This is a genomic window from Streptomyces millisiae (assembly GCF_031845425.1).
Classification (GTDB): Bacteria; Actinomycetota; Actinomycetes; order Streptomycetales; family Streptomycetaceae; genus Streptomyces; species Streptomyces millisiae.
In genome coordinates this window covers 1-54738 of the sequence record NZ_JAVREM010000038.1, presented here as the reverse complement: position 1 = coordinate 54738, position 54738 = coordinate 1, and the positions used below count along the sequence as shown (strand labels likewise).

The 54738-nt window shown below is 74.5% G+C and carries 56 protein-coding genes (1 of these 56 only partly in view); 29 read left to right on the top strand and 27 right to left on the bottom strand.

From position 1 onward, the window contains the following. From RNC47_RS23820 to RNC47_RS23810, 3 genes are all read left to right on the top strand, one after another. Positions 1-370, top strand: partial view of a TRAP transporter large permease subunit gene (locus tag RNC47_RS23820; protein WP_311601572.1) — the final stretch only. It extends 974 nt beyond the left edge of the window; 370 of the gene's 1344 nt are visible here — the last part of the coding sequence; its start codon lies beyond the left edge, outside the window; it ends in the stop codon at positions 368-370. 31 nt (positions 371-401) lie between these two features. Continuing rightward, positions 402-674: a hypothetical protein gene (locus RNC47_RS23815; protein ID WP_311601571.1), complete on the top strand. Its 273-nt coding sequence runs from the start codon at positions 402-404 to the stop codon at positions 672-674. Between the two features lie 72 nt (positions 675-746). Continuing rightward, positions 747-1847, top strand: coding sequence for a LacI family DNA-binding transcriptional regulator (locus tag RNC47_RS23810; RefSeq protein ID WP_311601570.1), 1101 nt, complete (start codon positions 747-749; stop codon positions 1845-1847). A 51-nt stretch (positions 1848-1898) separates the two neighbouring features. On the opposite strand, the gene RNC47_RS23805 is transcribed toward RNC47_RS23810, so the two are convergent. Together RNC47_RS23805 and RNC47_RS23800 are read right to left on the bottom strand one after the other, a co-directional pair. After that, positions 1899-3161, bottom strand: a complete 1263-nt coding sequence (locus RNC47_RS23805; RefSeq protein ID WP_311601569.1) for an alginate lyase family protein — start codon at positions 3159-3161, stop codon at positions 1899-1901. Between the two features lie 131 nt (positions 3162-3292). Continuing rightward, complete coding sequence (locus RNC47_RS23800; protein ID WP_311601568.1) at positions 3293-4888, bottom strand: phytoene desaturase family protein; 1596 nt, start codon at positions 4886-4888, stop codon at positions 3293-3295. Positions 4889-5257: 369 nt separating this feature from the next. On the opposite strand from RNC47_RS23800, the gene RNC47_RS23795 reads away from it, so the two are divergent. Together RNC47_RS23795 and RNC47_RS23790 are read left to right on the top strand one after the other, a co-directional pair. Next, positions 5258-7105: an ABC transporter ATP-binding protein gene (locus RNC47_RS23795; protein ID WP_311601567.1), complete on the top strand. Its 1848-nt coding sequence runs from the start codon at positions 5258-5260 to the stop codon at positions 7103-7105. Between the two features lie 107 nt (positions 7106-7212). After that, a complete protein-coding gene (locus tag RNC47_RS23790; protein WP_311601565.1) occupies positions 7213-8070 on the top strand; it encodes an alpha/beta hydrolase in 858 nt (285 codons plus the stop codon). Here RNC47_RS23790 and RNC47_RS23785 read toward each other — a convergent pair. Beyond that, positions 8050-8697: a TetR/AcrR family transcriptional regulator gene (locus RNC47_RS23785; protein ID WP_311601564.1), complete on the bottom strand. Its 648-nt coding sequence runs from the start codon at positions 8695-8697 to the stop codon at positions 8050-8052. The genes RNC47_RS23790 and RNC47_RS23785 overlap by 21 nt on opposite strands. A 72-nt stretch (positions 8698-8769) precedes the next feature. Then, entirely contained in the window at positions 8770-9171 is a 402-nt protein-coding gene (locus RNC47_RS23780) for an NUDIX hydrolase (RefSeq protein WP_311601563.1), read from the bottom strand. Positions 9172-9239: 68 nt separating this feature from the next. Here RNC47_RS23780 and RNC47_RS23775 point away from each other — a divergent pair, with 68 nt between their 5' ends. Next, a complete protein-coding gene (locus RNC47_RS23775; RefSeq protein WP_311601562.1) occupies positions 9240-9935 on the top strand; it encodes a nuclease-related domain-containing protein in 696 nt (231 codons plus the stop codon). A 25-nt stretch (positions 9936-9960) separates the two neighbouring features. Here the strand turns inward: RNC47_RS23775 and RNC47_RS23770 are convergent, their stop codons facing one another. Together RNC47_RS23770 and RNC47_RS23765 are read right to left on the bottom strand one after the other, a co-directional pair. Continuing rightward, a complete protein-coding gene (locus tag RNC47_RS23770; RefSeq protein WP_311601561.1) occupies positions 9961-10389 on the bottom strand; it encodes a PPOX class F420-dependent oxidoreductase in 429 nt (142 codons plus the stop codon). 14 nt (positions 10390-10403) lie between these two features. Then, the gene (locus RNC47_RS23765; RefSeq protein ID WP_311601560.1) at positions 10404-11486 is read right to left on the bottom strand and encodes a DUF2332 domain-containing protein; all 1083 of its coding nucleotides are present in this window, start codon (positions 11484-11486) and stop codon (positions 10404-10406) included. Between the two features lie 220 nt (positions 11487-11706). Here RNC47_RS23765 and RNC47_RS23760 point away from each other — a divergent pair, with 220 nt between their 5' ends. Both RNC47_RS23760 and RNC47_RS23755 read left to right on the top strand, forming a co-directional pair. Continuing rightward, complete coding sequence (locus RNC47_RS23760; RefSeq protein ID WP_311601559.1) at positions 11707-12381, top strand: ThuA domain-containing protein; 675 nt, start codon at positions 11707-11709, stop codon at positions 12379-12381. Further along, the gene (locus tag RNC47_RS23755) at positions 12378-12905 is read left to right on the top strand and encodes an O-acetyl-ADP-ribose deacetylase (RefSeq protein WP_311601557.1); all 528 of its coding nucleotides are present in this window, start codon (positions 12378-12380) and stop codon (positions 12903-12905) included. The genes RNC47_RS23760 and RNC47_RS23755 overlap by 4 nt, the downstream gene beginning before the upstream one ends. A 4-nt stretch (positions 12906-12909) precedes the next feature. Here RNC47_RS23755 and RNC47_RS23750 read toward each other — a convergent pair whose 3' ends face one another. The 8 genes from RNC47_RS23750 to rhaI form a co-directional block, all read right to left on the bottom strand. Next, positions 12910-13950, bottom strand: a complete 1041-nt coding sequence (locus RNC47_RS23750; protein ID WP_311601556.1) for a questin oxidase family protein — start codon at positions 13948-13950, stop codon at positions 12910-12912. A gap of 72 nt (positions 13951-14022) precedes the next feature. Then, positions 14023-14586 carry a TIGR03086 family metal-binding protein gene (locus RNC47_RS23745; RefSeq protein ID WP_311601555.1) on the bottom strand — a complete coding sequence of 188 codons (564 nt, stop codon included), beginning with the start codon at positions 14584-14586 and terminating at the stop codon, positions 14023-14025. A 43-nt stretch (positions 14587-14629) separates the two neighbouring features. Continuing rightward, a complete protein-coding gene (locus RNC47_RS23740) occupies positions 14630-15289 on the bottom strand; it encodes a LutC/YkgG family protein (protein WP_311601554.1) in 660 nt (219 codons plus the stop codon). Further along, the gene (locus tag RNC47_RS23735) at positions 15273-16727 is read right to left on the bottom strand and encodes a lactate utilization protein B (protein WP_311601578.1); all 1455 of its coding nucleotides are present in this window, start codon (positions 16725-16727) and stop codon (positions 15273-15275) included. The genes RNC47_RS23740 and RNC47_RS23735 overlap by 17 nt, the downstream gene beginning before the upstream one ends. A gap of 20 nt (positions 16728-16747) precedes the next feature. Beyond that, the gene (locus RNC47_RS23730; RefSeq protein WP_311601553.1) at positions 16748-17500 is read right to left on the bottom strand and encodes a (Fe-S)-binding protein; all 753 of its coding nucleotides are present in this window, start codon (positions 17498-17500) and stop codon (positions 16748-16750) included. Positions 17501-17503: 3 nt separating this feature from the next. Next, positions 17504-19018, bottom strand: a complete 1515-nt coding sequence (locus RNC47_RS23725; protein ID WP_311601552.1) for a rhamnulokinase — start codon at positions 19016-19018, stop codon at positions 17504-17506. A gap of 107 nt (positions 19019-19125) precedes the next feature. Further along, complete coding sequence (locus RNC47_RS23720; RefSeq protein ID WP_394814855.1) at positions 19126-21189, bottom strand: bifunctional aldolase/short-chain dehydrogenase; 2064 nt, start codon at positions 21187-21189, stop codon at positions 19126-19128. 5 nt (positions 21190-21194) lie between these two features. Then, positions 21195-22355 (bottom strand): L-rhamnose isomerase, encoded by a 1161-nt coding sequence (rhaI, locus tag RNC47_RS23715; protein WP_311601551.1) that lies wholly within the window; start codon positions 22353-22355, stop codon positions 21195-21197. A 273-nt stretch (positions 22356-22628) separates the two neighbouring features. Here rhaI and RNC47_RS23710 point away from each other — a divergent pair, with 273 nt between their 5' ends. The 3 genes from RNC47_RS23710 to RNC47_RS23700 all read left to right on the top strand — a co-directional run bounded on the left by RNC47_RS23710 (position 22629) and on the right by RNC47_RS23700 (position 24519). Beyond that, positions 22629-22952, top strand: coding sequence for an L-rhamnose mutarotase (locus RNC47_RS23710; protein WP_311601550.1), 324 nt, complete (start codon positions 22629-22631; stop codon positions 22950-22952). A 94-nt stretch (positions 22953-23046) separates the two neighbouring features. Next, a complete protein-coding gene (locus RNC47_RS23705; RefSeq protein WP_311601549.1) occupies positions 23047-24087 on the top strand; it encodes a LacI family DNA-binding transcriptional regulator in 1041 nt (346 codons plus the stop codon). A 9-nt stretch (positions 24088-24096) separates the two neighbouring features. Then, on the top strand, positions 24097-24519 hold the full coding sequence (locus RNC47_RS23700) for a secondary thiamine-phosphate synthase enzyme YjbQ (RefSeq protein ID WP_311601548.1): 423 nt from the start codon (positions 24097-24099) through the stop codon (positions 24517-24519). Positions 24520-24650: 131 nt separating this feature from the next. Here RNC47_RS23700 and RNC47_RS23695 read toward each other — a convergent pair whose 3' ends face one another. The 4 genes from RNC47_RS23695 to RNC47_RS23680 form a co-directional block, all read right to left on the bottom strand. Further along, positions 24651-25541 carry a sirohydrochlorin chelatase gene (locus tag RNC47_RS23695; protein ID WP_311601547.1) on the bottom strand — a complete coding sequence of 297 codons (891 nt, stop codon included), beginning with the start codon at positions 25539-25541 and terminating at the stop codon, positions 24651-24653. Between the two features lie 109 nt (positions 25542-25650). After that, entirely contained in the window at positions 25651-26685 is a 1035-nt protein-coding gene (locus RNC47_RS23690) for an N-acetylglucosamine kinase (RefSeq protein ID WP_311601546.1), read from the bottom strand. Next, positions 26682-27359 carry a uracil-DNA glycosylase gene (locus tag RNC47_RS23685; protein WP_311601545.1) on the bottom strand — a complete coding sequence of 226 codons (678 nt, stop codon included), beginning with the start codon at positions 27357-27359 and terminating at the stop codon, positions 26682-26684. Before RNC47_RS23685 ends, RNC47_RS23690 begins: the two co-directional genes overlap by 4 nt. A gap of 196 nt (positions 27360-27555) precedes the next feature. Continuing rightward, a complete protein-coding gene (locus tag RNC47_RS23680) occupies positions 27556-28638 on the bottom strand; it encodes an NADH:flavin oxidoreductase/NADH oxidase (RefSeq protein ID WP_311601544.1) in 1083 nt (360 codons plus the stop codon). 127 nt (positions 28639-28765) lie between these two features. On the opposite strand from RNC47_RS23680, the gene RNC47_RS23675 reads away from it, so the two are divergent. Further along, the gene (locus RNC47_RS23675; protein WP_311601542.1) at positions 28766-29128 is read left to right on the top strand and encodes an ArsR/SmtB family transcription factor; all 363 of its coding nucleotides are present in this window, start codon (positions 28766-28768) and stop codon (positions 29126-29128) included. 36 nt (positions 29129-29164) lie between these two features. Here RNC47_RS23675 and RNC47_RS23670 read toward each other — a convergent pair whose 3' ends face one another. Continuing rightward, positions 29165-29824 (bottom strand): DUF305 domain-containing protein, encoded by a 660-nt coding sequence (locus tag RNC47_RS23670; RefSeq protein ID WP_311601541.1) that lies wholly within the window; start codon positions 29822-29824, stop codon positions 29165-29167. Positions 29825-29950: 126 nt separating this feature from the next. Between RNC47_RS23670 and RNC47_RS23665 the strand changes: the two genes are divergently transcribed. Beyond that, a complete protein-coding gene (locus RNC47_RS23665; RefSeq protein ID WP_311601540.1) occupies positions 29951-31426 on the top strand; it encodes an LVIVD repeat-containing protein in 1476 nt (491 codons plus the stop codon). Here the strand turns inward: RNC47_RS23665 and RNC47_RS23660 are convergent. The 3 genes from RNC47_RS23660 to RNC47_RS23650 all read right to left on the bottom strand — a co-directional run bounded on the left by RNC47_RS23660 (position 31417) and on the right by RNC47_RS23650 (position 33594). Then, a complete protein-coding gene (locus RNC47_RS23660; protein ID WP_311601539.1) occupies positions 31417-32067 on the bottom strand; it encodes a TetR/AcrR family transcriptional regulator in 651 nt (216 codons plus the stop codon). The two genes, RNC47_RS23665 and RNC47_RS23660, sit on opposite strands and share 10 nt — an antisense overlap. Before the next feature lie 151 nt (positions 32068-32218). Next, a complete protein-coding gene (locus RNC47_RS23655) occupies positions 32219-32914 on the bottom strand; it encodes an HAD family hydrolase (RefSeq protein WP_311601538.1) in 696 nt (231 codons plus the stop codon). 122 nt (positions 32915-33036) lie between these two features. Next, positions 33037-33594, bottom strand: a complete 558-nt coding sequence (locus RNC47_RS23650; protein ID WP_311601537.1) for a DUF5134 domain-containing protein — start codon at positions 33592-33594, stop codon at positions 33037-33039. Positions 33595-33703: 109 nt separating this feature from the next. Here RNC47_RS23650 and RNC47_RS23645 point away from each other — a divergent pair, with 109 nt between their 5' ends. Then, a complete protein-coding gene (locus RNC47_RS23645) occupies positions 33704-34255 on the top strand; it encodes a GNAT family N-acetyltransferase (protein WP_311601535.1) in 552 nt (183 codons plus the stop codon). On the opposite strand, the gene RNC47_RS23640 is transcribed toward RNC47_RS23645, so the two are convergent. Then, positions 34239-34922, bottom strand: a complete 684-nt coding sequence (locus tag RNC47_RS23640; protein WP_311601534.1) for a glycerophosphodiester phosphodiesterase — start codon at positions 34920-34922, stop codon at positions 34239-34241. The genes RNC47_RS23645 and RNC47_RS23640 overlap by 17 nt on opposite strands. A gap of 144 nt (positions 34923-35066) precedes the next feature. Between RNC47_RS23640 and RNC47_RS23635 the strand changes: the two genes are divergently transcribed. The 3 genes from RNC47_RS23635 to RNC47_RS23625 are packed head-to-tail and all read left to right on the top strand — an operon-like array spanning position 35067 to position 38352. Further along, on the top strand, positions 35067-36464 hold the full coding sequence (locus RNC47_RS23635; RefSeq protein WP_311601533.1) for a DUF6421 family protein: 1398 nt from the start codon (positions 35067-35069) through the stop codon (positions 36462-36464). 50 nt (positions 36465-36514) lie between these two features. Next, positions 36515-37288: an SDR family NAD(P)-dependent oxidoreductase gene (locus tag RNC47_RS23630; RefSeq protein ID WP_311601532.1), complete on the top strand. Its 774-nt coding sequence runs from the start codon at positions 36515-36517 to the stop codon at positions 37286-37288. Beyond that, on the top strand, positions 37267-38352 hold the full coding sequence (locus RNC47_RS23625; protein ID WP_311601531.1) for a threonine aldolase family protein: 1086 nt from the start codon (positions 37267-37269) through the stop codon (positions 38350-38352). The genes RNC47_RS23630 and RNC47_RS23625 overlap by 22 nt, the downstream gene beginning before the upstream one ends. A 58-nt stretch (positions 38353-38410) precedes the next feature. On the opposite strand, the gene RNC47_RS23620 is transcribed toward RNC47_RS23625, so the two are convergent. Then, complete coding sequence (locus tag RNC47_RS23620; protein ID WP_311601530.1) at positions 38411-39124, bottom strand: lysophospholipid acyltransferase family protein; 714 nt, start codon at positions 39122-39124, stop codon at positions 38411-38413. Positions 39125-39315: 191 nt separating this feature from the next. Here RNC47_RS23620 and RNC47_RS23615 point away from each other — a divergent pair, with 191 nt between their 5' ends. The 8 genes from RNC47_RS23615 to RNC47_RS23580 all read left to right on the top strand — a co-directional run bounded on the left by RNC47_RS23615 (position 39316) and on the right by RNC47_RS23580 (position 46930). Further along, positions 39316-39651 (top strand): TlpA family protein disulfide reductase, encoded by a 336-nt coding sequence (locus RNC47_RS23615; protein WP_311601529.1) that lies wholly within the window; start codon positions 39316-39318, stop codon positions 39649-39651. 151 nt (positions 39652-39802) lie between these two features. Beyond that, positions 39803-40588, top strand: a complete 786-nt coding sequence (locus RNC47_RS23610) for an electron transfer flavoprotein subunit beta/FixA family protein (protein WP_311601528.1) — start codon at positions 39803-39805, stop codon at positions 40586-40588. A gap of 61 nt (positions 40589-40649) precedes the next feature. Beyond that, positions 40650-41612 carry an electron transfer flavoprotein subunit alpha/FixB family protein gene (locus RNC47_RS23605; protein WP_311601527.1) on the top strand — a complete coding sequence of 321 codons (963 nt, stop codon included), beginning with the start codon at positions 40650-40652 and terminating at the stop codon, positions 41610-41612. 434 nt (positions 41613-42046) lie between these two features. Continuing rightward, positions 42047-43348: a DUF6986 family protein gene (locus RNC47_RS23600; RefSeq protein ID WP_311601526.1), complete on the top strand. Its 1302-nt coding sequence runs from the start codon at positions 42047-42049 to the stop codon at positions 43346-43348. Positions 43349-43433: 85 nt separating this feature from the next. Beyond that, entirely contained in the window at positions 43434-44399 is a 966-nt protein-coding gene (locus tag RNC47_RS23595) for an ROK family protein (RefSeq protein WP_311601525.1), read from the top strand. 29 nt (positions 44400-44428) lie between these two features. After that, positions 44429-45451 carry an NUDIX hydrolase gene (locus tag RNC47_RS23590; RefSeq protein WP_311601524.1) on the top strand — a complete coding sequence of 341 codons (1023 nt, stop codon included), beginning with the start codon at positions 44429-44431 and terminating at the stop codon, positions 45449-45451. Between the two features lie 120 nt (positions 45452-45571). Further along, on the top strand, positions 45572-46267 hold the full coding sequence (locus RNC47_RS23585) for a class F sortase (protein WP_311601523.1): 696 nt from the start codon (positions 45572-45574) through the stop codon (positions 46265-46267). A gap of 114 nt (positions 46268-46381) precedes the next feature. Beyond that, entirely contained in the window at positions 46382-46930 is a 549-nt protein-coding gene (locus tag RNC47_RS23580) for a hypothetical protein (RefSeq protein WP_311601522.1), read from the top strand. 28 nt (positions 46931-46958) lie between these two features. Here the strand turns inward: RNC47_RS23580 and RNC47_RS23575 are convergent, their stop codons facing one another. After that, positions 46959-48335 (bottom strand): dipeptidase, encoded by a 1377-nt coding sequence (locus RNC47_RS23575; protein ID WP_311601521.1) that lies wholly within the window; start codon positions 48333-48335, stop codon positions 46959-46961. Between the two features lie 161 nt (positions 48336-48496). On the opposite strand from RNC47_RS23575, the gene RNC47_RS23570 reads away from it, so the two are divergent. The 3 genes from RNC47_RS23570 to RNC47_RS23560 all read left to right on the top strand — a co-directional run bounded on the left by RNC47_RS23570 (position 48497) and on the right by RNC47_RS23560 (position 51698). Beyond that, positions 48497-49747, top strand: coding sequence for a geranylgeranyl reductase family protein (locus RNC47_RS23570; RefSeq protein ID WP_311601520.1), 1251 nt, complete (start codon positions 48497-48499; stop codon positions 49745-49747). Positions 49748-49839: 92 nt separating this feature from the next. After that, a complete protein-coding gene (locus tag RNC47_RS23565) occupies positions 49840-51036 on the top strand; it encodes a sensor histidine kinase (RefSeq protein ID WP_449657353.1) in 1197 nt (398 codons plus the stop codon). Next, positions 51033-51698, top strand: coding sequence for a response regulator transcription factor (locus RNC47_RS23560; protein WP_311601519.1), 666 nt, complete (start codon positions 51033-51035; stop codon positions 51696-51698). The genes RNC47_RS23565 and RNC47_RS23560 overlap by 4 nt, the downstream gene beginning before the upstream one ends. On the opposite strand, the gene RNC47_RS23555 is transcribed toward RNC47_RS23560, so the two are convergent. Beyond that, positions 51659-52156, bottom strand: a complete 498-nt coding sequence (locus RNC47_RS23555) for a DUF4442 domain-containing protein (protein ID WP_311601517.1) — start codon at positions 52154-52156, stop codon at positions 51659-51661. The two genes, RNC47_RS23560 and RNC47_RS23555, sit on opposite strands and share 40 nt — an antisense overlap. Before the next feature lie 57 nt (positions 52157-52213). Further along, complete coding sequence (locus RNC47_RS23550) at positions 52214-53446, bottom strand: MFS transporter (RefSeq protein WP_311601516.1); 1233 nt, start codon at positions 53444-53446, stop codon at positions 52214-52216. A 17-nt stretch (positions 53447-53463) separates the two neighbouring features. Here RNC47_RS23550 and RNC47_RS23545 point away from each other — a divergent pair, with 17 nt between their 5' ends. Next, the gene (locus RNC47_RS23545; protein ID WP_311601515.1) at positions 53464-54672 is read left to right on the top strand and encodes an ROK family protein; all 1209 of its coding nucleotides are present in this window, start codon (positions 53464-53466) and stop codon (positions 54670-54672) included. Positions 54673-54738: the final 66 nt, after the last annotated feature.

Sequence of the window (54738 nt, the reverse complement as noted above, 5' to 3'; positions counted from 1 at the left end):
CGACCAGCTGACGGACATCATGAACCGGCTCGACGCGCCCCTGTGGGCCGTGGCGGCCCTGGTCGGCGTCCTGATCGTCGTGATCGCCGCGCCCCTGACGGGGACCGCGACCATCGCCGCGGTGGGCGGCGTCGCCTTCAGCGCGCTCACCGCCGCCGGCGCCTCCCCCGCCACGGCCGCGACCGCCGTCCTGATCTTCGCCTCGACGGAGGGCGCCTCGCCGCCCGGCGCCGCGCCCATCTACATCGCGAGCGGCATCGCCGGCGTGGACCCGTCCCGCACCTTCCTCCGGCTCATCCTCTGGTTCGTGCTGCCGATCCTCGCGATCGGGGTCCTCGTCGCCACCGGCGCGCTGCCGCTGTTCGTCTAGGGCCTGCCACGCCACCTCGGAAAGGAACGACATGACCACCGAAACCTCCGGCGTCCGCACCGCAAGGGTCCTCGCCCAGCGCGTCGCCATGCCCCTCTTCAAGACCGCCCTGGTCGTCTTCCTGCTGCTCGGCACGGTCGTGGTCGTCTGTCAGGCGATCGGGGTCGCCGGCCGGGACGCGGGCCTGGTCTCGGGCGTCCTCGACGGTCTGGGCAAGGCCATGACGACCACCGCCGGGCTCACGGGCCTGCTCGCGTTCGCCATGTCCTACCTGTTCCGGTGGGAGAAGGGCGGCGAGGACTGAGCCGGTCCCACCGTCCGTCGCTCCGGCTAGACTGCGCGGGATGACGAGCGACGGCGACCGCGGAGCGCTGCCATGACCAGTGGCGACGGGGGGCCGGCGACCCTCCGCGAGGTGGCCGAGCGGGCCGGGGTCTCGATGGCGACGGTCTCCCGGGTGCTCGCCGACAACTACCCGGTCGCCCAACGCACCCGGCAGCGGGTGCTGCGCGCCATCCGCGAGCTCGACTACGTCGCCAACACCCACGCCCGCGCGCTGCGCGGCCGCGGCACGCCCACCGTCGCCTTCGTGCTCAACGACGTGCGCGGCGCCTCCTTCGCGCAGGTCGCGCACGGCGTCGAGGAGGAGGCCGCGCGGCGGGGCAGGATCTGCCTGATCTGTACCACCCAGGGCGATCCCGAGCGCGAGCTCTCCGTGGTGCGCACCATGCGGGAACAGGGCGCCGGCGCCGTGATCCTGATCGGCGGGGTGGTGGACGACGCCGCCTACCGCGAGCAGATGACGGCCATCGCCCACTCCCTGGACGCCTCCGGGTCCCGCCTGGTGCTCTGCGGGCGGCCGCCGCTCGGCGAGGGCGTGCCGGCCACCGTCGTCGAGTACGACAACGAGGGCGGCGCCTACGCGGTGGTGAGCCGGCTGCTCGCCCAGGGACACCGCAGGATCCTCTTCCTCGGCGCCGACCGAGCGGGCACCACCACCTCGGCCGGGCGGGTCGCCGGATACCGGCGGGCCCTGGCCGACTTCGACGCGCCCAGCGAGCCGGGGCTGATCCAGGAGGCGGACTTCAACCGGGCCGACGCCTACGAGAACCTGCGGCGGCGGCTCGCCGCCGGGCGCGACTTCACCGCGGTGTTCGCCGTCACCGACGTGGTCGCCGCGGGCGCCCTCGCCGCGCTGACCGACGCCGGGCTCGACGTGCCGGGCGACGTCTCGCTCGTCGGCTACGACGACATCGACCTGGCCACCGACCTGCGGCCCAGACTGACCACCGTGCACGTGCCCTACGCCGAACTCGGCAGGACCGCCGTGCGGTTGGCCCTGGGGCTGCGCGAGGGGGAGAGCTCGTCCGCCGAGCAGTACGCGCTGCTCGGCACCCACGTCGTCGTCCGCGACTCGACCGCGCCGCCCGCGGCGCCGCCGCGGCGGCCGAGACCGCGCCGGTCCGCCGGTTCGTGACGGCGCCCGGTCCCCGCGCGGGCGGGGACCGGGCGGCCGTTCACCTCGACCTCACCGCAACACGTAGGTCAGCGTGCCGAAGCCGAGTTCGTCGAAGCCACCACTGGTGGTGCCGTAGTCCCCGCCCCCGCCCTCCGGGCTCTGGGCCCTGGCGATCTCCGACAGGTTCGGGGTGTTGAGCCCACGACGGGCCCAGTAGTGGTGGTACACGCGCTCCCAGACCGGGCGGGCCTGGCCCCGGCCGCCGCTGCCGATGACGGTCTGTTGCTGCTGCGCGCAGTTCTGCCCCGACCCCCACCGGTAGGTGGTGAACGGCAGGTCGTCGTAGCCCAGGTTGTAGCGGGCCACGTACTCGGCCGCCTTCAGGAAACGGTTGTTGTCCGCGCCGTACAGGTCGACGCCCTGGTTCCAGGCCATCTCGCAGATGGTGCCCATCAGTCCGATGCCCATGATGCTGTGGGCCTGGTCCCGGCCGCTCTCCTGCCACTGCGCGAGGCCGGCGCTGTGCACGAACGGCACGGCGTGCGGGAGCGAGCCGTTGCCCGCGCCGTTGTGGAAGTAGTCGACGATCCGGTCGAACATCGACTGGTTGTCGGTCAGGATCCCGATGGCCATGATCGAGGCCATGTTGCACAGGTCCCAGTTCGCCCAGTAGTTGGTGATGCAGGCGTCGTTGTGGTTGACCAGGAAGTTGTCGTTGAGCGGATAGAAGACGTTGAGCATCATCCGCTGGAAGCGGGCCAGGTCGAAGCCCGGGTAACCCCGCATGATCTCGGCGGCGTTGGCGAACTGGTAGCCGTATATGCCGGCGGCCAGGAAGCGGTCGGCGTTGCCGGTCACCGTCGTCAGCGTGCCCGACCAGGCGTTGAGGATGTCGCGCGCCTTGTCGCCGTGCGCCGCCGCGCCGGTGATCTTCCAGCGCAGCGCGTTCTGGTAGGCGGCGTGGATGTCGTTGTAGAGCTGCGGGTAGTTCTGGCCGTCGCCGCCACGGATGATGGTGGCGGTGGGGCGGGCCGTCCAGGTGCTGGCGGAGTGCCCGTTGGCGGTCAGCCGGTTCCAGCCGCTGATCCACGGCTGGGTGCCGGCCGCCACCCGGGCCGCCATCCGGTCGAAGGCGGCCTGGGTGTGCAACATCCCGGGGTGGCTGAAGGCCAGCGGCCTGACGGGCGTGTCCTCCTTCGCGGCGCGGCCGGTGGCCGCGCTCGACGACGCGGCGGACGCCAGCCCGGAGACCGCGAGTGCCCCGGTGCCCAGCGCGGCGGCCCACAGCACGTTGCGGCGGCTCGGTTTCTCCGAGCGGTGCGTGCCCTGCATGGGAGTCCTCGATTCTGTGGGGGGTGGTGATGCCGCATCATGGTGGGCCCTGGGATAGAAAAGGTTGTCTATCCGGCGCGAACTCGAAAGTTTCGGAACCGGAAACCGGATCCGTGGCGGGCCCCGGCCGGCTACCGCCCCAGTACCGCCATCGCCGCGTTGTGCCCGGGCACGCCGCTGACCCCGCCGCCGCGCACGGCGCCGGAGCCGCACAGCAGGACGTTGGCGTGGCCGGTCGCCACCCCCCAGCGGGCCGCCGGGCTCGCTGTCTCCTCGTCGTCCTCGGCGAAGGGGAAGGCCAGGTCGCCGTGGAAGATGTGGCCGCCCGGCAGGCCGATCTCGGCCTCGAGGTCGAGCGGGGTCTTCGCCTCCACGCACGGCCGGCCCGTCGCGTCCACGGCCAGGCAGTCGTCGATCGGCTCGGCCAGCAGCCCGTTCAGCGTCCCGAGCGTCGCGGCCAGCAGCCGCTCCCGCGCTCCGGCGTTGTCCTCGGCGAAGAGCCGGGCGGGTGCGTGCAGCCCGAACAGGGTCAGCGTGTGGTAGCCGAGCGCGGCCAGCTCGGGGGAGAGGATCGAGGGATCGGTGAGCGAGTGGCAGTAGATCTCGCTGGGCGGCTCGGCGGGGATCGCACCCGCCGCCGCCTGCCGGTAGGCGGCCTCCAACTGCTCGTACCCCTCGGCGACATGGAACGTCCCGGCCAGCGCCTCCCGGGGATCGGCGGCGGGATCGCGCAGCGCGGGCAGCCGCCGCAGCAGCATGTTCACCTTGAACTGCGCCCCCTCGACCGGCTCCGGCCGGGGCCGGCTGCCGGCGCCCACGGGGGCCGGCTCGCCGAGCAGCCTGGCGAGCTCCCGCGGCGACGCGTTGACCAGCACGACGCCGGCGCCCACCACCCCCTCCGCGTCGTCCGTGCGGTAGCCCACCTCGGCGGTGAGGCCGTCGGTGGCGATCGTGGTCACCTCGTGCCCGGTGACGATCTCCGCGCCCGCCGCGCGCGCGGCGTCGGCCAGCGCGCCGGTCACCGCGCCCATGCCGCCCACCGGCACGTCCCAGTCACCGGTGCCCTGGCCGATGACGTGGTACAGGAAGCAGCGGTTCTGCCGCAGCGACGGATCGTGGGCGTGGCTGAAGGTCCCGATCAACGCGTCGGTCAGCACGACGCCGCGCACCAGGTCGTCCTGGAACGTCGCCTCCACCACCTCGCCGAGCGGCCGCTCGAAGATCGCCCGCCAGGCCGCCTCGTCGGCGATCCTGGCCCGCAGCCCGGCGCGGCTCGGCAGCGGCTCGGTCAGCGTGGGGAAGACCCGGACGGCCAGCCGGCGGGTCATGTCGTAGAACCGCAGCCAGGCCTGGTACTCCCGCTCTGAGCCGGTCAGCTCGGCGAAGGCGGCCCGGGTCCTGGACTCGCCGCCGCCCACCAGCAGCCCGGTGGGGCGCCCGTCGCGCACCACCGGCGTGTACGAGGAGAACGCCCGCTTCCGCAGGGTCAGCCGGAGCCCGAGATCCTCCACGATCCGCTCGGGCAGCAGGCTGACCAGGTACGCGTAGCGGGAGAGCCGCGCCGCGACGCCGGGGAAGGGCGGGGCGGAGACCGCGGCGCCGCCCGTGTGGCCGAGCCGTTCGAGCACCAGCACCCGGCGGCCGGCCCGGGCGAGATAGGCGGCGGCCACCAGACCGTTGTGGCCGCCGCCGACGATGACGGCGTCGTACGAGGCGAGGGCGGGCATGGCTCTTGGTAACACGGGGTGGCTACTTCCGGCCAGTGTCCGGGCCGCCCCCTTCTCGCACCTCGGTGACCTGGCATAAGGTCCCCGAGGCATCGGGGGTGGACGAGCGGACGAGGGCACCGGCGGTACCGGCCGGTGGCCGCGGCCCGGCGCGTCCTCCCGCGTGCCACGCGCCCCGTCACGCCCCGCGCACGCGCGCCGCGCCCCGCGCGGGCGGCCGGACGGCGTCGGCGGCGCCCGCCGTACGCTGGAAGGCTCTTCCGGCCGTCGTGTCCCGTCCCGTCTCCCTCCTCCGTCACGTCTCGCCCCCGCCCCCGCCGTCTCCCGCCCCGCCCTCTCGCTCCCTTCTCCCGATCCATGAAGGAGCCCATGCCCCACCACGACCCACTTCCCGCACCGCCCGACCGGCAGCCCGCCGCCGCGCCGCCGCCCGCGCAGATCCGGCGCATCCTCCGCCTCTTCCGCCCCTACCGCGGCCGGCTGGCCGCGGTGGCCCTCTTGGTCGGCGCGTCCTCGCTCGTCGCCGTCGCCTCCCCGTTCCTGCTGCGCGAGGTCATCGACACGGCGCTGCCCGAACGACGCACCGGGCTGCTCGCACTCCTCGTCCTCGGCATGATCGCCGCCGCCGTGACCAGCAGCATCTTCGGAGTGCTGCAGACGCTGATCTCCACCACGGTCGGGCAGCAGGTCATGCACGACCTGCGGACGGCCGTCTACGGCAAGCTGCAGCGGATGCCGCTGGCGTTCTTCACCAGAACCAGGACCGGTGAGGTGCAGTCCCGCATCGCCAACGACATCGGCGGCATGCAGGCCACCGTCACCTCCACCGCGACCTCGCTCGTCTCCAACCTCACCGCCGTGGTCGCGACCCTGGTCGCCATGCTCGCGCTCGACTGGCGGCTCACCCTGGTCTCCCTCGCGCTGCTGCCGTTCTTCGTCTGGCTGGCCCGCCGGGTCGGTCGGGAGCGAAAGCGGATCACCACCCAGCGGCAGAAGCAGATGGCCGTGATGGCCGCCATGGTCACCGAGTCGCTGTCGGTCAGCGGCGTGCTGCTCGGCCGGACCATGGGCCGCTCCGAGGCGCTCACCCGGGACTTCGCCACCGAGTCGGAGCGCCTGGTCGGCCTCGAGGTGCGGGCCAACATGGCAGGTCGCTGGCGAATGGCCACGATCGGCATGATCATGGCCGCGATCCCGGCCCTGCTGTACTGGTCGGCCGGGGTGATGTACCAGGTCGGCGGGGCACCGCCGTCGATCGGCACCCTGGTCGCCTTCGTCAGCCTCCAGCAGGGACTGCTGCGCCCGGCGGTGTCGCTGCTGTCGACCGGCGTGGACATGCAGGCCTCGCTCGCGCTCTTCCAGCGGATCTTCGAATACCTGGACCTGCCGGTGGACATCACCGAGCGCCCGGGTGCCGTGGAGCTCGCCGAACCGCGCGGCGAGGTGCGGTTCGAGCGGGTCTCCTTCTCCTACGACCCGGCGGCCGAGCCCACCCTGGCCGACATCGACCTGACCGTGGCCGCCGGCGGCTCGCTGGCCATCGTGGGGCCGACCGGCGCCGGCAAGAGCACCCTCGGCTACCTGGTGCCCCGGCTCTACGACGTCACGCAGGGCCGGGTCACGCTGGACGGCGTCGACGTGCGGGACCTCGGCTTCGACTCGCTCACCCGGGCCGTCGGCGTGGTCTCCCAGGAGACCTATCTCTTCCACGCCTCGGTCGCGGAGAACCTGCGGTTCGCCAAACCCGACGCCGACCAGGCGGAGTTGGAGGCGGCGGCCAGGGCGGCCCAGATCCACGACCACATCGCCGCGCTGCCCGACGGGTACGACACGGTGGTCGGCGAGCGCGGCTACCGCTTCTCGGGCGGCGAGAAACAGCGCCTGGCGATCGCCCGCACCATCCTGCGGGACCCGCCGGTGCTGGTGCTCGACGAGGCGACCAGCGCCCTGGACACCCGGACCGAGTTGGCCGTGCAGCGGGCCATAGACGCCCTGTCGGCCGGACGGACGACGATCACCATCGCGCACCGGCTGTCCACCATCAGGGACGCCGACCAGATCGTGGTGCTCGACGGGGGACGGATCGCCGAGCGCGGCACGCACGCGGAACTGGTGGCGCTCGGCGGCCGGTACGCCGACCTGGTGCGGCGGGACGCGCGGGTGGAGCCCGCGGAGCCGGAGCCCGACCGGCAGGCGGTGGAGGTGCTGCGACCCTGACGGCCCGGCCCTGCCCGGGCCGCGCCAGGACCAGAAAACTGTGCGAACGATCGTGCTAATATCTCTCGGGTCTCGACCGCCGTACCAGCCACCGAGAGGGCCGAGGGATGCGACTCAGAGCGGCACTGATCAGGACCGCGATCAACACCACGGGACTCCTCGCCCCCGGCCTCGCCGGCCGCTGGGCGCTCCACCTCTACCGCTACCCCGCCGTCCGGGTCGCCGTGCGCCCGGCGGAGGAGCCGATGATGCGCCGCGCCACCCGCGACCGGCTGACCGTCGCCGGCAAGGAGACGGTCGTCTACTCCTGGGGCGACGGCCGCCGCCCGGTGCTGCTCACCCACGGCTGGCTCTCCCGGGCCTCCCGCCTCGCCCCGCTGGCCGAGGCGCTGCTCGACGCCGGCTACAGCCCGGTGACCTTCGACGCGCCGGGCTGCGGCGAGTCGGCCGGCCGCGAGACCTCGATCCTCGAGTACCGGGAGCTGGCCCGCCGGCTGCACGCCCGACACGGCCGGTTCGCCGCCGTCGTCGGTCACTCGGTCGGCGGCCTCTCCCTCTTCTTCGCGCTGCGCGACGAGGTCAAGGCCGAGCGCCTGGTGTCCATCGCCGCGCCCGCCGAGTTCGACTACCTGGTCGACGGCTTCCGAGCCTCGCTCGGGCTGAGCCACCGCGTCGTGCCCCACCTCAGGCAGGGCATCGAGCGCCGGATCTTCCCCGCGGAGGTCGACATCTGGCGCCGCTTCTCCGCCACCCACCGGCCGGCGGAGCTGACCCTGCCGATGCTGCTGGTCCACGACGAGGCGGACGACATGATCGACATCGGCCAGTCCCGACTGGTGGCCGCCGCCTACGAGGGGCAGGCCCGACTGCTGGTCACCAGAGGGCTCGGCCACCGCCGGATCATCTCCGACCCGGCCGTCCTCGAGGCGGTCGTCGGCTTCGTCTCAGCCGACGATCTCGGCTAGCGCCGCGGGATCCGAGGCCGCGGCCCGCAGCCGGTCCCGGACCCCCGTCGCCGCCCGCGCGTAGCCCTGCTGGTCGCCGTGGAGCGTGGAGTCCGCGTTGGCCATCTCGAGCAGCGCCATCAACTCGAAGGCCAGCTGCCGGGCGTCGGTGTCGGCGCGCAGCCCGCCGCCCAGCCTGGCCTCCTCGACGATCTCCGTCACATGGGAGCCCCACTCGGCGCGCGCCGCCGCGATCGCGTCCCGCACCGGGCCGCTGCGCGCGCCGAACTCCGCCGAGACCGCGGCGAAGAAGCAGCCGCCCGCGAAGACCCGGTCCCGCGAGTACTCCAGGTACGCCGTGCACAGCCGCCAGATCCGGCCCGGGCCCGGCGCCTCGGCGGCCGCCGGGCGCGCCACCCGGTCCGCGAACACCGCGCGCGCCGCGCGGATCGTGGCCAGCTGGAGCTCCTCCTTGGAGCCGAAGAGCGCGAACACCCCGCTCTTGCTGAGCCCGAGCTCGGTGGCGAGCCGCCCGATGGACAGCCCTTCGAGGCCCTCGACCGAGGCGATGTCCATCGTCCGGGCGAGCACCGTCCGGCGCGTCTGGTTCCCGCGCTCCACCCGCCCGTCGGTCCGTGCTCCGGCCACCGCGCCGTCCTTCCGTTCGCCGGCCCCCATGGTACGGAAGTCCACGCCCACCAGCGGCTCACGGCCGGACGGTCACCACACCTCGCCCCGCGCCGCCAACAGGTCGAACACCTCGTGGTCGAGCACGGCGGTGCGGTGCTTCTCGGCGAGCCCGAACCAGGCGATCTCCTCGATCTCGCTGGAGGCGGCGAGCGTGCCCCGGTACTCGCCGGTGTAGCAGGCCATCCGCACCAGCGTGCCCTCCGGTTGACCGTCCGCCGGCCCCGTCCAGGTGCCCAGGTGCGCGACGGTCTCCGGCAGCAGCGCCACCGTCAGCTCCTCGCGCACCTCCCGCACCAGGGCCTCCAGGTCGCTCTCGCCCGGGTCCCGCTTGCCGCCCGGGATGTAGAAGACGTCCTTCCCGCGCGAGCGCGCCGTGAGCAGCCGCCCCTCCGCCGGGTGCACCCATGCCACGGCGTCGATCGTTCGTGTCACTGCCGGAACCCTCCCGTGTGTCCATCTCCGGAGATGACCTCTGGTCCCCGGGACTGCACGATGGTCCCATGGGCGGCTGGGAGCACGGCAACGGTATTCCACCGGACCCGGACGGGCGACTCCGGGGCAGCGGCCCGCTGTGGCTGCACCCGGACGACGACCTCGCGCCGAACCGGCCGGGGGAGATCCTGCACGGCCGGGTGGCCGCGCTGCCGGCCGGCCGGGTGCGGCTGGCCGTCGACCGGCTGCTCGGCCGCTCGGCCCCGCGCGACGCGCTGCTGGCGGCCCTGCGCGGCGAGCAGTTGGCCGGCGCCGCGCTGGACGCGCTCGGCGGCGCGGGCTGGCGCGTCCTGCACTCGATCCCGCTGCCCGGCGCCGCCGACATCTCACACCTGGCCATCGGCCCCGGCGGGGTGCTCAGCTTCCGTACCGTGCTGCACCGCGGCGCCCGGCTCACGGTCGAGGAGGAGCTGGTGCGAATCGACAACCGGCGCGCGGCGCCCCACGTCCGCCGCTGTCGCCGCGACGCCCACCGGGCGGCCCACGCGCTCTCCGCCGCCTGCGGCTTCCGGGTGGCCGTGCGGCCGGTCCTGGTCTGCGTGGCCGCGGCGGCCGTCACCGTGGCGCCCGGGCTGCGGGACGTCGAGGTGCTCCAGGAGCAGGCGTTGACCTCGCTGGCCGAGCGCGGCGGGGTGCTGGGGCCGGACGGCGTCGAGACCCTCTACGGGCTGGCCCGTGACCGGCGCACCTGGCTGCTCGGCTGACGGGCCCGGCGCGGCACCCCTCTCGTCAGTCGGCCACCGCCGCGTAGCCGACCACCTTCTCGATCCGCACCCGGACCAGCAGCTCGCCGGGCACGGCGTTGCGCTTCCCGAACCGCTCGGCCCGGTCCTCGCCCATGTACCGCCCGCCGATCCTGGTCGCCCAGGTGAGCAGGTCCGCCGGGTCCTCGCTGAGCGTGGCGCGGCCGTGCACCACGACGAAGCCGAACGGCGGCACGTCGTCGTCCACGCAGAGCGCCACCCGGCCGTCACGGGCCAGGTTGCGGCCCTTCACCGTGCCGGCGCCGGTGTTGAACACGACATCGTCCCCGTCCAGCACGAACCACACGGGGGCCACGTGCGGGGAGCCGTCGGCCCGCACCGTGGCGAGCTTGGCGGTCCTGGTGCCGGTCGAGAGGAAGGCCCGCCACTCGGGCTCGGTCATCGCCTGTGCCATGACCCCATCCTCCGTCAGGCGCCCCCGTCCGGCCAGCGGGCCGGCAGCCCGTGCGGCATGGCGCTCGCCAGCAGCCGCTCGGGGCCGGCGCCCACCCGCACCGAGAGCCAGAACCCGAGACGGCCGGCCACGGCGCGCGGCTCGAACGCCAGATAGGCGAAGCCGGCGTCCTCCGTCGCCGCGGCCGCCAGCCGCGCCACCTCCCGCTCCACCCTGGCCCACTCCTGGTCGGCCACGTACTGGCGCATCACCGAGTGCCAGAGCACCGTCACCGTGCCGGGTTCGAGCTCCACCTCGGACAGGAAGTCCGCGGCCCCCGCCGCCTCCACCGTGGCCGGCACCTTGGCCGCGATCAGCAGCGCGCCCTCCAGGCGCTCGGTCCGCTCCCGCTGGTCGGGCCACACGTAGGAGCGCAGCGCCAGCGCCCCCTCCGCGGAGAGCGGGTCGATCGGCGTCGGATCGCAGCCCCGCCGCTCCACGATCCGCAGCGCCTGGTGCCGCTCGGCGCCGGTGCGCAGCCAGTCCGGCACGCACCCCTCCCAAGTGTCCGTCAACCGCACCTGCGAGTCGGCGGGGCCCCAGGCGAAGTCGTCCGCCGTGTAACGGAACTGCTCGGCACGGAGGTTGAGCCCGGCGCTGGAGCCCAGCTCGAACAGCCGGACGGGTCGCTGCGCCGTGGGCACGGTGTACAGCAGGCCGGCGAGCAGCAGCGAGGCACGGCCCACCTCGTTGGTCTGCGGCGGCCGGCTCAGCCACTCCCGCAGCCACCCGCGCTCGTCGGCCACCACGGAGCGGAACGCCTGCCACGCGGCGTCCCCGTCCGCGGGCGTGAACGCCCCGCCCGCGCTCGGGTAGTACGCGGCGAGCCCCGCCGCGCGCCCCGTCAGCACCAACGCGTGCACGCCGCCCAGCAACCGCAGGGGGAGCGCCTCCTCGACCCCGCTCTCCTCGTACCCGGCCACCGCGTCGGCGCACGGGCCACCGTCGACGACGTCCCCTGCCGCCCGCTCCAGCAGTGCCGCGTACAGGGGCGAGCCGAGCCGGGCGCACGCCCCGGCCTGCTGGACGAACAACCGGGCAACGTGTTCACGGGGCATAGGTACTCCTCAATGCGGTACGCCCAAGATCATGGGGCCCTAAGGGGGCGGAGCGGAAGACCCGCCGGTGAATATGCCCCGCGATAATCGCCTGCCTGGTACTCCGTGCCCGGAATGGCTGTGATCATGGCCCCTTCATCCGTGGAATCAGCCAGGGACCAGGAGTTCGTGGCGAAACCCGCCGGGGCCCCGCGCCGGCCGGCTCCTACGATGAACCCCCATGAGCACCCCTCAGATCCTGCTCTTCACCAGGACCACCGGCTTCCGGCACGACTCCATCCCGGCCGGCGTCGCCGCCTTCCGCGAGCTCGGCGAGGCCCACGGGTTCGCCGTCGCCGCCACCGAGGACCCGGCGGAGCTGGTCGCCGGTCTGCCCGGGAGCCGCGCCGTGGTCTTCCTGTCCACCAGCGGCGACGCGCTGACCGACGCCGCACGGGCCGCGCTGCGCGCCCACCTCGCCGCCGGCGGCGGCTTCGTCGGCGTGCACGGTGCCTCCACCACCGAGTACGGCTGGCCCTGGTTCGGCGACTCGGTGGTCGGCGCCGTCTTCGACGGCCACCCCGAGCTGCAGCCCGGCGTCGTCACCGTCGAGGACCACGACCACCCCGCCACCGCCCACCTCGCCGACCGGTGGGAGTTCACCGACGAGTGGTACAACTTCACCGCCAATCCCCGCGGCCGGGTGCGGGTCCTGGCCACCGCCGACGAGACGACGTACACCGGCGGCCGGATGGGCGCCGACCACCCGCTGGTCTGGTGCCACGAGCGCGCCGGCGGCCGGTCCTTCTACACGGCGCTCGGCCACACCAGTGAGTCCTTCGCCGACCCCGCCTTCCGCCGCCACCTCCTGGGCGGCCTCACCTGGGCCGCCGGCCTGCCGGAGCCGCCGGCATGACGGCCCGTCCGGCGATCACCCGGGTGCTCGGCGACATCACGGAGCAGCGGGTCGACGCGATCGTCAACGCCGCCAACTCCTCGCTGCTGGGCGGTGGCGGGGTGGACGGCGCCATCCACCGCCGTGGCGGCCCCGAGATCCTCGCCGAGTGCCGTCGGCTGCGCGCCGGCCGCTACGGTCGCGGCCTGCCCACCGGCCAGGCGGTCGCCACCACCGCCGGGCGGCTGCCCGCCCGCTGGGTGATCCACACCGTGGGCCCCGTCCACTCGACCACCGAGGACCGCTCGGAGCAACTGGCGTCCTGCTACCGGGAGTCGCTGCGGGTGGCCGCCGAACTCGGGGCGCGGACCGTTGCCTTCCCGGCGATCTCCACCGGCGTGTACCGGTGGCCGGTGGCGGACGCCGCGCGCGTCGCGGTCCGCGCGGTCACCGAGGCGGCGGCGGTGGGCGCGTTCGTCGAGCTGCGCTTCGTGCTCTTCGACGAGCCCGCCCACCGGGCGTTCGGAGCGGCCCTCGCCCCCTGACCGATCAGTCGACCGGGTCGATGAGCTCCAGGGACCGCGCCCCGGCGCGCAGCGCGAGGGTGTCGTCGGGGTGGCCGGCGGCCACGTCGAGGGCGGTGTCCACCAGCTTGATGGCGTGGGCGTCGCCGTGCCGCGCGGCCCGCTCGAACAGCTCCTCGGGGGTGAGGGCCGGCGCCCGGCCGACCGGCGCGCCCGCGGCCGGCCGGTAGGCCGCGACCACCCCGGAGCTGGCGGCCCACGCCGCGTCCAGGCTGGCCGGCCACAGCTCCGCCGGCAGCGCGGGCAGCGTCCGCAGCACCGCGTTCGGCGCGGTCGCGGCGTGCACCAGCATCACCGGCTCGCCGTGTCCGTGGGTGGCGTAGAAGTCCGTCGCCCCGCGCACCAGCCGCCGCAGCCGCTCGCGTGCCGCCGCCGGGTCGTCGGCCGGCGTCCCGGCGGTCCAGGCCGGCAGCCGCCGCAGCCGCCCGAGGCGGGCGTTGATGCCGCCGGACTGGTCGTCGACCGCCTCCACCGCGCGCAACGCCTCCTCCGCCGGGCCCGGCGCGGGCAGCGCCTCGATGCCGGCCGGCAACCGCTGGTGCCTGGCCGCCCAGTAGCCGAGGGCGTGCGCCAACTCGGCGAGCCTGGGCCCGGTCTCGCCCTCGCCGAGCAGCACCCGGACCGCGTGCCCCACCCGGATCACCGGGTGGGTGGCGGCCGCGGTGATGCCCGGCAGCAGCCGTGGCCACCACTCGGCCAGCACCGCGCGCCACGGCCGCTCGGCGAGCAGCACCCCGAAGTACTCGGCCCAGTCCGTCAGGTAGCGCGGATCGCCCAGCGCCTCGCGCCAGTTGTCCGACGTGATCCGCCCGTGACCGGCCGGCCGGTCCTCGAGGCGGCTCCGGTACGCGTCCACCCAGCGGTGGACGCGGTGCTCCTGCCCGTGCCGGGCCAGGGCCTCCACCGCCATCGGCGCGTGGTTGGTCAGCCAGCCCTCGAACTCGGGTCCTGTGGCGTGCAGTCGGGTCAGGGCCTCGTCCAGCGTTCCCGCCGCGTTCGTGTCCATGCCGGCGACGCTACGGCGCCGCCCGCCGCCGGGTAACGGTCCCGCGGCGTAGGGCGCGGCCCGCTCCTGGCCCTACGGCCGCCGGCCGAGCAGGGCCACCAACTGGTCCTGGGTCCTGGCCGAGTCCGCCACCGGCACCGGCGGGTCGAAGACGCCGAACCCCTGCCAGTCGCCGATCCGCGGCTCCACGTAGTCGTACTCCAGGCCCACCAGTTCGTCGTCGAGCCGGTCGTCGGCGCCGATGCCACGGGCCAGGTCCCAGGCGTGCACCGTGAGGTCGAGCGTCATCTGGCGAAGGTACTCGTCGGCCGGCGTGAGCCCGCCGCTGGTGTGCACCGGGGAGTCGAGCGCGCCCGGCCGGTGCGCCGCCTCACGGGAGGCGGCCGCGGCGGCCTCCCAGGCGCCCACCGGGTCCTCGCCCAGCACGTCGCCGTCGAACCGGTCGCCCACCTCGCTCAGCGTGGCCCCGCGCAGCATCCACGGCGCCCACAGGTGCTCGCCGGTCAGGTGGTTCACCAGGTCCCGCACCGTCCAGTCGGAACAGGGCGTCGGGGACGACCACTGTCGACTTCCCACCTGGTGGACCCGCTGGTCGAACTCGTCCATCCCCCGGTCGAAGGCGTCGATCAGTTCCATAGCCCGTCCCATCAGAAGCGTGCGGCCATGCGTCAGATATGCGTCAGATATGGACCAAAACCACCTCAAGCGTACGGGGGCCGTGGACGCCCTCCACCCGGTTCAGTTCGATGTCGCTGGTCGCCGAGGGCCCCGAGATCCAGGTCTGGGGGCGCGTCGGGTCCAGCCTGGGCAGCGCCAGCGGCAGCGAGTCGACGACCTGTTCCGGCGCCCGGATCACGCAGACGTGGTGGTCGGGGACGAGCGTGATACGCCGCCTGCCCTGGTCGGGGCCGCCGTCGAGGACGATGGTGCCGGTCTCCGCGATGGCGAGGGCGCAGCCGGTCAGCACGCTGTCGGCGGCGTCGAGGTCCGCCGGGGTGTCCTCCGACGCGTCGACGCGGACCGTGACCGCGCCGTCGCCTGAGGTGCCCGCCACCTCGCTGAGCCATTCGGGTGGCAGCCCGGGCGGCACCACCAGGGTGCGGGTGCCGCGCTCGGCGAGCCGGGCGGCGATCAGCGCCGGCAGGCCGGCCGCGTCGGTGTGGTGCACCACCGCCCGGTAGTCGGCGAGGTGCTCCGCCAACACGGCCACCGGGTCGGCGGGGGAGTGGGTGGTCAGGTACTCCCGCTCCACCGGCACGTCGGCCGGCCGCTCCTCGGGTGGAACGTCCACCAGGGCGCGGCGGACCCGGGCGAGGATCAGGTCACGGCTGTCGGTCATCTCGGTTCCTCGTCGTCCACCAGTCGCGGAAGCTCTGCTCGGGGAAGGCCGGGAGGTCCCGGCTCGCCGTCCAGGCCCGGCCGGGCCCCGGCAGCCGGCGCGGGTGCAGCCGGCGGGTCGCGGTGGCCAGCCGCTGCGCGGCGCGCAACGCCGCCGGCCGGTCGAACGCCCAGCGGGCGGCGCGCATCGCCGCGCGCTCGGCCGCGTGGCCGCGGGCCGGCCGGATCCTGGTCGGGGTGCCACGCCGGGTGACCGTGCCGCCGGTGGCGGCCCGCTCCCGCAGGTGCACCAGCACGTCGGGGATGTCGATGGCCACCGGGCAGACCTGGTAGCAGGCGCCGCACAGCGAGGACGCGTACGGCAGCGACGCCGTCAACTCGTCCTCCATCCCCTGGAGTTGCGGGGTGAGGATGGCGCCGATCGGGCCCGGGTAGACCGAGCCGTAGGCGTGGCCGCCGGTCCGCTCGTAGACCGGGCACACGTTCAGACACGCCGAGCAGCGGATGCAGCGCAACGCCTGCCGGCCCACCGTGTCGGCCAGCGTGTCACTGCGTCCGTTGTCCAGCAGCACCAGGTGGAAGACGCGCGGCCCGTCGCCCTCGGTGGTGCCGGTCCACAGCGAGGTGTACGGGTTCATCCGCTCGGCCGTCGACGAGCGGGGCAGCAACTGCAGGAAGACCTCCAGGTCCCGCCAGGTCGGCACGATCTTCTCGATGCCCACCACCGAGATCAGGGTCTCCGGCAGCGTCAGGCACATCCGCCCGTTGCCCTCCGACTCCACCACCGCCAGGGTGCCGGTCTCGGCCACCATGAAGTTCGCCCCGGAGACCGCCACCCTGGCGCGCAGGAACTTCTCCCGCAGGTGCAGCCTGGCCGCCTCGGCCAGCTCCGCCGGCTCGTCCGTCAGACCCTCCGGCGCCGGCCGGCCCCAGGTGGCCATCCGGTCGGCGAAGATCTCCCGGATCTCGCCCCGGTTGCGGTGGATCGCGGGCACCAGGATGTGCGACGGCCGGTCCTCGCCCAACTGCACGATCAGCTCGGCCAGATCCGTCTCGTACGCGGTGATGCCGGCCTCGGCCAGCGCCTCGTTGAGGCCGATCTCCTGGGTGGCCATCGACTTCACCTTGACCACCTCGCGCTCACCGGTGTCCCTGACCAGCTCGGTCACGATCCGGTTCGCCTCGGCGGCGTCCGCCGCCCAGTGCACCACCCCGCCCGCGGCGGTGACCCGCTCCTCCAACTGGAGCAGGTAGTGGTCCAGGTGCCGCAGCGTGCGCTCCTTGATCGCCGCCCCGGCCGCCCGCAGCGCCGCCCAGTCGGGCAACTCGGCCACCGCCGCCGCCCGTCGAGCCCTGATGGTGCCGGTGGCGTGCCGCAGGTTCCCCCGCAGCACCTCGTCGCGCACCGCGACCTCCGCCGCCTCAGGAAACGCCGGCATCCCCACGAACACGCCGCCACTCACCAGACCTCCTCCTCCGTGCTGGCCAGGATCTCCGCGATGTGCACGGGGCGAACGGTCGCGCCCATCCGGGACAGCGTGCCACCGATGTGCATCTGGCACGAGTTGTCCACTGTGCACACCGCCGCGGCGCCCGTGCCCACGATCGCCCGCGCCTTGTCGGCGCCCATCGCCGCCGACACCGCCGCGTTCTTCACCGCGAACGTGCCGCCGAACCCACAGCACTCCTCGGCCCCCGGCAACTCGACCAGCTCGAGCCCCCGCACCGCCCGCAACAACCGGTGGGGCCGGTCACCGAGCCCCAACATCCGCAGGCCGTGACAGGTCGGGTGGTACGTCACCCGGTGCGGGTAGTAGGCCCCGACGTCCGTCACCCCCAGCACGTCGACCAGGAACTCGGTCAGCTCCAGCGTCCGCGGCACGACCGACTCGGCCACCCGCGCCAGCGCCTCCCCACGCCCCTCGTCCCGGGCCCGCGCCCCGACCCGCGGGTAGTTCTCCCGCACCATGGCCGTGCAGGACCCCGAGGGCGTCACCACGTAGTCGTAGCCCTCGAAGACCCGCCCGAAGCGCGCCACCAGCGGCTCGGACTCCCGCCGGTACCCGGTGTTGAACTGCGCCTGGCCGCAGCACGACTGCTCCAGCGGGAACTCCACCGTCACCCCGAGGCGTTCGAGCAACGTGACCACCGCCCGCCCCGTCCTGGGGTACAGCGTGTCGTTCACACACGTCACGAACAGCGCCACCCGCATCCCTCAGCTCCCTTCCCGACCGGCGATCCGCGCGGCCGCCTCCGCCCACGCCGCCTGGTCGCCCGAGGGCTCGTGGCGCCGCAGCCGCTGCGACGCCCGCAGCAGCGCCCGCAGCTCGGCGAGACCGCCGGTGACCGCGCCCGCCGCCCGCGCCTGCACCAGCACGTTGCCCAACGCCGCCGCCTCCGCCGGCCCCGCGACCACCGGCAGCCCGCAGGCGTCGGCCGTCAGCTGGCACAGCAGTTCGTTGTGGGCGCCGCCCCCCACGATATGCACCGTGTCCACCACCCGTCCCGAAAGGCGGCGCGCGTCGAACACCGCGGCCCGGTGCGCCAGGGCCAGCGAGTCCAGCACGCAGCGCACCGTCTCCGCCCGGTCGCGCGGCTCCGGCTGGCCGGTGCGCCGGCAGGCCGCCGCGATCCGTTCCGGCATCCGGCCGGGCGCGATGAACTCCGGATCGCCCGCGTCCACCACCGACCGCAGCGGCGTCGCCCGCCCGGCCGCCGCGAGCAGCGGCCCGAGCTCGCTCGGGCCGCCGTCCGCCGCCCACTCCCGCAGGCACTCCTGGAGCAGCCACAGGCCCATGATGTTGCGCAGATAGCGGACCGTGCCGTCCACGCCGAGCTCGTTGGTGAAGTTGGCCCGCCGGCTCTCCTCGCCCAGCACCGGCGCGTCGAGCTCCACGCCGGCGAGCGACCAGGTGCCGGTGGCGATGTAGGCGAACCGCTCGTCCGCCGCCGGCACCCCGGCCACCGCCGAGGCCGTGTCGTGCGAACCGACCGCGGTCACCGGCACCGGGCCGGTGAGCCCCGTCTCCGCCAGCACCTCGGGCAGCAGCCGGCCCGCCGGATCGCCAGGACCACGCAGCGGCGGGAAGAGTCCCAGGTCGATGCCGAGCGTCCGGGCGACCCCGGACGACCAGTCCCGGGTACGCGGATCGATCAGCTGCGTGGTCGAGGCGTTGGTGAGCTCCGTGCCCTGCTCCCCGGTCAGCCAGTACGCCATCAGGTCGGGAATCAGCAACAGCCGCCGCGCCGCCGACAGTTGCGGGCTGCCCTGCGCGGCGACCAACTGGTAGACGGTGTTGAACGGCAGGTACTGCAGGCCCGTCGCCGCGTACAGCTCGGCCGGCGACAGCAGCTCCGCCACCCGTTCGCCCACGCCGTCGGTGCGGGCGTCCCGGTAGTGCACCGGGTTGCCGAGCAGCCCGCCGGAGCCGTCGAGCAGCCCGTAGTCCACCGCCCAGGAGTCGATCCCGACCCCGGCGAGCCGGCCGCCCGCCGCCCGTCCGGCCGCCCGCAGCCCGTCCAACACCCCCTGGTACAGCGCCAGGATGTCCCAGTGCAGCGTCCCGCCCGCCCGCACCGGCCGGTTGGGGAACCGGTGCACCTCGCGCAGCGAGAGACCGCCGTCGGCCAGCGATCCCAGCATCACCCGCCCGCTCGACGCGCCGAGATCCACCGCCGCGAACGGCGGCCCCGTGGGCTCGGGGACGGGGCGGGGAACGGACTCGGACACGGGGCAACACCTCGGCGGGGACGGCGGATCACGGGATCCGCGGGTGACGGGGACGGAAGGCGTGGGCGGCGGACGGAGGACGGGCGCGGGCGGCCGGCGGCCGCCGCTCAGCGCAGGAACGCGGCGGCCACCCCCGCGTCCACGGGGATGTGCAGCCCCGTGGTGTGCGTCAGATCGCCGCCGGTCAACGCGAACACCGCGTTGGCCACGTGCTCGGGCAGCACCTCGCGCTTCAACAGGGTGCGCTGCGCGTAGTACTCGCCCAGCTTCTCCTCCGGCACCCCGTAGACCGCGGCCCGCTTCGCGCCCCAGCCGCCGGCGAAGATGCCGGAACCACGCACCACCCCGTCGGGGTTGATGCCGTTGACCCGGATCCCGTGCTCGCCGAGCTCCGCGGCCAGCAGCCGCACCTGGTGCGCCTGGTCGGCCTTGGTCGCGCCGTAGGCGATGTTGTTGGGCCCGGCGAACACGCCGTTCTTGGAGGAGATGTAGACGATGTCGCCCCCGAGGCCCTGCTCGATCATCACCCGGGCCGCCTCCCGCGAGACCAGGAACGAGCCGCGCGCCATGATGCCGTGCTGCCGGTCCCAGTCCGCGGTGGTCGTCTCCAGCAGCGGCTTGGAGATCGAGATGCCCGCGTTGTTGACCACCAGGTCGACGCCGCCGAAGGCCAGCACCGCCGCCTGGAAGGCCGCCGCGATCTGTTCCTCCGAGGTGACGTCCACCTCCACCGCCACGGCCCGGTCGGCGCCGCCCAGTTCGTCGGCCACCGCCCCGGCCGCGGCCGCGTCCCGGTCGGCCACCACGACGCAGGCGCCCTCGGCCACCAGTCGGTGCGCGATCGCCCGACCGATCCCCGAGCCGGCGCCGGTCACCAGCGCGATCCTGGTCGCCAGCGGCTTGGGCGGCGGCATCCGCCGCAGCTTGGCCTCCTCCAACTCCCAGTACTCGATGCGGAACTTCTCCGACTCCTCGATGGGCGCGTAGGACGAGACGGCCTCGGCGCCGCGCATCACGTTGATGGCGTTCACGTAGAACTCGCCCGCGACCCGCGCCGTCTGCTTGTCCTTGCCGAAGGAGAACATGCCGACGCCCGGCACCAGCACGATGGCCGGGTCGGCGCCGCGCATGGCCGGCGAGTCCGGCGTCGCGTGCCGCTCGTAGTAGGCCCGGTACTCCTCGCGGTACTCGGCGTGCAGCTCCCTCAGCCGCGCCACGGCCCGCTCGAGCGGCGCGTCCGCCGGCAGGTCGAGCACCAGCGGCCGCACCTTGGTCCGCAGGAAGTGGTCGGGACAGGAGGTGCCCAGCCCGGCCAGCCTCGGGTGCTCCGTCCTGGACAGGAAGTCGAGCACCACGTCCGAGTCCGTGAAGTGCCCCACCTGCGGCCGGTCGGCCGAGGCCAACGACCGGATCGTCGGCGCCAGTTCGGCCGCCCGCGCCCGGCGCTGTGCCGCGGGCAGCGGCTCGAAGCCCGCCAGGACGGGACCGAACGGTTCGGGCCTGCCGCGCTCCGCGAGGAACGCCTCGGCGGTCCTGATGATGTGCAGCGAGTTGCGCTCGCACTCCTCGCTGGTCGCGCCCCAGGCCGTGATGCCGTGGCCGCCGAGCACGCACCCGATGGCGTCCGGGTTGGCCTCCCGCACCGCCGCGATGTCGAGTCCGAGCTGGAAGCCGGGGCGCCGCCACGGCACCCAGACCACCCGCTCGCCGAAGCACTCCTTGGTCAGCTCCTCGCCGTCCGCGGCGCACGCCAGCGCGATGCCCGAGTCCGGGTGCAGGTGGTCGACGTGGGCCGCCTCCACCAGACCGTGCATGGCGGTGTCGATGGACGGCGCCGCCCCACCCCTGCCGTGCAGGCAGTAGTCGAACGCCGCGACCATCTCGTCCTCGCGCTCCACCCCCGGGTAGACGTCGCGCAGCGCGCGCAGCCGGTCCAGGCGGAGCGCCGCGAGCCCCTCGGGCTTCAGCGTGCCGAGGTCGCCGCCCGACCCCTTGACCCACACCAGCTCCACGTCGCCGCCGGTCACCGGGTCGACCGCGGTGCCCTTGGCCGAGGTGTTGCCGCCGGCGTAGTTGGTGTTCCGCGGGTCGGCGCCGAGCCGGTGCGAGCGGGCGAGCAGCGCCTCGACCTCGGGGTGTCCTGCCACGTCCTGCTCCGTCGCGTTCGTCATCGTCGTCACGCCCCCCAACCGGCCTGCTCGCCGCCCACGCGCTCGGCCCTGATCCGCTCGCCCCAGCCCGACCTCCGGTAGGCGGCGATGGGGTCGGGGTCGAGGCCCTGCTCCTGGCGCACCTCGGCCAGCAGCGGCCGCACGTCGGTGTTGAAGGCGTCCATCAGCACCGCGTTGGCGCCCAGCACGTCACCGGCCGCCTGCGCGGCGGCCAGCGCGTCCCGATCCACGAGCAGCGCCTTGGCCGTCGCCTCCTGGACGTTCATCACCGAGCGGATGATCGCCGGGATCTTGGGCTCGATGTTGTGGCACTGGTCGAGCATGAACGCCACGTCGGGCGTGAACCCGCCGCCGCGCACCACCTCGTACATGATGCGGAAGAGCTGGAACGGGTCGGCCGCCCCGACCATCAGGTCGTCGTCGGCGTAGAAGCGGGAGTTGAAGTCGAAGCCGCCCAGCTTCCCCTCGCGCAGCAGCACCGCGACGATGAACTCGATGTTGGTGCCCGGCGCGTGGTGCCCGGTGTCCACCACGACCTGCGCCTTGGGGCCGAGCCGCAGGCAGTGCGCGTAGGACGTGCCCCAGTCGGGGACGTCGGTGGTGTAGAAGGCGGGCTCGAAGAACTTGTACTCCAGCAGCATCCGCTGGTGCTCGCCGAGGCGCTCGTAGACCGCGGCCAGCGCCTCGGCCAGCCGGTCCTGGCGGGCCCTGATGTCGTCCTGTCCCGGGTAGTTGGTGCCGTCGGCGAACCACAGCTTCAGGTCGCGGGAGCCGGTGGCGTCCATGATGTCGACGCACTCGAGGAGGTGGTCGAGTGCCTTGCGGCGCACGGTGGCGTCCGGGTGGCAGACGCTGCCGAGCCGGTAGTCGTCGTCCTGGAAGACGTTGGAGTTGATGGCGCCGAGCCGCAACCCCCGTTCCTTCGCGTAGGCGGCGAGGGCGGCGTAGTCGTCGACCCGGTCCCAGGGGATGTGCAGCGCGACGGTCGGCGCGACTCCCGTGTACCGGTGCACCTGGGCCGCGTCGTCGAGCTTCTCGCGCGGGGTGCGCGGCACTCCCTCCTGCGTGAACACCTTGAAGCGGGTGCCGGAGTTTCCGTAGGCCCACGACGGGGTCTCGATTGACTGCGAGGTCAGTGCCGCCTTGACGGCGGATGGGGCGGTCATGCGATCAGGGCTCCCGGGGTGCGGACACCGATATGAATCGTTTCACTGAACCCCGACGCTAAGAGCGGGCGGCGATCGCTGTCAAGGGAGCGGATCATGATCGGTGCGTGGCGCGTGACCCGCCGGGTCCCGGCGTTGAACTGGGGATCTTGACGCTCGGCGGCGGCCGTGGCTAGCTTCCCGGCAGTCGAATGAATCCTTTCAGCCCTGTCGGTCGCGGTCGTGCCCAACGCCCCGAGGCGGGCGGGGCGTGCTCCGGGGAGGCGGGCAACCATGGCGCAACGGGTCTGTTTTCTGCTCAAGGTCAGGGCCGACCGGATCGAGGAGTACCGGGAACGGCACGCGGCCGTCTGGCCCGAGATGCTGGAGGCGCTCTCCGCCACAGGCTGGCACAACTACTCGCTGTTCCTGCGCGAGGACGGGCTGCTGGTGGGGTATCTGGAGACCGAGGACTTCGCCGCCGCCCAGGAGGCGATGGCCGCCACCGAGGTCAACGCCCGCTGGCAGGCCGAGATGGGGGAGTTCTTCGAGTCCCTGGACGGAGCTCGGCCCGACGAGGCGATGAAGCCGCTGACCGAGGTCTTCCACCTGGCCTGAACCCGGCCCGACGGGTGTGACCTCGCCGGTGCCGCACGATGCATACGATGGCTGGGCGTGACTGACGCGTAACGAGACGAACGGGGCACGGCACATGGCGCACACGGTGGGGATCAAGGAAGTCGCCCGGCAGGCCGGGGTGTCGGTGGGGACGGTCTCCAACGTGATCAACCGCCCCCACATGGTGGCTGACGAGACCCGCGAGCGCGTCCAGACCGCCATCGTCGAGCTCGGTTACGTGCGCAGCGAGTCCGCGCGTCAACTGCGGGCCGGCCAGAGCCGGATCATCGCCCTGCTGGTGCTGGACATGGCCAACCCCTTCTTCGTGGACGTCGCCTCGGGCGCGGAGCGGGTGGCGCGCGCGGCCACCCTCGGCGTGATGCTCTGCAACAGCGCCCAGAGCACCTCGGAGGAGTCCGACTACCTGTCGCTCTTCGCCGAGCAGCGGGTGCGCGGCGTGCTGCTCACCCCGGCCGACATGTCCGGGCGCAACCTGGCGGACTTCCGTCGCCACGGCATCCCCTTCGTGCTGGTCGACCGGGTGCTGCCGAGCGCCGAGGGCTGCTCGGTCTCGGTGGACGACGTGCTGGGCGGCACGCTGGCGGTGCGCCATCTGCTCGCCCAGGGACACACCTCGGTGGCCTATGTCAGCGGCCCGATGACGCTCCAGCAGTGCCAGGACCGGATGGAGGGCGCGGTGGCCGCGCTGACCGAGGCGGGCCTGCCGGACTCGGCGCTGCGCCACGTGGAGGCCGAGCGGCTCGACGTGCCGGCCGGGCGGGACGCGGGCGGCCGGCTGCTGGGGATGGCGGACCGCCCCACCGCGGTGTTCTGCGCCAACGACCTGCTGGCTCTCGGTGTGCTCCAGGCGCTGTTCGCGGCCGGCGTCCGGGTGCCGGACGAGGTGGCGCTGGTCGGCTACGACGACATCGAGTTCGCCGCGGCCGCGGCCGTGCCGTTGACCTCGGTGCGCCAGCCGGCCGTGCGGATGGGGCGGCAGGCCGCCGAGCTGCTGCTCGAGGAGACGGGGGAGAGCGCCGGGCTCCACCGGCACCAGCGCATCGTCCTCGAACCCGAGCTGATCGTCCGTGAGTCGAGCATGGTCGCGCGGCGCCGAGCGGTCGCCGGCTCGTAGCGTTGGACCATGAGCGATTCCTTCCATACCCGGGTGCTGCGCGTCGCCACCGGCTCCCGGGAGACCGTCGTCGACCTCACCCGTGACTGCGAGGCGTTCCTCGCCGAGTCCGCGCGGGGCGCCGACGGCCTGTTGAACGTGTTCGTGCCGCACGCGACGGCCGGGGTGGCCGTCCTGGAGACGGGCGCGGGCAGCGACGACGACCTGCTGGCCGCGCTGCGCGACCTGCTGCCGGCGGACGACCGCTGGCGCCACCGGCACGGCTCCCGCGGCCACGGTCGGGACCACGTGCTGCCGGCCCTGGTCGCCCCGCACGCCACCCTGCCGGTGATCGGCGGTCGGCTGAGCCTCGGGACCTGGCAGTCGGTCTGCCTGGTCGACACCAACGTCGACAACGCCGAACGCCAGGTCAGGCTCAGCTTCCTCGGCTGAGCCGGTGGCCGGCGGCGGTCGGCGGTGGCCGGGCACGACAGGGCCCGAGGTGCCGCGCACGGTGAGCTCGACCGCGGGGTACCTCGGGCCTGGGATGTCGCCGGGGGAGGGCCGCTTCCCGGCCCGTCCGCTCAGCCGACGGGTGAGCCGGGGCGCTGCGGGGTGATGCCGACCTCCGCCATGTAGGTCGACAGCACCAGCTTGCCGACCGCCGGGTAGGCGCCCAGCGGCTCGGCGGCCGCGCAGCCGGCCTCCTCGGCCGCTGCGGCCAGCAGCCCGTCGGGCACCTCGGGCCCGATCAGGCAGGGAGCCAGGGCGAGTTGCTGTGAGCCGGCCTCGGTGAGCCGGGTCGCCGTGTCGGCGACGGCGCCGTCCTCGTCGAGCGCCGCGGCGAGCACCGGCACGGCGAGCCGCGCGGAGAGCAGCATGCCGGTGATGCCGGCCGCCTGCACGGCCTCCTCACCGCCCACCGTGGCCAGCACGATGCCGTCGGCCGCCGTGGCGACCGTGAACAGCCGGGCCCGGTCGGCGCGGGCGAGACCCGCCTCGGAGAGCCGCACGTGCACGGCTTCGGCGAGCAGCGGGTGCGGACCGAGGACGTCGGTGAGCCCCGCGCCCGAGCCGCTGCCCAGCACCGCCTGCCGTATGACCCGCAGGTGGGCGCTGTCCGGGCTGGCCAGCAGCGGCACGACCACCGGCGCCGGCCGCTCCGCGTCGTCCACGTCGCCACCGGCCTCGGCCACGATCCGCGCCAACACCTGCTGCAGGGACGGGAACTCCTCGTCCTGGCTCTCGGCGAAGCCGATCCGCGCGTCGAGCCCGGGCAGCTCCGAGCGCGCGATGCTCACCACCTCCTCGGCCAGCGAGAGGCTGGCGGCGGAGGGCGCGCCGGGCACGGCGAGCACCAGCGTGGGCGCGCCGTCGGGCGCGGACGCCGGCTCCGGACGGCGGTGGCGTCCCGGCTGACGTGGACGCGGCATTCGTACGGGGAGGCCGGATCCCGGCCCAGTGGGGGAGCTCATGTCGCCGCATGTTAATGCCTTGACGTGCTGGGCAGTTCGCCAGGGGGGATACGGTCACCTTCCATCCCGTTTTGTCCCGCGCGTAGGTGTGAGCCCTCCCGTCGCCGCGTTACCGCGCCGCCACCCGGCCGTCATGGGCCGGCACCTCGTGCACGCTGAGCAGCCCCGGCTCCTCGGGCAGGCCGAGCGGGCCGGCCGCGGCGCGCGCCGCCAGCGTGAGCGCGCCGTGGAGCGGGTCACCCGCCGCCGGGACGAGCGTCGCCGCGGGCAGCCGAGCCGCCAACTCCTCCCGCAGCGGCCGCAGCAGCGGCTCGCCGAGCCGCAACAGGCCGCCGGTGAGGGCGATCACCGGCTCGGCCACCGGCGGGCAGACGGCGGCGGCCGTGGCTGCGATCTCGCCCGCCGCCGCGCGCAGGATGGCCACCGAGACCGGATCCGGCGGCTCGGCGGTCGCGCACCGGGCGACCTCGGGGGCGAAGGCGGCCAGCCAGGCGGGCCGGTCGGAGCGCGGATACAGCAGGCCGGGCAGCCCCGCGGCCGGCCCGAGGACGGCCTCGACCCTGGCGAGCAGCGCCGCCGAGCCGCCCGCCCGCCCGTCGTGGGCGCGCAGCGCCGCGGTCAGCCCCTCCCGGCCGATCCAGGAGCCGCCGCCACAGTCGCCCAGCAGGTGGCCCCAGCCGTCCGCCCGCCGCCAGTGGTGGCCGTCCAGGCCCAGGGCGATCAGGCCGGTGCCGGCGGCCACCACGGCGCCCGGCCGCCCGCCGAGCGCCCCCACATGACCCGTCACCACGTCGGCCGCCAGCACGAGCCGGCGCGCCCCGAGCCCGGTGGCCAACGCCTCGGGCAGCTCGGCGCGCAACCGCCCGCCGAGGGTCTGCATCCCGGCGGCGCCCACACAGCCGGCCACCACCCGGGAGCCGCCCGCCTCGGCGAGCAACCGCCGGGCCGCGGGCAGCAGTCGGGCGACCAGCCGGCCGGCGTCGATGCCGCCGCCGGTCGTCGGCACCGGCTCGTCGGACGCCACCACCCCGCAGGGCTCGGCCGCCGACCCGGAGGCAACCCTGGCCAGCGCCACCCGCAGCCCGGAGCCGCCGGAGTCCACCCCCAGCACGAACCGGGGGCCGGCCGCGGGGCCCTCGGTCACGGCAGCTTCCAGTCCACCGGCGCCGCGCCCTGCTCCTCGAGCAGTGTGTTGACGCGGCTGAAGGGGCGGGAGCCGAAGAAACCGCGATCGGCCGACATGGGGGAGGGGTGGGCCGACTCCACCGTCGGCACCGGACCGAGCATCGGCCGCAGCCCGCGGGCGTCCCGGCCCCACAGGACGGCCACCAGCGGCCTGCCCCTGGCGACCAACGCCTTGATGGCCTGCTCGGTGACCTCCTCCCAGCCCTTGCCGCGGTGGGCCCCCGGCCGGCGGGGCGCGGTCGTCAGGGCCCTGTTGAGCAGGAGCACGCCCTGGTCCGTCCAGGGCGTCAGGTCGCCCGTGGACGGCCTGGGCAGCCCGAGGTCCGTGTTGAGCTCCCGGAAGATGTTCTCCAGCGAGCCGGGCAGCGGGCGGACGTCGGGGGCGACCGAGAAGCTGAGCCCCACGGCGTGTCCCGGCGTCGGGTAGGGGTCCTGACCGACGATCAGGACCCGCACCTCGGTGAAGGGCTGCTGAAAGGCTCTCAGGACGTTGGGTCCCGCCGGCAGATAGGTGCGCCCGGCGGCGATCTCGGCGCGCAGGAAGTCGCCCATGGCGGCGATCCGGTCGGCCACCGGGGCCAGGGCCTCGGCCCAGCCGGGCTCGATGATCTCGTTCAATGGTCGTGCTGCCACGGTCCGTCACCCTACTGGCCCCGCCGGGCCCCGGTCTCCCCGATCCGGGAAACCGGAGCCCCACGGACCTCGTCTCCGCCGGCCGGTCCCGCCCGGGACCGGCCGATCCGACCTCACCGTCGGACCAGGCCAGTGTGGACCAGGGCACTGACAACGCGTGTCCGGCGACCGTCGGGCGCGCCGGTCCCCGGGGCGCTCAGGCGGCCCTGTGGTACTGCGCGGGACGGTGGCCGAGCTCCGCGCCCAACTCGCGCGCCGCCCGCCTCGGCCAGTACGGCTCGCGCAGCAGTTGGCGGCCGAGGAACACCGCGTCCGCCTCGCCGTTCTCCAGGATGGCGGCTGCCTGCGCCGGCTCGGTGATCAGCCCGACGGCGGCCGTCGGCAGCCCGGTCTCCGCCCGCACCCGGGCGGCGAACGGCACCTGGTACCCGGGGCCGGTCGGTATCCGCACGTTCGGCGCGTTGCCGCCCGTGGACACGTCGAGCACGTCCACCCCGTGGGCGCGCAGGTCGGCGGCGAAGCGCACCGTGTCGTCCGCGGTCCAGCCGTTCTCGGCCAGCCAGTCGGTGGCCGAGATCCGGAAGAAGAGCGGCAGCCGCTCGGGCCAGACCGCCCGCACCGCGTCGACGACCTCGAGCGCGAAGCGGGTGCGGCCGGCGAAGTCGCCGCCGTAGGCGTCGGTGCGCCGGTTGCTGTGCGGGGAGAGGAACTCGCCGATCAGATAGCCGTGCGCCCCGTGGATCTCGGCCACCTGGAAGCCCGCGTCCAGCGCCCGGCGGGCGGCCGCCGCGAACTGGGCCGTGACCTCGGCGATCTGCTCGACGGTCAGCTCCGCCGGCACCGGGCTGCCCTCGTCGAACGGCACCGGGCTCGGCCCGACCGGCCGCCAGCCGCCCGCCTCGGGCCCCAATGCCCCGCCGCCCCGCCAGGGCCGGTCGGTCGACGCCTTGCGCCCGGCGTGGGCGAGTTGGATGCCCGCGGTTGAGCCCTGCCCGCCGACGAACGAGGCGATCCCGCGCAGCCCCTCGGCCTGTCGGTCGTTCCACAGTCCGAGGTCGGCCGGGCTGATCCTGCCCTCCGGGCTGACCGCGGTGGCCTCGACCAGGATCAGCCCGGCGCCGCCCACCGCCCGGGAGCCGTAGTGGGTGAGGTGCCAGTCGTTGACGGCGCCGGTGTCGGGCCCCGAGGTGTCCGCCGAGTACTGGCACATGGGCGACATCCAGACCCGGTTGGGGATGGTCAGGGACCTCAGTGTCCAGGGCTCGAACAGCGCGCTCATGCGACGTCCTCCGTGATCGGCCGGCCCCTCCGGGCCCGGCGGCGGCGAGATGCCACCCCATAGTACGAGGAGCATCGTACTATTGGAGTGGTCGGTCCCGGGGGGCACCTCTCGTACAATTGCCCGCATGACCCCGAGCACCTCAGGCGCCGCCGCCGGCCGCGATCTCCCGCACCCGGCGCGCCAGCAGATCCGGCTCGAGGAGGTGCTGCACGCGCTCGCCGACCCGGTGCGGCTCGCCGTGGTGAGCCGGCTGGCCGCGGGGGACGAGGAGCTCGCATGCTCCGTCTTCGACGTGCCGGTGAGCAAGTCCACCAGCACCCACCACTTCCGGGTGCTGCGGGAGAGCGGCGTGATCCGCCAGGTCTACCGCGGCACCGCCAAGATGAACGCGCTGCGCCGAGCCGACCTGGACGCCCGCTTCCCCGGCCTGCTCGACGCGGTCCTGGCCGCCGCCCGCCACGAGCGGCAGCCGGCCGTCGCCCGTTAGGCCCTGGCCGGCCGACGACCGGCGCCCCGCCCGGGGTCAGCGCATGGCTTCCATCCGGTCGATCTCGACGCTCTGGTCCGCCAGCATGTCGTTCGCCAACTGCTGGGCCGGCCCGTCGTTGCCCGTGGTGAGCGCCTCCGTGGTCATCGTCACCGCGCCCTGGTGGTGGGCGATCATCAGGTCCAGGAAGAGCGCGTCGAACTCGGCTCCCTCGGCGGCCTCCAAGGCCTCCAACTGCTCGGGCGTCGCCATCCCCGGCATGTCCTCGGAGTCATGGCCGCCGTGCCCCTCGCGGTCCTCGTCCGCCGCCGCCCCCGCGTTGCGTGTCAACCAGGCCTCCATCGCGGCGATCTCGCCGTTCTGTCCCGCGGTGATGCGGTCGGCCAGCCGCCGCACCGACTCCTCGTCCGACCGGTCGTCGACCAGTTCGGCCATGGTCAGGGCCTGTTCGTGGTGCTCGATCATCATCCGCATGAAACGGAAGTCGGCGGCGTTGGGCTCGGTGCCCTCCTGAGCCGCCTCGCGGGCCTCCTCGGGCGAGATCGTCCTGGCCGGCTCTCCTGGCCCGGCGGGCGCGATGACCTGCTGCGAGTCGGCGTCGGCGGCCGGCTCCGCCTCGTCGGTGCAGCCGGCCGCCAGGGTCAGGGCCGCCACGGCGGCCAGGGCGGCGAGCAGGGGTCGGCGACGGTCCGTCAATGCTCCTCCTGTTGTACGCGGATGACAGTTCGGTTACCCATCTTGATATGTACATGGGTGGGCGGATACTGAGGGATCATGTTCCGCCCGGCACGGCGCGGAACCCGCGGATTCGAGGGAGGACGCGTGACATCGTTGCACACAACCCGGGTGCGACGCAGACGGCTTGGCACACTCGCCGCCGTCTCCGGCCTGCTGGCCGCGCTCTTCGTGGCGACCCCGGCATCGGCGACTCCCGACCCCGGAGACGGCTCCGTCTCTGGAGAAGAGGTCTCAGGGAGCGAGCGGGCCGAGGTCAGGGCCGCGATAGCCGACGGCGAGATACCCGGTGTGGGCGAGATCGCGCACAGCGAGAACATCACGCCGGTCGCCCATGTCCCGCACGCCTCCGGGCTGCCAGGGACCAACTCCGACATCGCCTTCCAGGGCCGGTACGCCTTCGCCGGCAACTACGACGGCTTCGTGGTCTACGACATCCGCCGCCCCGAGTCACCGAGGATCGTCAGCCAGGTGCTCTGCCCCGGCGGCCAGGGCGACGTGGCGGTCAGCGGCGACCTGCTCATCCTCGCCGTCGACTCCTCGCGCAGCGACGACTCCTGCAACAGCGTTCCCCAGTCGGCGAGCATCGCCGAGTCCTGGGAGGGCATCCGGATCTTCGACATCAGCGACGTGCGGAACCCGGAGTACGTGGCCGCCGTCGAGACCTCCTGCGGCTCGCACACCCAGACCCTGGTGCCCGACGGCCGAAACCTCTACGTCTACGTCTCCTCCTACTCCCCGAGCGCATCCTTCCCCGACTGCCAGCCGCCGCACGACGGCATCTCCGTGGTCCGCGTGCCGCGCGGCGCGCCCGAGCGGGCCGAGCTCTCCTCCTTCGAGACGCTCTTCCCCGAGGGCGGCTTCCCCGGTGACGACTCCGGCTCCGCCACCACCGGCTGCCACGACATCACCGCCTACCCGGCGCTCGACCTGGCCGCCGGCGCCTGCATGGGCGACGGCATCCTGATGGACATCTCGGATCCGGCCAGGCCCTACGTCATCGACCAGGTGCAGGACGCCGAGCACTTCGCGTTCTGGCACTCGGCCACCTTCAGCCAGGACGGCTCCAAGGTCGTGTTCACCGACGAACTCGGCGGCGGCGGCGGTCCGATGTGCAACCCAGAGACCGGCGACGAGTTCGGCGCCGACGGCATCTACCACGTCACCGGCCGCGGCGACAACCGTCAACTCGTCTTCCAGGGCTACTACAAGATGCCGCGCGAGCAGGCCGACACCGAGAACTGCGTGGCGCACAACGGCTCGCTGATCCCCGCCCGGGGCCGCGACATCATGGTGCAGGCGTGGTACCAGGGCGGCGTCTCCGTCTGGGACTTCACCGACTCCAGCAACCCGCGCGAGATCGGCTACTTCGAGCGCGGGCCGCTCACCGAGGACGTGCTGTCCTTCGGCGGCTCCTGGTCCGCCTACTACTACAACGGCTACATCTACTCCAACGACCAGGCGGGCCTCGACGTCCTGCGGATCGACGACCGGCGCACCGACAGCGCCGAACGCGTCCGCCTGTCGGAGCTCAACGTCCAGACCCAGCCCAGCTACCGCTGAGTCAGCTGACGTGTTCGTGACGTCCCGCCGGGCGGCCCCCCGTCCGGCGGGACCCCCGACTCCCAGTCGAGTCCGTACCGCTCGAACAACTCACCGCGCAGCCGCGCCAGCGGCATCGGCGCGCCGGGCAGCAGTTGCGCCACCACGGCGCCCATCAGCTGGGCCCGCAGCATCGGGTAGTCGGTGTCCGGGTCCGCCGAGCCGTAGCCGACCACGGTCTGCCGCAGCAGCGCCGCGAGGCGCTGCTGCTCGGCGCACTGGATGAACCCGTTCTGCTGCAGCAGCCCGGCCATGTGCGCCCGCATCAACACCGGCCGGTCGCGGGCCAGTCCGAGGATCGCGTCGATCGCCCGCGCCAGCAGCTCCCCGCCGGCGCGCGGGCCGGTCGGGACCGGCGGCCGCTCCAGCGCCTCGCTGAGGGTGAGGTGCATCAGGCGGTGGACGGCGGACTGCACCAGCTCCCGCTTGCCGGGGAAGTAGTAGGAGATCAGACCACGCGCCGACCTCGCCCGGTCGGCGATGTCGCCCAGGGTGGTGGCCTCGTAGCCGCGCTCGGAGACCAGCTCCACGGTCGCCTCGAGCAGCCGCTGTCGGGAGCGGCGCCGCATATCCGCATTGACCGACGCGCTGCGAGGGGACATGCTGGACTCCGGATGACTGGCTAACAGCCAGTATACTCGGCTGGCGCCAGGACATCCGCCCGCGGCGGAGCCCTGCCCGGCGGCTGTGCCGGTATCGGACGGCGCGGGGGACCGTCCGATACCGGCGCCGGCCTCTTCTCCCGGCCGTCGCTCAGCCGACCAGGTCGAGCACCGGGCGCAGGGCCGAGGGCCGCTCGTCGGCCGGCAGATGCTCCACCAACCGCACCGCGCAGCCGATCGCCGCCGCACCGGCGTCGGCGTGGGCGCTGTCGCCGACCATCAACACCCGCTCCGGCGGCAGCCCGAGCGCCCGGCAGGCGGTCAGGAACAGCCGCGGGTCCGGCTTCTGCACCCCGTGCTCGAACGACAGCGCGTACGCGGCCACGTAGCCGTCGAGTCCGTGTGCGCGCAGCACCGGGCGCAGGTCCCAGCCGATGTTGCTCACCACGGCGACGCCGATGCCGCGGGCGGCGAGTCCGCGCAGCACCTCCAGGCTGTCCGGATAGGGACGCCAGGCGGCCGGCTCCATGTGCCGGTCGTACAGGGCGTCGTAGAGCGCGGGCTCCGGCAGCCGCACCAGCCGGGCGAGACCCGTGTACAGCGCCCGGTGTCCGGCCGCGTGCCGGTCGCGCTCCCGCCACAGGTCGGCGAGCGCGGGCGGCACCGACCGCGGCGGCGCGCCGCCGGGCAACGCCCCGGCGTCCTCCAGCGCGGCCGCGTACCGGCCGAGCTGCTCCGCGGTGAACACGGTCCCGGTCCGCTCCGACGCCGCGCGCAGCCAGGAGACCGCGGGCTCCACGCGCATCAGCGTGCCGGAGAAGTCGAACATCACTCCCTTGAGGCTCATGGCACGATCCTGCCCACCTCGCGGCCCGCGCCCCAGCCGACGAGCGGCAGCAGAGCCCATGCCACCAGCCTAGGACGAGGCCGCCACCGCGCGGCACGCCCCCCGAGGGGCCGGCCCGGTGCTCACAGGCCCAGCAGCATCGCCAGCATGGCCACCGCGAGGGCCAGCCGGCAGGCCGCCGCCACCTCGGGCGGCCGCCCGGCGTCCGCCGGCCGGCCCACCACCACCTGGGCCGCCCCGGCGGCCGGCAACAGGCGGGGCGCGGTCAGCAGCGCGTAGCCCGCGAAGTAGACCAGCAGCGCCCCGGTGAGCGCCGGCAGCCCCGACGGCGTCCCGTGGCCGGCGTGCGAGCCGGGCGCCGCGGCCATCGCCACCACGGTGTGGAGCATGGCCGCCGCCTCCATCAGGTGGTGGGCCCGGTGCGCCGGTCCCCGCACCGCGAGGAGCGCGGCGCCGCACAGCGCTGCGCCGGCGCACACCAGCGGCAGCACCGGGGCGGCGGGCCACGGCGGCGCGGCCGGCAGTGCCATCGCCGCCATGCCGAGGCCCATGGTGCCCTCGGCCGCCGCGACCACCCGCCGCGGCCCGTCGACGCCACGGCGTGCCAGCAGCAGGCAGTAGCCGCCCGTGGCGCCGCACAGCGCGACCATCAGCCACCCCACCAACGCCGGACCATGCATCGGCACCTCCCGCGCCACCCGCCGGGAAGGCTGCCCAGGCCCAGGCGCGCATACGGCGGCGCACGCCCGCCGAGAGGGAGCGCGCGGGCGCGCGCTACGATGCGCGGCTGTGACGGCGAAGACAGACCTCAGCTTCCGGGTGGCCGGCGAGGCCGACGTGCCGGCCGTGGTGGCGCTCGTGGAGTCCGCCTACCGGGGCGACGCGAGCCGCGCCGGCTGGACCACGGAGGCCGACCTCCTCGACGGTCAGCGCACCGACCCGGCGGGGGTGCGCGCGGTGATCACCACCCCCGGCAGCCGGCTGCTCGTGGTGGAGCGCGCGGACGATCTTGTCGCCTGCTGTCAGCTGGAGCGCCGTACCGGACCCGGCGGGCTGGTCGCCGCCTACTTCGGCATGTTCGCGGTCCGCCCCGGCCTGCAGGGTGGGGGAGTGGGCCGCCGGGTCCTGGCGGAGGCGGAGCGCCGGGCCCGCGCCGAGTGGGCCGCGACCGAGATGCGGATGCAGGTGATCTCCGCCCGCGACGAGCTCATCGCCTGGTACGAACGGCGCGGCTACGCCCGCACCGGCGAGCTGTCGCCGTTCCCCTACGGCGACGAGCGCTTCGGCGTCCCCCGCCGCGCCGACCTGGCCTTCGAGCTCCTGGTCAAGCCCCTGACCTGACCGCCGTCACGATCTCCGGCACGTCGGTCACCACTCCGTCGAGAGCCAGCTCGCGCGCCCGGGCGAGCTCGTCCGGCGTGTTCACCGTCCAGCTGATGACGCCGATCCCCGTGGCCCGGCAGCGGGCCACGACCTCGGCCGAGAGCCGCGCGAACTCGCAGGAGACCAACTCCGCGCCCAGCTCGGCGGCCCGCTCCGGGGCGGTGGCCGTCGAACGCCCGGTGACCAGGCCGAGCCCCACCTCCGGCAGCAGCGCCCGGGTCTCGCGCAGCGCCTCGTCGTGGAACGAGATCACCGTGACCCGCTCGGTGAGGCCGCGCCGCTCGATCACCTCGGCCAGCGCCCTGGCCGCGGCCCGGTCCTTGATCTCGGCCTGGATCGGCGCCGAGACCGCGTCCAGCACCTCGGTGAACAGCGGCACCCGCTCGCCCAGGCCGGCGTCCAGGCCGCGGAGCTCGGCGAGCGTGAGGTCCCTGACCTGACCCGTGCCGTCGGTGGTGCGGTCGACCGTGGCGTCGTGGATCACCACCAGTTCCCCGTCCTTGCTCAGGTGCAGGTCGAGCTCGATGGCGTCCAGCGCCATCCGGTCGGCTCGGCGGAACGAGCGCAGCGTGTTCTCGGGCTCGGCGCCCATGAGCCCGCGGTGTCCGATGGTCTGAAGCGGCATGGCGCGACCCTAGCCGCCACCGGTTGCCGCCGCCCGAACGGCGGGCGAAGGGGGCGGGGCGCGAAGTTCCCCGCCCCCGGTTGATCGAAGGATCCGCTGCGGATACCGTGCTATTACGAGAATTTCTGCTGTGGAGGATGGGTTATGACGGAAACTTTGGCGTCCCTCACCTCTGAGGGCGACACCGCCCCGACCGACCGGATCGTCGCGCGGCCCGCCTGGCACGCCCTCAAGCGAGCCGTCGAGGCCATCCGCCCCGCCCAGTCCACGGACGGCTCGGTGGACTTCGCGGCCGAGGGCGCCCCCACCCGCTCGCAGCTGACCCGGGAGATCGAGCACGCCGTCGCCGCGATCGAGGAGCTCGCGCCGCTGCTGCCGCACGACGCCGCCTACCACCGGGCCCTCGTAGCCGACCTGCGCCGCTGGGCCGACGAGGGCTTCGGCGTCCCGGACTTCCTGGACTCGCTGCTCGCCTTCCACCCGGAGAAGACCCGCGCCGACGGCCGCCAGCACCTGGTCGTCTTCCCCATGTACACGCAGAACGGCAACCCGGACCGCAACCTGGAGGCCGTGGTGCTGCGCGTCGTCTGGCCCGACTGGCTGGCCGAACTCGAACGCGAGCGCTTCGACAACCCGATGTTCGTCGGCATCACCTTCGAGGACTTCACCCCGGGCTACGACACCAACTCCGCCGTCCTCTTCCCCGAGACCATCGCGGTGCGCCAGGCGCCCGAGCGCTTCTCCTGGGGCGGCATCTTCTGCGACCGCGAGGCGGCTCGCTTCCGGCGCGTGATCGGCGCCGCCTGCGAGGTCACCAGCCTGCGGCTGCCGGAGGACGCGGCCGGACTCCTCACCGACCAGGACCGCTGCCAGCAGACGTTCGTCCTGTGGGACATGATCCACGACCGCACCCACAGCCACGGCGACCTGCCGTTCGACCCCTTCATGATCAAGCAGCGCCAGCCCTTCTGGATGTACGGCCTCGAGGAGCTGCGCTGCGACCTCACCGCCTTCCACGAGGCCGGGCGCCTGGCCGCCGACGGCTACCCCCAGGGCCGCGACGTCCAGTACGCGGTGCTGCTCGACCGGCTCTTCCGCTTCCCCGTCACCGGTGCCCGGGTCCGCAACTACGACGGCCTCGGCGGCCAGCTGCTCTTCGCCTACCTGCACCAGCACGACGCGCTGCGCTGGACCGACAACCGGCTGACCATCGACTGGGACCTCGCCCGCCGGGTCACCGCGCGGCTGCGCGAGGAGATCGAGACCCTCTACCGCCAGGGCATCGACCGCCCCAAGCTGGTGCACTGGTTCAAGGCCTACGAGCTGGTGTCGCGCCATCTCGCTCCCCACCCCGGCTCGACCTGGGCCAAGGGCCCGGAGGCCCTCGACCTCAGCCTCCCGCCCCGCAAACTGGTCGACGAGGTGCTGCCCGACGAGTTCCCGCTCAGCCTCTTCTACGAGGCGCTGGGCAAGAAGCTCCGCAAGGTCATCGAGTCCACCCGGGGCATCACCGCCACGGCCCCCGCCGCCAGCGCGGCGTGAGCGCGGGAGCGTGGCGCGGCATGATGGGACCCGACGAGGAGGCGAGCACCATGAGCACCACCACCCCCCGGGGCCCCGGCGACGGCGGCCCGCTGGAAGGCGCGGTCGTCGCGGTGGCCGGCGCCGGCGGCGCCGCCGGCCACGCCGTCCTGCGGCGCCTGGCCCAGGCCGGCGCCACGGTCGTCGCGGCCGACGCGGACGCCCAGCGGCTCGCCGCCGGCGTGGACGCGGCCCGGTACGCCCACGGCGGCGCCACCGTGGTCGGCGACACCGTCGACCTGCTGCACCTGGCGGCCACCCGCGAGTGGACCGCCAAGATCCTCAAGGACTTCGGGCGCGTCGACGGCCTCGTCCACCTCGTCGGCGGCTGGCGCGGCTCGGCCACCTTCGCCGAGACCGACCTCGCCGACTGGGACCTCCTGCACGACCTGCTGCTGCGCACGGTCCAGCACACCTCGCTCGCCTTCGAGGCACCGCTCGCCCGCGCGGGCAACGGCCGTTACGTGCTGGTGAGCGCCGCCGGCGCCGCCCGACCCACCGCGGGCAACGCCGCGTACGCCGCCGCCAAGGCCGCCGCCGAGGCCTGGACCCTGGCCCTGGCGGACGGCTTCCGCAAGACCGCGGACGGCGGCCCGCCGGGCGCCGCCGCCACCATCGTCGTCGTCAAGGCCCTGGTCAACGACGCGATGCGGGCCGAGCGGCCCGGGCACCGCTTCGCCGGCTTCACCGACGTCCGCGACCTGGCCGAGTCGATCTGTCAGCTCTGGTCCAAGCCCACCGAGGAAGTGAACGGAACCCGCCTGTGGCTCACCCGTCAGCCCTGACCGCCACCACCGACGCCACCCGCCACCACGACCCGGAGGTGCGCGGCTTCGCCAGCGACAACTACTCCGGCGTCCACCCCGAGATACTGGCGGCCATCGCGCTGGCCAACGGCGGCCACCAGCCCGCCTACGGCGCGGACGCCTACACCGAGCACCTCCAGGACGTGTTCCGGGCCCATCTCGGCCCGCACGCCGAGGTGTACCCCGTCTTCAACGGCACCGGCGCCAACGTCGTCGCCCTCCAGGCGCTCACCGACCGCTGGGGCGCCGTCATCACCGCCGAGACTGCGCACATCCACACCGACGAGTGCGGCGCGCCCGAGCGCGTCGGCGGCCTCAAGCTGCTCACCGTGCCCACCCCGGACGGCAAGCTCACCCCCGAGCTCATCGCCCGCCAGGCGTTCGGCTTCGACGACGAGCACCGCGCCACGCCCCAGGTGGTGTCGATCACCCAGACCACCGAGCTGGGCACCCGCTACACCCCGGACGAGATCCGCGCGGTCTGCGAGTTCGCGCACGAGCGCGGCATGACCGTCCACCTGGACGGCGCCCGGATCGCCAACGCGGCCGCCTCCCTCGACCTGCCGCTCGCCGCGTTCACCACCGACGTCGGCGTCGACGCGCTCTCCTTCGGCGGCACCAAGAACGGCATGCTCCTCGGCGAGGCCGTGGTGCTCCTCACCCCGGGCGTGGCCCGCCGGATGCGCCACGTCCGCAAGCTCTCCATGCAGCTCGCCGCCAAGATGCGCTTCGTCTCCGCGCAGTTCGAGGCGCTGCTCGCCGGCGATCTGTGGCTGCGCGGCGCCCGGCACGCCAACGCCATGGCCCGCCGGCTCGCGGACGGGGTGCGCGAGGTCGACGGGGTGCGGATCCTCCACCCGGTGGAGTCCAACGCGGTGTTCGCCCGCCTCCCGCACGACGTGAGCGAGCGCCTCCAGAAGCGCTACCGCTTCTACTTCTGGGACGAGGCCGCGGGCGACGTCCGCTGGATGTGCTCCTTCGACACCACCGAGGAGGACGTCGACGGCTTCCTCGCCGCCCTGCGCGAGGAGATGGCGCGTTAGGGCCCGCGCCGGGTGTGCTCCGCGCCGCGCACGGCGCGGAGCACACCTCGCACGCCGCTCAGAGCGCGTGCGCCGGCGGCGGCGCCGTGCCGCCCAGGTGCGCCGGCAGCCACCACGCGTCCTCCGCGTTCCGCGGGGTGGCCGGATAGGCGCGCTGGGCGGCGTCGAGCAGCTCCTGGACGCGCTCCCGCAGCCGGTCGGAGACGGTCGCCGCCGGCTCGTCCGGGTCGGCCGTCATCGGCGAACCTATCCGGATGGTGATCGGGAAGTGGTTGCGTCCCAGGTCACGCTTGCGGCCCTTGGTCCACAGCCGCTGGGTGCCCCACAGGGCCACCGGCAGCATCGGCACCTGCGCCTGCTGGGCCATCCGCGCCGCGCCCGACTTGAACTTCTTGAGCGTGAAGGACTCCGAGATCGTGGCCTCCGGGAAGATCCCCACGATCTCGCCGTCCTTGAGGGCCTTCAGCCCGTGTCGGAAGGCCGCCTCGCCCTGCGCCCGGTCCACCGGGATGTGCTTCATGGCCCGCATCAGCGGGCCCGAGACGCGGTGCCTGAACACCGACTCCTTGGCCATGAACCGGACCAGTCTGCGGGCCGGGCGGGCCGCGAACCCGGCGAAGACGAAGTCCAGATAGCCGATGTGGTTGCTCACCAGCACCGCCCCGCCGGTGCGCGGCACGTGCTCGCTGCCGGCGATGTCGAAGCGCAGGTCGAGCGCCTTGAACATCGTCCGCGCTGCGGCGACGACCGGCGGGTAAACGAACTCTGGCATGCGGAGGGCCCCTCTTCAAGTGCGTCGAACCTACGCCTGCGTAACTTGCGGCGCGGCCGAATCGTGCCCCAAAGCCGGGAGAATCGCCAGTCCCCCGGCGCGGCCGAGCGTCCGGGCGGGAATGAAACCGGACTCCGGCGCGCTGCCGCCGGGTGGAGGTGTCGTCGGGCGGAGCGGAGGACGAGGCGACGATGAGCGAACCGGCGGAGCCCGTCCAGCTGACGGCCGCCGACCTGGGCGCCGGCCCGCTGGGCGGGCGGGCCACGCTGGTGCAGTTCTCCTCCGCCTTCTGCCAGCCGTGCCGGGCCACCCGGCGGATCCTGGCGGACGTCGCGGCCATGGTCGACGGCGTCGCGCACCTGGAGATCGACGCCGAGGCCCGACTCGACCTGACGCGTCGCCTCGGGATCTCCCGCACTCCCACCGTGCTCGTGCTGGACGCCGGCGGTCGGGTGGTACGGCGCGCCGCCGGCCAGCCGCGCCGGGCCGACGTGATCGCCGCCCTGGGCGCGGCGATCAGCGGCTGATCAACGGTCCGGTCGGACAATACGCACGTAGGCAAGGTCACAGTGCGACATGCTTGCCTGTGGGGGATACCCTTGGTTGTACTGGCCAGTAACAACCGGGTTGATCTTCCCATTGCCCCGTGTGCGGACCGATAGCAGTAGGAGAGCCGGCGTGAGCCTGAGGATCGTTGTCTGTGTGAAGTACGTGCCCGACGCCACCGGCGACCGGCGGTTCGCCGACGACCTGACCACCGACCGGGACTCCGTGGACGGGCTGCTCTCGGAGCTGGACGAGTACGCCGTCGAACAGGCCCTCCGGATCTCCGAGGACGCCGACGACGCCGAGGTCACCGTCGTCACCGTCGGCCCCGAGGACGCCACCGACGCCCTGCGCAAGGCCCTGTCCATGGGCGCCGACAAGGCCGTCCACGTCGAGGACGACGACCTCCACGGCACCGATGTCATCGGCACCTCGCTCGTCCTCGCCAAGGTCGCCGAGCACGTCGGCTACGACCTCGTCGTCTGCGGGATGGCCTCCACCGACGGCGGCATGGGCGTGCTGCCCGCGCTGCTCGCCGAGCGCCTCGGCGTTCCTCAGGTCACCCTGCTCTCCGAACTCTCCGTCGCCGACGGGAAGGTGACGGGCCGCCGGGACGGTGACGCCGCCACGGAGCGCCTGCAGGCCGAACTGCCCGCCGTCATCTCCGTCACCGACCAGTCGGGCGAGGCGCGCTACCCCTCCTTCAAGGGCATCATGGCCGCCAAGAAGAAGTCCCTGGAGACCCTCGACCTGGAGGACCTGGGCATCGAGGCCGAGGAGGTCGGCCTCGCCGGCGCCTGGACCGCCGTCGAGTCCGCCGCCGAGCGCCCGGCCCGCACCAAGGGCGAGATCGTCACGGACGAGGGCGACGGCGGCAAGCGGCTCGCCGCCTTCCTGGCCGAGCGCAAGTTCATCTGACGGCCGCCGCCGACGCCCACCCGCCGACCGCCCGCACCTTCCCGCAGGAGACGCGATTCCCATGGCTGAAGTCCTCGTCTACACCGACCACCTGGACGGCGCCGTCCGCAAGCCCACCCTGGAACTGCTCACCCTGGCCCGCCGCCTGGGCGACCCGGTCGCCGTCGTCCTCGGCCCGGGCGCCGAGATCGCGGCCCCCCTGCTGGCCGAGCACGGCGCCGTGCGCGTGCTCACCGCCGACGCCCCCGAGTTCGCCGACTACCTCGTCGTCCCCAAGGTCGACGCCCTGGAGGCCGCCTACCGGGCCGTCTCCCCGGTCGCCGTGCTCGTGCCCTCCTCGGGCGAGGCCAAGGAGATCGCCGCCCGGCTCGCCGTCCGCATCGGCTCGGGCCTCATCACCGACGCCGTCGACGTGACCGCGGGCGAGTCCGGCCCGGTGGCCACCCAGTCGGTGTTCGCCGCCGCCTTCACCACCACCTCCCGGGTCGCCAAGGGCACCCCGGTCATCACCGTCAAGCCCAACTCGGCCACCGTGGAGGCGGCCCCCGCGGCCGGCACCGTCGAGCCGCTCGACGTCGCCTTCGGCCCGCTCGCCACCGGCACCCGGGTCGTCTCCCGCAGCCCCCGCGAGTCCACGGGCCGCCCCGAGCTCACCGAGGCCGCCATCGTCGTCTCCGGCGGCCGCGGCCTGAACGGCGCGAAGAACTTCGCGCTGATCGAGGCGCTCGCCGACAGCCTCGGCGCCGCCGTCGGCGCCTCCCGGGCCGCCGTGGACGCCGACTGGTACCCGCACTCGCACCAGGTCGGCCAGACCGGCAAGACGGTCTCGCCGCAGCTCTACATCGCGGTCGGCATCTCCGGCGCCATCCAGCACCGCGCCGGCATGCAGACCTCCAAGACGATCGTCGCCGTCAACAAGGACGCCGAGGCGCCCATCTTCGAGCTCGCGGACTACGGCGTGGTCGGCGACCTCTTCGACGTCGTCCCCGCGCTCACCGACGAGGTGAAGGCCCGCAAGGGCTGAACCCAGCCCCCACGGGCCCCGCGCGTACGGCCGCGGAACCGGCCGCGTCGCCGCCGGCCAGGACCCGCGAGCTCCGGGCCCGCGGCGTCCGAGGGCCGGCTCGCCCGCCGGTCCAACTCGTGCCCCGGCACCGCCGGCGGCGGGCCGCTGCCGTCGTCCTCGTTGAGCCGGCCGATGGCCAGCCCGGCCAGCAGCTGGTAGTACTCCATGGTCTCCTCCGTCGGTTGACCGTTCGGTGATCCCCCTCGTCACCAGCGTCCGGCAGCCGCGTGACACGGCCTTTGCCCGCCGGTCAACGCTTGGCGCCGATCGGCTCGCCCGCCGTGAACAGGGCATGACGTGCGGACTGTTGTGTTTCGAGCCGGTCGCCGGTTAGCTTCTGTCCACCGAATTCTTCAACGTAATGTTGAAACGCGCGGGGCGGAGTGGTGCGGATGGCTCAGCGGACACCGGTGACGACCACCCTGACGGCGGCCGTCACCGCCGGCGTCGCCGCCTCCCTCGCCGACGTCGACGCCGACCTCGCCCGCCGCTATCCGGGTGACCCCGGCACCCGCCAGCCCGTGCACACCGTCTACGTCCCCGCCGACCGGTTCACCGCCGACACCACCCGCGCCTGGGGCGAACAGGCCCTCGCCCTGCTCGCCGCGCACGCCCCGGACGCCGCCTCCCTCGCGGAAACGCTCGGCCTCCCCGCGTCCCTGGCCGACCCCGTCCACCAGCGCGTCCTCGCGAAGCTGGGCGCCGAGCCCGTCGAGGACCTCAGGATCGACTTCGAGGACGGCTACGGCCCCCGACCCGACGACGAGGAGGACGCCGACGCCGCCCGTGCCGCCCGGCTCGTCGCCCGCGCCGCCGCCGACGGCACCGGGCCCCCGTTCGTCGGCCTGCGCATGAAGTGCCTGGAGGCCGCCGTCCGCGACCGCGGCATCCGCACCCTCGACATCTTCCTGACCACCCTGCTGGCCACCGGCCCGCTCCCCGCCGGCCTCGCCGTCACCCTGCCCAAGGTCTCCCGACCCGAGCAGGTCACCGCCATGGCCACCCTCTGCCGCGAGTTCGAGACCGCCGCCGGCCTCCCGCCGGGCCGGCTCGGCTTCGAGATCCAGATCGAGACCAGCCAGTCCATCCTCGGCCCCGACGGAACCGCCACCGTCGCCCGGCTGATCGACGCCGCCGAGGGCCGCGCCACCGCGCTGCACTACGGCACCTTCGACTACAGCGCCGCCCTCGGGATCAGCGCCGCGCACCAGGCCCCCGACCACCCGGCGGCCGACCACGCCAAGGCGGTGATGCAGGTCGCCGCCGCCGGCACCGGCGTCCGCCTCTCCGACGGCTCGACCAACGTCCTGCCCACCGGCGACACCGCCCAGGTGCACGCCGCCTGGCGCCTCCACCACGGCCTCGTCAGCCGCGCCCTGGCCCGCGGCTACTACCAGGGCTGGGACATGCACCCCGGCCACCTGCCCACCCGCTACGCCGCCGTCTACGCCTTCCACCGCGCCGGCCTCGACTCCGCGGCCGCCCGCCTCGCCGCCTACGCCGGCACCGCCGGCCACGGCGCCGCCGGCGGCCCGCCCCCCGCCGTGCTCGACGAGCCCGCCACCGCCCGGGCCCTCGGCGGCTTCCTGCTCCGCGGCCTGGACTGCGGGGCGCTCGACCTCGCCGAGGTCACCGACCGTACCGGCCTGAGCCGCGCCCAACTCGCCACCCTGGCCGGCCGCCGGGGCGTCTGAACCCGGCCCCGCCGCCCGGGGCGTCGCGTAACTCACCATGATCCGACTGGACAAGCCGGGCCGGCACGGATCAGGCTTCCTGCCCATGACCACTGATCTTGTCGCCGCCGTCGACATCGGCGGCACCAAAGTCGCCGGTGCCCTCGTGGACGGCACCGGGGACCTGCTCCACCGCGTCCAGGGCCCGACCAGGGCCCGGGAGTCCGCGGAGAGCGTGTTGCGGTCCGTGACCGACGTCGTCGCCCAGCTGACCGAGCACGAGCTCTGGCCCAGGGCCGTGGCGGTCGGCATCGGCAGCGCCGGCCCGGTCGACGCGCGCAACGGCACGGTCAGCCCGGTCAACATCCCCGCCTGGCGCGACTTCCCGCTCGTCGACGGCGTCCGCAAGCTCACCGGCGACCTCCCGATCACCCTCGTGGGGGACGGCGCCGCCATCGCCGCGGGCGAGCACTGGGTGGGCGCCGCCCGCGGCCGTTCCAACGCCCTGTGCATGGTGGTGTCCACCGGCGTCGGCGGCGGGCTGATCGTCGACGGCCGGCTCAGACCGGGGCCGACCGGCAACGCCGGCCACATCGGCCACATCAGCGTCGACTTCAACGGCGACCGCTGTCCCTGCGGCGGCCGCGGCTGCGTGGAGCGCATCGCCAGCGGTACCAACATCGCCCGGTACGCCCTGGCCGCCGGCTGGCGCCCGGCCGAGCCGGACGGGGACGCCACCGCCGCCGGCGTGGCCGTCGCGGCGGCCGCCGGCGACCCGATCGCCCTGGAGGCCTACGACCGGTCGGCCCGCGCCCTGGCCGCCGGCATCGCCGCCACCGCCACCCTGGTGGAGATCGAGACCGTCGTCGTCGGCGGCGGGGTGAGCCAGGCGGGCGAGGTGCTGTTCGGCCCGCTGCGCCGGGCCCTGCGCGAGTACGCCACCCTGCCGTACGTCAGCGACCTGGAGGTGGTGCCGGCGCAGCTCGGCACGGACGCCGGCCTGGTCGGCGCCGCGGCGGCCTGCTGGAGTGATCCGGATACGTTTTTGATCCTGGGGGAAGCGGGCAACTGACAGCAAGGGCGAAGAAGGAGGGGGATTAAGTGATCATCTGGCTGAACGGGGCGTTCGGCGCCGGCAAGACCACGGCGGCGCACGAACTGCTCCACCTGCTGCCGGGCAGCACGCTCTACGACCCGGACCTGGTCGGCGGGGAGCTGTGGAAGATGCTGCCCAAGGAGCGGTTGGCCCAGGTGGACGACGTGCAGGACCTGCCCGCCTGGCGGCGTCTTGTGGTGGACACCGCCGTGGCGCTGCTCGCGGAGATCCCGGGGCCGCTGATCGCGCCTATGACCCTGCTGGTCCAGCAGTACCGGGACGAGATCTTCGGCGGCCTCGCCGCCCGTCGGATCCCCGTCCAGCACTTCCTCCTCCGCCCGGACGAAACGTTTCTGCGCGCCCGGATAGACCAGCGCGCCGCCAGCGACGGCGACGCGGTGCGCAACTGGTGTCTCGGGCACCTGCCCCAGTACGACGCCGCGCTGGGCTGGCTGAGCGCCGACGCGCACACCGTCGACACCTCGCAGTTGACCCCGCGTCAGACGGCGGAGCTGCTGGCCGAGGCCGTCCGGCGCGGCGAGGGCGTCTGCCGGATCGTGCAGACGCCGCCGCCGCGTGCCCAGACGCTCGCCGCCGGCGTGTTGCTCTTCGACGACCGGGACCGGGTGCTGCTGGTCGACCCCACCTACAAGGCCGGCTGGGAGTTCCCCGGCGGCGTGGTGGAGCCGGGCGAGGCCCCGGCCCGGGCGGCGGTCCGGGAGGTGGCGGAGGAACTGGGCCTGCGGCTGACCGGCGAGCCCGCGCTGCTCGTGGTCGACTGGGAGCCGCCGACCGCCGCCCAGTTCGGTGGTCTTCGGCTGCTGTTCGACGGCGGGCGCCTGGACGCGGCGCGCGTCGAGGAGGTGGCGCTGCCGGGCGAGGAACTGCGCGACTGGTGCTTCGCCACCGAGGCGGAGGCCGAGCAGCTGCTCTCGCCCAACCGGGTCGCCCGGCTGCGCTGGGCGCTGCGCGCCCGCGCCCAGGGCCGGGCGCTCAACCTGGAGGCCGGCGTCCCGGTCGGCGCCTGACCCCGCCGCCCGTTCCGGCGGCCGGCCCGCTCCCGCGTCGAATCGCGACGCGTCACCGACCGCTCTAGCGTGACGGTGAAGGCCCCCGCGCGGGGGCCCCTGGCACGAGCGGTGACCGCCATGCGCATACCGGAGTCCATAGCCGGGCCCGCGCCGGGCCTCCACGCCACCCCGTTCGGCGGTGACGAGCCGTCCGGCTGGGGCGTCCGAGCCGCGCTCGCCGCGTCCTCGGCCGTCCTGGCCCTCGGCCTGTCCATGCTGTTCGCCGGCGCCGAGGAACCGGCCGGGCCCCCGCAGCCGGCCGCCGGGCAGGACGCCGGACACGTGCCCTCCGCGCCCGCCGGCGTCGCCGCCGACCCGCTGTCGCCCGCCGAGCCCGTCTGGCTCTCCATACCGGCCATCGACGTCGCCGCCCCGCTCTCCCGGGTCGGCCTCGACCCCGAGGGCTGGCTCGAATCGCCCCCGCCGGAGGCCGGGAACGTCGCCGGCTGGTACGACGGCGCCCCGCCGCCCGGCGCGGCCGGGGCCGCCGTTCTCGTCGGACACGTCGACAACGCCACGGGCCCCGCCGTCTTCTACGGCCTCGGCGCCCTGCGCCCCGGCGACACCGTGGAGGTCACCCGCGAGGACCGGCGCACGGTGCGGTTCACCGTCTACGACGTCGCCGTCTACGCCAAGGGGCACGTGCCGGAGGACGTCTACCGCCACGCGGGCGGCGCGGAACTGCGCGTCATCACCTGCGGCGGCAGCTTCGACGAGGCCACCGGATACAGCGGGAACGTGGTCGTCTTCGCGCGCCTGACGGGCAGTCGCTGACCCGGACGGCGCAGCCCCCTCACCCGGGTGCCGCTCCCGGGCGGTGCGGCGCCGGCCCGGTGCCTAACGTCGGCATCCGGGGCGACGCGCACCTCCCACGAAGGAGCCATTCCGATGACCACACCGCGAACCGCACTGGCCGCCGTCGGGTTGGGCGCGATCGTGCTCGCGTCGAGCGCGCCCGCCGCGCACGCGCTGGTACCGGCCCAGGCCGACACCTTCGGGTTCAGCCTCTCCCCGCAGTCGGTCACGCCGGGCGGCGCCGTCGACCTGACCGTCACCGGCTGCACCGAGTTCGAGGCCACCGCCGAGTCCGCCGTCTTCGACCGGGTCACCCTCGGCATGCCGGGGGAGACCCAGTCGGCCCGCACCACCGTCGACGCCGACGCCCGGGTCGGCGCCCAGTTCACGGTCACCTTCGCCTGCGGCTCGGAGACGGGCAACACCACCCTCACCATCGTCTCGCCCACCGCGTCGCCGAGTCCGACCGCGTCCACCACGACCAGCTCCACGACGCTGCCCACCCGCGGCGCGCAGGCCGGCGTCGGCGGCGGCTCCGACTCCGAGGACCCGACCCTGCTGCTCTCCGGGGCCGGGCTCTGCATGGCCGCCGTGACCGCGGCCGCGGTCGTCGTCAGGCGCCGTGCCGGCCGCCCCCACTGAGGAGCCGTCAGCCGCCGGCGGCCCCGGCTCAGCCCCTGGCGGCCGCCGCGTACCGGGCGAGGAACAGCGCCTCGGCCACCGACATCCGCTCCAACTCCTCGGGCGAGACGCTCTCGTCCACGGCGTGGATCCGCGCCGCCGGCTCGCTCAGCCCGATCAGCAGGATCTCGGCCTTCGGGTAGAGCCCGGCCAGGGTGCTGGTCAGCGGGATGGAGCCGCCCTGGCCCACCACGGCCATCTCCACCCCGTCGTACGCCTCGCGCATCGCGGCCGCCATCGACGCGTAGGCCGGGCTGGCGGTGTCGGCCCGGAACGGCTGGCCCTCGCCGGTGGCCCGCACCGTCACCCGGGCGCCCCACGGGGCCCTGGCCTTGAGGTGCTCCGCCAGCAGCTCGCTGGCCGCCGACGCGTCCACGCCGGGCGGCACCCGCAGGCTCACCAGCGCCCTGGCGCTGGCCTGCACCGACGGGGTGGCCCCCACCACGGGTGGGCAGTCGATGCCGAGCACCGTCACCGCCGGCCGTGCCCACAGCCGGTCGGCGACCGACCCGGAGCCGATCAGCTCGACGCCGTCCAACACCCCGGCGTCCGCCCGGAACGCCTCCTCCGGGTACTCCGTCCCCGCCCACCGGCCGTTCCCGGCGAGACCGTCGACGACGGTCGAACCGTCCTCGGCGCGCAGCGAGTCGAGCAGCCGGATCAACGCGGCCAGCGCGTCCGGGGCGGCCCCGCCGAACGCCCCCGAGTGCAGGTTGCCCTCGAGCGTGTCCACCTGGACCCGCACCCTGGCCATGCCACGCAGGATCGCCGTCACCGTCGGCTGACCGGCCCGGAAGTTGCCGGTGTCGCCGATCACGATCGCGTCGGCCGTCAGCAGCTCCGGGTGCTGCTCGGCGTACCGCTCGAGCCCGCCCGTGCCCTGCTCCTCCGAACCCTCCACGATCACCTTGATCCCCACCGGCACCCCGCCGTTGGCCCGCAGCGCGCGCAGCGCGAGCAGGTGCATCAGCACCCCGCCCTTGCAGTCCGCCGCGCCCCGCCCGAACCAGCGGCCGTCCCGCTCGGTCAGCTCGAACGGCGGCGAGGTCCAGGCCGCCTCGTCCAACGGGGGCTGCACGTCGTAGTGCGCGTACAGCAGCACGGTCGGCGCCCCCTCGGGCCCGGCCAGCTCGCCGTACACGGACACCGTCCCGTCGGGCGTCTCCAGCAGCCGCACGTCGCCGAAGCCCTCGTCGAGCAGCGCCCGCGCTATCCACTCGGCCGCCGCCACGCACTCCCGGGGCGGGAACTGCTCGGCGTCGGCCACCGAGCGGAACGCCACAAGCTCGGCCAACTCCTCCCTGGCCCGCGGCATCAGGGCGGCGACGGTTCCGGAGATCGCGGAGTGCTGCGGTCCTTGCTGCATGAGAGGCTCCTCGGGAGGGCGTGGCGCGGTACCCCCGCGAGCGTGGGGTGCGGGGTGTCGGGATGCCGCGATCATCCCACAGCCGGGGTCGGCGCACGGGGGATCGTAGGATGCCGTGCGGTGGTCGTAAGACGTGACGCGACGGGGAGCACAAGCACATCGTGAGCAGCGAGAACGAAGCCGGACGAGGGGTGTGGGACGTCGTCGTTGTGGGCGCGGGCCCCGGTGGGGCCTCCGCCGCCCGGGCCGCCGCCGAGACCGGCCGCCGGGTGCTGCTGTTGGAGAAGGCGGAGCTGCCCCGCTACAAGACGTGCGGCGGCGGCATCATCGGGCCCACCCGGGACGCGCTGCCGCCGGGCTTCGAACTCCCGCTCCGGGACCGGGTGCACGCCGTCACGTTCTCGCTCAACGGCCGCCTGGCGCGCACCCGCCGCTCCAAGCGGATGCTGTTCGGCCTGGTCAACCGGCCCGAGTTCGACCAGCGCCTGGTCGAGGCCGCGGTCAAGGCGGGCGCCGAGCTGCGCACCGGCGCCACCGTCACCCGGGTCGAGCAGCACGGTCCCGCGGTGCCCGACCGGCGCACCGTCGCCGTCGTACTGGCCGGCGGCGAGACCCTGCTGGCCCGGGCGGTGGTCGGCGCGGACGGCAGCGCCAGCCGGATAGGGGCCCACGTCGGGGTGCGGCTCGAGCAGGTCGACCTGGGCCTCGAGTCGGAGATCCCGGTGCCGCCCGAGGTGGCCGGCGACTGGGCCGGCAGGGTGCTGATCGACTGGGGGCCGCTGCCGGGCTCCTACGGCTGGGTCTTCCCCAAGGGCGACACCCTGACCGTGGGCGTGATCTCGGCCCGCGGCGAGGGCGCGGCCACCAAGCGGTACCTGGAGGACTTCGTGGCCAGGCTCGGGCTCGCCGGGTTCGAGCCCAGCGTCTCCTCCGGCCACCTCACACGCTGCCGCACCGACGACTCGCCGCTGTCCCGCGGCCGGGTGCTGGTGTGCGGCGACGCGGCGGGGCTGCTCGAGCCCTGGACCAGGGAGGGCATCTCCTTCGCGCTGCGCTCCGGCCGGCTCGCCGGCCAGTGGGCGGTGCGCATCGCCGAGGCCAACGACGCGGTGGACGCGCGGCGGCAGGCCCTCAACTACACCTTCGCCATCAAGAGCGGCCTCGGCGTCGAGATGGGCGTCGGCCGCCGGCTGCTGTCCGTCTTCGCGCAGCGGCCCCGGCTGCTGCACACGGCGCTGGTCGGGTTCCGGCCGGCGTGGACCGCGTTCGCCCAGATAACCAGGGGCTCCACCACGCTGGCCGGCATCGTGCGGACCCACCCCGTCGCCCGCCGCACGCTGTCCGCGCTGGACCGCGCCGGACGCCCCGAGCCGGACGAGACGCCGAAGGCCCAGGACCGGTCCGGGGCCTGAGGCGCGGGCGGTACTCCACCGGGAGTACGCCGGGGGCCCACTCCCGGCGGACGCTCGGTGCCGCGCCGCCGGGCTAGCGTGGACGGGTGACCATCCACCGCGCGGCCCCACCCGACGCCGGGCCGGACGGGCCCCGGCGGGCCCGCCCGCTCGCGGCGCTCGCCGCGCTGCCCTGGCCGTCCACCGCCGCCGTCGCGCTGGTCCAGCTGGTCGGCTCCGGCTTCGCCGCGCACGGCCAGCCGGACCGCGCCGACCTGGGCACCGTCGGCCAGCTGCTGCTCCTCGCCGGGCCGCTCCTGCTGCTCACCCGCCGTGCCCTGCCCCGGTTCGCCGCCTTCGGCTGCGTGACGGTGACCGTGGCCTACCTGGCACTCGACCACCCCTACGGCCCGGTCTTCCTCAGCCCCGCCGTCGCCGCCTTCCACGCCGTGACCGCCGGGCACCGGCGGGCCGCGGCCGTCGCGATGGCGCTGCTCTGGGCGGGGGTGCTGGTCACCGCGGGCCGCCCCCTCGACTGGGGGCAGGCGGTCGCCGCGGCCGCCTGGATGGTGGCCGTGCTCGCGATCTCCGAGACCGCGCGGATCCGCCGCGCGCAGCGGGCCGCCGAGCGGGCCGAGCGGGCGGCCGCCGAGCGGCGCCGCGCCGACGAGGAACGCCTGCGCATCGCCCGGGAGCTGCACGACGTCCTCGCCCACAGCATCTCGGTGATCAACGTGCAGGCCGGCATGGGGCTCGCGCTGTTGGACTCCGACCCCGAGCAGACCCGCGCCGCGCTGACCACCATCAAGTCCGCCAGCCGGGAGGCGCTGGGGGAGGTGCGCCAGGTGCTCGACACGCTCCGCGCGCCGGGCGCGGCACCACGGGCTCCGGCGCCCGGCCTCGACCGGCTGCCCGACCTCGCCGAGCAGGCCGCCCACGCCGGGCTGCGCGTCGAGACCAGCACCGAGGGCACCCCCGCGCCGCTGCCCCCGGGCGCCGACCTCGCCGCCTTCCGGATCGTCCAGGAGGCGCTGACCAACATCGTGCGGCACTCCGGATCCCGCGCCGCCCGGGTGCGACTGCGCTACGCCCCCGGCCTGCTGGACATCAGGATCGACGACGACGGGCCGGCCACCGGCTCCGGCGCCGGCACGGGCAACGGCCTGATCGGCATGCGCGAGCGGGCGGCGGCGCTCGGCGGCACCGTGACGGCCGGCCCGAGACCGGACGGCGGATTCCGCGTCGACGCCAGCCTGCCCCGTGCCGCGCCCGACCGGGCGACGCCGCCCGAGAACCGGGAGACCACGTGATCCGCGTCCTGCTCGCCGACGACCAGGTGCTGGTCAGGGCCGGCTTCCGCGCCCTGCTCGACGCCCAGCCCGACATCACCGTGGTCGCCGAGGCGGCGGACGGGGACGAGGCCGTCGAGCTCACCCGCCGACACCGGCCCGACCTCGTCCTGATGGACATCCGGATGCCGGTGCTCGACGGCCTCGCGGCCACCCGCCGGATCACCGGGGAACCGGAACTCGACGGGGTGCGGGTGGTGATGCTCACCACGTTCGAGCTCGACGAGTACGTCTTCGAGGCCATCCGCTCGGGGGCCTCCGGCTTCCTGGTGAAGGACACCGAACCCGACGAACTGCTGCGCGCCGTACGGGCCGTGGTCGCCGGCGACGCGTTGCTGTCGCCCGGCGCCACCCGCCGGCTGATCGCCGAGTTCGCCGCGCGGTCGAAGCCGCCGGCCGATGCCGTGCGCCTCACCGAACTCACCGAGCGGGAACGGGAGGTGATGGCGCTGGTCGGCATCGGCCTGTCCAACGAGGAGATCGCGCGCCGGCTCGTCGTCTCGCCGCTCACCGCCAAGACCCACGTCAGCCGGGCCATGGTGAAGCTCGGCGCCCGCGACCGGGCACAACTCGTGGTCCTGGCCTACGAGTCGGGCCTGGTGCGCCCCGGCTGGCTGGGCTGAGCCGCCGCCTTGCGCCGCACGTACAGCTGCTTGCGTACCCTCGCCACCACCGTGCCGTCGGCGGCGACCACGGTGCAGTCGAACCACGGCAGCGCCCTGCCGCCGTCGGCGGTGGCCGCCCTGATCTCGGCCACCCGGTCCTCGGACACCTCGAACTCGACGAACACGTGGCCGCGGCCGGGGGAGACGTAGTCGATCTCCGCGGCCTTGTCCCACACCACGTAGCCGGGGCCGAGCCGGTGCAGCACCAGCAGGGCGAAGAACGGGTCGCACATCGAGTAGAGCGAGCCGCCGAACTGCGTCCCGAAGTAGTTCCGGTTGAACCGCCCGAGCCGCAGCATGACCCGGGCGCCGCCCCAGTCGTCCGAGATGTCGAGCACCCTGATCCCGGCGGACCGGTAGGGCGGCCACCAACGCATCAGCCGCCGCAGGGTCCTCGGACTGAGAGAACGTGCCATGGCGCGAAGCTACCACGCTGGTTACTGGATAGTAACAACGGGATGCGGCCCCCGGGGTCAGCCCGACTGGATCCGCCGCCGCGCCAACTGGGCCGTCGCCGCGGCCACCGCCGCCAGCAGCGCCACCGTCGTCATCGCCGTCGCCAACGAGAACCAGTCGGCGAGGAAGCCGATGGCCACCGGGCCCAGCAGGAACCCGCCGTAGCCGAGCGTCGAGGCGGCGGCCACCCCCCGCGGGCCGGCCAGCGCCCCGGCCCGGGCGATGGCCACCGGGAAGATGTTCGCCAAGCCGAGGCCCGTGATCACGAAGCCCAGCAGCACCAGCCACACCGTCGGCCCCAACGCCCCCAACAGCATCCCCACCGCGGCCGTGACGCCACCCGCCACCAGCGCCCGCGTCTGACCGAGCCGCTCCAGCAGCGCGGAGCCGGTCAGCCGGCCCACCGTCATGGCCATCGCGAAGACCGAGTAGCCCGCCGCCGCCAGCCCCACGCCCGCGTCCAGCGACTCCCGGAGGTGCAACGCGCTCCAGTCCGCCAGCGCCCCCTCCCCGTAGGCGGTGCACAGCGCGATCAGACCGAGCACCAGCACCAGCCAGCGCACCCCCGCGCCGCCCGCCCCCGGCCCCGCGGTCGCGCCGTCGGGCGCCGGCCCGCGCGGCGCCGGCGCGGCCAACAGGGAACGCGCCGCCAGCGCCGCCACCGCCACCCCGAACACCGCCAGCGCGCCCAGGTGGCGCGCCGCGCTCACCTGCCCGGCCACCAGACCACCGAGCCCGGCGCCCACCATGCCGCCCAGGCTGTAGGCCGCGTGGAAGCTCGGCATCACCGGCCGCCCCAACGCCGCCACCACGTCCACCGCGGCGCTGTTGGCCGCCACGTTCAACGCCCCGAAGCCCGCCCCGAAGACCAGCAACACCAGGCCGAGCACCAGCGGCGACCGCGCGTGCGGCGGCAACGCCACGCTCGCCGAGAGCACCACGGCGGCGCCCACCGTCACCGGATGCGCCCCGAACCGCTGACACAGCCGCCCGGTCAGCATCATGGTGACCACGGCCCCGACCGAGACCCCGAGCAGCGCCAGGCCGAGCGCGCTCGACGACGCGCCCGTCTGCTCCTTCACCGCCGGGATGCGCACCACCCAGCCCGCGAACACGAAACCGTCGAGCGCGAAGAAGACGGTCAACGCCGCCCTGAGACGACGCGCCCCCGGCTCCACCGCCACCCGAGGCGCCACCCCCCGCCGCACACGCGAGGTCGACACGGCCCTGCGTTTGTTCATCGGAGGCACAAAGCCAGAATAGGGGCGTGACCCACCCCCGTACCAGGCTCGAGAGGGGCCGGAACGTGCTCGGCCCGGCACTCGAGCTCGTTCACACCGGGCGCGCCCCGACCCGCGCCGTCCTCACCACCGAACTCGGCGTGACCCGCGCGACCGCGGGCGCCGTCGCGAGCGAGCTCCAGAGCCTCGGCCTGATCACCGTCGACGCCCGCCCCGGCGCCGGGGCCGGCGGCCAGGGCCGCCCCTCCCACCGGCTGGCCATCGCCGACGACGGTCCCGTCGCCCTCGCCGCACAGGTGCACGCCGACGGCTTCCGCGCCGCCCTCGTCGGCCTCGGCGGCCGCATCGTCGCCACCGCGCCCGCCTGCGTCACCGTGGCCGCCGACCCCGCCGAGGTCATCGGCGACGTCGTCGAGGCCGGCGCCCGGCTGCTCGCCGAGACCGGCCGCCGGTGCGTGGGCGCCGGCCTCGCCGTCCCCTCCGCGGTCGCCGAGCCCGACGGCACCGCCCTCAACCCGCTGCACCTCGACTGGCCGGCCGGCGCCCCGGTCCGCGACATCTTCAACGACTGTCTCGCCGAGGCCGGGATCGCCGCCGCCGGCCACTGCGGCAACGACGTCAACCTCGCCGCCCTCGCCGAACACCGGCACGGCGCCGGCCGTGGCGCCCGCCACCTGCTGTGCGTCGCCACGGGCCACCGGGGCGTCGGCGGCGCGCTCGTCGTCGACGGCCGGCTGCACACCGGCAGCGCCGGGCTCGCCCTGGAGGTCGGTCACCTCACCGTCGACCCCCAGGGGCGCCCCTGCCACTGCGGCGGCCGCGGCTGCCTCGACGTCGAGACCGACCCGCTGGCCCTGCTCGAGGCCGCCGGCAGCCGGCCAGACCCGCAGGGCTCGCTCCTCGACCAGGCCCGCGACCTGATCGCCACCCGCTACCCGGACGACCCGGCCGTCCGAACCGCCGCCCACACCGTCATCGACCGGCTCGGCCGCGGCCTGGCCGCCCTCGTCAACATCCTCAACCCCGACCGCATCATCCTCGGCGGAGTGCACGGCGCCCTGCTCGCCGCGGCCCCCGGGCGGCTCGGCTCGGTCGTCGGCGACCACAGCCTCTGGGGCCGCTCGGGCGACATCCCCATCACCCCCTGCGTCCTGGGCCACAACAGCCTCGTCGGCGCCGCCGAACTCGCCTGGCAACCCGTGCTCGACGACCCCCTCACCACCCTGGCCGGGTGAGCCCGGCCGCCCGTCACGCCACCCCGCCCACCCCCCCCCCCCCCCCCCCCCCCCCCCCCCCCCCCC

What these genes read in the sequence shown, in the direction of transcription:
- RNC47_RS23805 (WP_311601569.1), bottom strand. Translation starts at nt 3,161, where the DNA reads ATGCAGGGCACGCACCGCTCGGAGAAACCGAGCCGCCGCAACGTGCTG.
- RNC47_RS23640 (WP_311601534.1), bottom strand. Translation starts at nt 34,922, where the DNA reads ATGCCGCTTCAGACCATCGGACACCGCGGGCTCATGGGCGCCGAGCCC.
- RNC47_RS23680 (WP_311601544.1), bottom strand. Translation starts at nt 28,638, where the DNA reads ATGAGCGCGCTGTTCGAGCCCTGGACACTGAGGTCCCTGACCATCCCC.
- RNC47_RS23730 (WP_311601553.1), bottom strand. Translation starts at nt 17,500, where the DNA reads ATGCGGGTGGCGCTGTTCGTGACGTGTGTGAACGACACGCTGTACCCC.
- RNC47_RS23775 (WP_311601562.1), top strand. Translation starts at nt 9,240, where the DNA reads ATGGGCGGCTGGGAGCACGGCAACGGTATTCCACCGGACCCGGACGGG.
- RNC47_RS23580 (WP_311601522.1), top strand. Translation starts at nt 46,382, where the DNA reads ATGACCACACCGCGAACCGCACTGGCCGCCGTCGGGTTGGGCGCGATC.
- RNC47_RS23620 (WP_311601530.1), bottom strand. Translation starts at nt 39,124, where the DNA reads ATGCCAGAGTTCGTTTACCCGCCGGTCGTCGCCGCAGCGCGGACGATG.
- RNC47_RS23745 (WP_311601555.1), bottom strand. Translation starts at nt 14,586, where the DNA reads ATGGAACTGATCGACGCCTTCGACCGGGGGATGGACGAGTTCGACCAG.
- RNC47_RS23765 (WP_311601560.1), bottom strand. Translation starts at nt 11,486, where the DNA reads ATGCCCCGTGAACACGTTGCCCGGTTGTTCGTCCAGCAGGCCGGGGCG.
- rhaI (WP_311601551.1), bottom strand. Translation starts at nt 22,355, where the DNA reads ATGACCGCCCCATCCGCCGTCAAGGCGGCACTGACCTCGCAGTCAATC.
- RNC47_RS23810 (WP_311601570.1), top strand. Translation starts at nt 747, where the DNA reads ATGACCAGTGGCGACGGGGGGCCGGCGACCCTCCGCGAGGTGGCCGAG.
- RNC47_RS23755 (WP_311601557.1), top strand. Translation starts at nt 12,378, where the DNA reads ATGACGGCCCGTCCGGCGATCACCCGGGTGCTCGGCGACATCACGGAG.
- RNC47_RS23795 (WP_311601567.1), top strand. Translation starts at nt 5,258, where the DNA reads ATGCCCCACCACGACCCACTTCCCGCACCGCCCGACCGGCAGCCCGCC.
- RNC47_RS23635 (WP_311601533.1), top strand. Translation starts at nt 35,067, where the DNA reads ATGACGGAAACTTTGGCGTCCCTCACCTCTGAGGGCGACACCGCCCCG.
- RNC47_RS23705 (WP_311601549.1), top strand. Translation starts at nt 23,047, where the DNA reads ATGGCGCACACGGTGGGGATCAAGGAAGTCGCCCGGCAGGCCGGGGTG.
- RNC47_RS23740 (WP_311601554.1), bottom strand. Translation starts at nt 15,289, where the DNA reads ATGACCGACAGCCGTGACCTGATCCTCGCCCGGGTCCGCCGCGCCCTG.
- RNC47_RS23790 (WP_311601565.1), top strand. Translation starts at nt 7,213, where the DNA reads ATGCGACTCAGAGCGGCACTGATCAGGACCGCGATCAACACCACGGGA.
- RNC47_RS23815 (WP_311601571.1), top strand. Translation starts at nt 402, where the DNA reads ATGACCACCGAAACCTCCGGCGTCCGCACCGCAAGGGTCCTCGCCCAG.
- RNC47_RS23700 (WP_311601548.1), top strand. Translation starts at nt 24,097, where the DNA reads ATGAGCGATTCCTTCCATACCCGGGTGCTGCGCGTCGCCACCGGCTCC.
- RNC47_RS23650 (WP_311601537.1), bottom strand. Translation starts at nt 33,594, where the DNA reads ATGCATGGTCCGGCGTTGGTGGGGTGGCTGATGGTCGCGCTGTGCGGC.
- RNC47_RS23575 (WP_311601521.1), bottom strand. Translation starts at nt 48,335, where the DNA reads ATGCAGCAAGGACCGCAGCACTCCGCGATCTCCGGAACCGTCGCCGCC.
- RNC47_RS23760 (WP_311601559.1), top strand. Translation starts at nt 11,707, where the DNA reads ATGAGCACCCCTCAGATCCTGCTCTTCACCAGGACCACCGGCTTCCGG.
- RNC47_RS23720 (WP_394814855.1), bottom strand. Translation starts at nt 21,189, where the DNA reads ATGACGAACGCGACGGAGCAGGACGTGGCAGGACACCCCGAGGTCGAG.
- RNC47_RS23585 (WP_311601523.1), top strand. Translation starts at nt 45,572, where the DNA reads ATGCGCATACCGGAGTCCATAGCCGGGCCCGCGCCGGGCCTCCACGCC.
- RNC47_RS23800 (WP_311601568.1), bottom strand. Translation starts at nt 4,888, where the DNA reads ATGCCCGCCCTCGCCTCGTACGACGCCGTCATCGTCGGCGGCGGCCAC.
- RNC47_RS23695 (WP_311601547.1), bottom strand. Translation starts at nt 25,541, where the DNA reads ATGAGCTCCCCCACTGGGCCGGGATCCGGCCTCCCCGTACGAATGCCG.
- RNC47_RS23655 (WP_311601538.1), bottom strand. Translation starts at nt 32,914, where the DNA reads ATGAGCCTCAAGGGAGTGATGTTCGACTTCTCCGGCACGCTGATGCGC.
- RNC47_RS23675 (WP_311601542.1), top strand. Translation starts at nt 28,766, where the DNA reads ATGACCCCGAGCACCTCAGGCGCCGCCGCCGGCCGCGATCTCCCGCAC.
- RNC47_RS23555 (WP_311601517.1), bottom strand. Translation starts at nt 52,156, where the DNA reads ATGGCACGTTCTCTCAGTCCGAGGACCCTGCGGCGGCTGATGCGTTGG.
- RNC47_RS23615 (WP_311601529.1), top strand. Translation starts at nt 39,316, where the DNA reads ATGAGCGAACCGGCGGAGCCCGTCCAGCTGACGGCCGCCGACCTGGGC.
- RNC47_RS23605 (WP_311601527.1), top strand. Translation starts at nt 40,650, where the DNA reads ATGGCTGAAGTCCTCGTCTACACCGACCACCTGGACGGCGCCGTCCGC.
- RNC47_RS23630 (WP_311601532.1), top strand. Translation starts at nt 36,515, where the DNA reads ATGAGCACCACCACCCCCCGGGGCCCCGGCGACGGCGGCCCGCTGGAA.
- RNC47_RS23660 (WP_311601539.1), bottom strand. Translation starts at nt 32,067, where the DNA reads ATGTCCCCTCGCAGCGCGTCGGTCAATGCGGATATGCGGCGCCGCTCC.
- RNC47_RS23770 (WP_311601561.1), bottom strand. Translation starts at nt 10,389, where the DNA reads ATGGCACAGGCGATGACCGAGCCCGAGTGGCGGGCCTTCCTCTCGACC.
- RNC47_RS23710 (WP_311601550.1), top strand. Translation starts at nt 22,629, where the DNA reads ATGGCGCAACGGGTCTGTTTTCTGCTCAAGGTCAGGGCCGACCGGATC.
- RNC47_RS23595 (WP_311601525.1), top strand. Translation starts at nt 43,434, where the DNA reads ATGACCACTGATCTTGTCGCCGCCGTCGACATCGGCGGCACCAAAGTC.
- RNC47_RS23735 (WP_311601578.1), bottom strand. Translation starts at nt 16,727, where the DNA reads ATGCCGGCGTTTCCTGAGGCGGCGGAGGTCGCGGTGCGCGACGAGGTG.
- RNC47_RS23600 (WP_311601526.1), top strand. Translation starts at nt 42,047, where the DNA reads ATGGCTCAGCGGACACCGGTGACGACCACCCTGACGGCGGCCGTCACC.
- RNC47_RS23750 (WP_311601556.1), bottom strand. Translation starts at nt 13,950, where the DNA reads ATGGACACGAACGCGGCGGGAACGCTGGACGAGGCCCTGACCCGACTG.